Origin of the sequence: Rhodanobacter sp. B04 (assembly GCF_002001125.1) — a bacterium.
GTDB lineage: Bacteria > Pseudomonadota > Gammaproteobacteria > Xanthomonadales > Rhodanobacteraceae > Rhodanobacter.
This window is the reverse complement of sequence record NZ_MUNV01000019.1, coordinates 1-54,411: the sequence shown is the minus strand read 5'-3', so window position 1 is coordinate 54,411 and position 54,411 is coordinate 1. Positions and strand designations below refer to the sequence as shown.

The 54,411-nt window shown below is 63.7% G+C and carries 64 protein-coding genes, 1 tRNA gene and 1 other RNA gene (1 of these 66 only partly in view); 24 read left to right on the top strand and 42 right to left on the bottom strand.

Annotated elements, in window-relative coordinates:
- Together B0E46_RS13880 and B0E46_RS13875 are read left to right on the top strand one after the other, a co-directional pair.
- Positions 1–277 carry the final stretch of a penicillin-binding protein 1A gene (locus tag B0E46_RS13880; protein WP_077556373.1) on the top strand. It extends 2,267 nt beyond the left edge of the window, so only the last 277 of its 2,544 coding nucleotides appear in the window; its start codon lies off the left edge, out of view; the stop codon is at positions 275–277.
- A 62-nt stretch (positions 278–339) separates the two neighbouring features.
- The gene (locus B0E46_RS13875; protein ID WP_077556372.1) at positions 340–1,011 is read left to right on the top strand and encodes a hypothetical protein; all 672 of its coding nucleotides are present in this window, start codon (positions 340–342) and stop codon (positions 1,009–1,011) included.
- Between the two features lie 79 nt (positions 1,012–1,090).
- Here B0E46_RS13875 and B0E46_RS13870 read toward each other — a convergent pair whose 3' ends face one another.
- The 7 genes from B0E46_RS13870 to rpoZ all read right to left on the bottom strand — a co-directional run bounded on the left by B0E46_RS13870 (position 1,091) and on the right by rpoZ (position 9,347).
- Entirely contained in the window at positions 1,091–2,386 is a 1,296-nt protein-coding gene (locus B0E46_RS13870; RefSeq protein ID WP_077556371.1) for a citrate synthase, read from the bottom strand.
- Positions 2,387–2,645: 259 nt separating this feature from the next.
- Complete coding sequence (locus B0E46_RS13865; protein WP_077556370.1) at positions 2,646–2,900, bottom strand: type B 50S ribosomal protein L31; 255 nt, start codon at positions 2,898–2,900, stop codon at positions 2,646–2,648.
- Between the two features lie 105 nt (positions 2,901–3,005).
- Positions 3,006–3,941, bottom strand: a complete 936-nt coding sequence (locus tag B0E46_RS13860; protein WP_077556369.1) for a nucleoside hydrolase — start codon at positions 3,939–3,941, stop codon at positions 3,006–3,008.
- Positions 3,942–4,050: 109 nt separating this feature from the next.
- Positions 4,051–6,165: an ATP-dependent DNA helicase RecG gene (recG, locus tag B0E46_RS13855; RefSeq protein ID WP_077556368.1), complete on the bottom strand. Its 2,115-nt coding sequence runs from the start codon at positions 6,163–6,165 to the stop codon at positions 4,051–4,053.
- A 95-nt stretch (positions 6,166–6,260) separates the two neighbouring features.
- Positions 6,261–6,644, bottom strand: coding sequence for a RidA family protein (locus tag B0E46_RS13850; RefSeq protein ID WP_077556367.1), 384 nt, complete (start codon positions 6,642–6,644; stop codon positions 6,261–6,263).
- A 120-nt stretch (positions 6,645–6,764) separates the two neighbouring features.
- A complete protein-coding gene (locus tag B0E46_RS13845; RefSeq protein WP_077556366.1) occupies positions 6,765–8,933 on the bottom strand; it encodes a bifunctional (p)ppGpp synthetase/guanosine-3',5'-bis(diphosphate) 3'-pyrophosphohydrolase in 2,169 nt (722 codons plus the stop codon).
- A 123-nt stretch (positions 8,934–9,056) separates the two neighbouring features.
- Entirely contained in the window at positions 9,057–9,347 is a 291-nt protein-coding gene (rpoZ, locus tag B0E46_RS13840) for a DNA-directed RNA polymerase subunit omega (RefSeq protein ID WP_077556365.1), read from the bottom strand.
- A gap of 204 nt (positions 9,348–9,551) precedes the next feature.
- On the opposite strand from rpoZ, the gene B0E46_RS13835 reads away from it, so the two are divergent.
- Complete coding sequence (locus B0E46_RS13835) at positions 9,552–10,379, top strand: VacJ family lipoprotein (protein WP_254425166.1); 828 nt, start codon at positions 9,552–9,554, stop codon at positions 10,377–10,379.
- A 92-nt stretch (positions 10,380–10,471) separates the two neighbouring features.
- Here the strand turns inward: B0E46_RS13835 and B0E46_RS13830 are convergent, their stop codons facing one another.
- The 10 genes from B0E46_RS13830 to B0E46_RS13790 all read right to left on the bottom strand — a co-directional run bounded on the left by B0E46_RS13830 (position 10,472) and on the right by B0E46_RS13790 (position 17,047).
- A complete protein-coding gene (locus B0E46_RS13830; protein ID WP_254425165.1) occupies positions 10,472–10,750 on the bottom strand; it encodes an STAS domain-containing protein in 279 nt (92 codons plus the stop codon).
- A gap of 26 nt (positions 10,751–10,776) precedes the next feature.
- Positions 10,777–11,451 carry an ABC transporter substrate-binding protein gene (locus B0E46_RS13825; RefSeq protein WP_077556362.1) on the bottom strand — a complete coding sequence of 225 codons (675 nt, stop codon included), beginning with the start codon at positions 11,449–11,451 and terminating at the stop codon, positions 10,777–10,779.
- A 25-nt stretch (positions 11,452–11,476) separates the two neighbouring features.
- Positions 11,477–12,349 carry an outer membrane lipid asymmetry maintenance protein MlaD gene (mlaD, locus tag B0E46_RS13820; protein WP_077556361.1) on the bottom strand — a complete coding sequence of 291 codons (873 nt, stop codon included), beginning with the start codon at positions 12,347–12,349 and terminating at the stop codon, positions 11,477–11,479.
- Positions 12,350–12,400: 51 nt separating this feature from the next.
- Positions 12,401–13,177, bottom strand: coding sequence for a lipid asymmetry maintenance ABC transporter permease subunit MlaE (mlaE, locus tag B0E46_RS13815; RefSeq protein ID WP_077556360.1), 777 nt, complete (start codon positions 13,175–13,177; stop codon positions 12,401–12,403).
- Positions 13,174–14,010, bottom strand: a complete 837-nt coding sequence (locus tag B0E46_RS13810) for an ATP-binding cassette domain-containing protein (RefSeq protein WP_077556359.1) — start codon at positions 14,008–14,010, stop codon at positions 13,174–13,176. The genes mlaE and B0E46_RS13810 overlap by 4 nt, the downstream gene beginning before the upstream one ends.
- Positions 14,011–14,087: 77 nt before the next feature.
- Positions 14,088–14,720, bottom strand: coding sequence for a guanylate kinase (gene gmk, locus B0E46_RS13805; protein ID WP_077556358.1), 633 nt, complete (start codon positions 14,718–14,720; stop codon positions 14,088–14,090).
- A gap of 334 nt (positions 14,721–15,054) precedes the next feature.
- Positions 15,055–15,297 (bottom strand): hypothetical protein, encoded by a 243-nt coding sequence (locus tag B0E46_RS13800; RefSeq protein WP_077556357.1) that lies wholly within the window; start codon positions 15,295–15,297, stop codon positions 15,055–15,057.
- Between the two features lie 35 nt (positions 15,298–15,332).
- Entirely contained in the window at positions 15,333–15,518 is a 186-nt protein-coding gene (locus tag B0E46_RS17425; protein ID WP_139350556.1) for a hypothetical protein, read from the bottom strand.
- 332 nt (positions 15,519–15,850) lie between these two features.
- The gene (locus tag B0E46_RS13795) at positions 15,851–16,462 is read right to left on the bottom strand and encodes an acyl-homoserine-lactone synthase (RefSeq protein ID WP_077556356.1); all 612 of its coding nucleotides are present in this window, start codon (positions 16,460–16,462) and stop codon (positions 15,851–15,853) included.
- 186 nt (positions 16,463–16,648) lie between these two features.
- Positions 16,649–17,047, bottom strand: coding sequence for a DUF4902 domain-containing protein (locus B0E46_RS13790; protein ID WP_077556355.1), 399 nt, complete (start codon positions 17,045–17,047; stop codon positions 16,649–16,651).
- 104 nt (positions 17,048–17,151) lie between these two features.
- Between B0E46_RS13790 and B0E46_RS13785 the strand changes: the two genes are divergently transcribed.
- On the top strand, positions 17,152–17,865 hold the full coding sequence (locus B0E46_RS13785) for an autoinducer binding domain-containing protein (RefSeq protein ID WP_077556354.1): 714 nt from the start codon (positions 17,152–17,154) through the stop codon (positions 17,863–17,865).
- Between the two features lie 578 nt (positions 17,866–18,443).
- Here the strand turns inward: B0E46_RS13785 and B0E46_RS13780 are convergent.
- The 13 genes from B0E46_RS13780 to B0E46_RS13725 form a co-directional block, all read right to left on the bottom strand.
- The gene (locus tag B0E46_RS13780) at positions 18,444–18,911 is read right to left on the bottom strand and encodes a helix-turn-helix domain-containing protein (RefSeq protein WP_077556353.1); all 468 of its coding nucleotides are present in this window, start codon (positions 18,909–18,911) and stop codon (positions 18,444–18,446) included.
- 32 nt (positions 18,912–18,943) lie between these two features.
- Positions 18,944–19,279 (bottom strand): DUF4258 domain-containing protein, encoded by a 336-nt coding sequence (locus B0E46_RS13775; protein WP_077556352.1) that lies wholly within the window; start codon positions 19,277–19,279, stop codon positions 18,944–18,946.
- A gap of 425 nt (positions 19,280–19,704) precedes the next feature.
- Positions 19,705–19,944, bottom strand: a complete 240-nt coding sequence (locus tag B0E46_RS13770; protein ID WP_077556351.1) for a hypothetical protein — start codon at positions 19,942–19,944, stop codon at positions 19,705–19,707.
- Between the two features lie 202 nt (positions 19,945–20,146).
- Entirely contained in the window at positions 20,147–20,500 is a 354-nt protein-coding gene (locus tag B0E46_RS13765) for a hypothetical protein (RefSeq protein ID WP_077556350.1), read from the bottom strand.
- A 4-nt stretch (positions 20,501–20,504) separates the two neighbouring features.
- Positions 20,505–20,816: a DUF4258 domain-containing protein gene (locus tag B0E46_RS13760; RefSeq protein ID WP_077556349.1), complete on the bottom strand. Its 312-nt coding sequence runs from the start codon at positions 20,814–20,816 to the stop codon at positions 20,505–20,507.
- Between the two features lie 786 nt (positions 20,817–21,602).
- Positions 21,603–22,805, bottom strand: coding sequence for a DUF3631 domain-containing protein (locus tag B0E46_RS13755; RefSeq protein ID WP_254425163.1), 1,203 nt, complete (start codon positions 22,803–22,805; stop codon positions 21,603–21,605).
- Positions 22,795–23,208 (bottom strand): hypothetical protein, encoded by a 414-nt coding sequence (locus tag B0E46_RS13750; RefSeq protein WP_077556347.1) that lies wholly within the window; start codon positions 23,206–23,208, stop codon positions 22,795–22,797. The genes B0E46_RS13755 and B0E46_RS13750 overlap by 11 nt, the downstream gene beginning before the upstream one ends.
- A gap of 119 nt (positions 23,209–23,327) precedes the next feature.
- Positions 23,328–23,597 carry an AlpA family transcriptional regulator gene (locus tag B0E46_RS13745; protein ID WP_077556346.1) on the bottom strand — a complete coding sequence of 90 codons (270 nt, stop codon included), beginning with the start codon at positions 23,595–23,597 and terminating at the stop codon, positions 23,328–23,330.
- A gap of 91 nt (positions 23,598–23,688) precedes the next feature.
- Complete coding sequence (locus B0E46_RS13740) at positions 23,689–24,336, bottom strand: hypothetical protein (protein WP_077556345.1); 648 nt, start codon at positions 24,334–24,336, stop codon at positions 23,689–23,691.
- Positions 24,337–24,428: 92 nt separating this feature from the next.
- Entirely contained in the window at positions 24,429–24,644 is a 216-nt protein-coding gene (locus B0E46_RS17420) for a hypothetical protein (RefSeq protein ID WP_139350555.1), read from the bottom strand.
- Between the two features lie 328 nt (positions 24,645–24,972).
- The gene (locus B0E46_RS13735) at positions 24,973–25,269 is read right to left on the bottom strand and encodes a hypothetical protein (RefSeq protein ID WP_139350554.1); all 297 of its coding nucleotides are present in this window, start codon (positions 25,267–25,269) and stop codon (positions 24,973–24,975) included.
- 118 nt (positions 25,270–25,387) lie between these two features.
- Positions 25,388–26,659 (bottom strand): site-specific integrase, encoded by a 1,272-nt coding sequence (locus tag B0E46_RS13730; protein WP_077556401.1) that lies wholly within the window; start codon positions 26,657–26,659, stop codon positions 25,388–25,390.
- A 199-nt stretch (positions 26,660–26,858) separates the two neighbouring features.
- On the bottom strand, positions 26,859–27,719 hold the full coding sequence (locus B0E46_RS13725; protein ID WP_077556343.1) for a YicC/YloC family endoribonuclease: 861 nt from the start codon (positions 27,717–27,719) through the stop codon (positions 26,859–26,861).
- A 93-nt stretch (positions 27,720–27,812) separates the two neighbouring features.
- Between B0E46_RS13725 and rph the strand changes: the two genes are divergently transcribed.
- From rph to cydX, 11 genes are all read left to right on the top strand, one after another.
- Complete coding sequence (rph, locus tag B0E46_RS13720; protein ID WP_077556342.1) at positions 27,813–28,544, top strand: ribonuclease PH; 732 nt, start codon at positions 27,813–27,815, stop codon at positions 28,542–28,544.
- 11 nt (positions 28,545–28,555) lie between these two features.
- Positions 28,556–29,263, top strand: coding sequence for a hypothetical protein (locus B0E46_RS13715; protein WP_139350553.1), 708 nt, complete (start codon positions 28,556–28,558; stop codon positions 29,261–29,263).
- Positions 29,260–29,865 (top strand): RdgB/HAM1 family non-canonical purine NTP pyrophosphatase, encoded by a 606-nt coding sequence (rdgB, locus tag B0E46_RS13710; RefSeq protein WP_077556340.1) that lies wholly within the window; start codon positions 29,260–29,262, stop codon positions 29,863–29,865. The genes B0E46_RS13715 and rdgB overlap by 4 nt, the downstream gene beginning before the upstream one ends.
- Positions 29,862–31,028 carry a radical SAM family heme chaperone HemW gene (hemW, locus tag B0E46_RS13705; RefSeq protein WP_077556339.1) on the top strand — a complete coding sequence of 389 codons (1,167 nt, stop codon included), beginning with the start codon at positions 29,862–29,864 and terminating at the stop codon, positions 31,026–31,028. Before rdgB ends, hemW begins: the two co-directional genes overlap by 4 nt.
- 79 nt (positions 31,029–31,107) lie before the next feature.
- Positions 31,108–33,444 (top strand): DUF1631 family protein, encoded by a 2,337-nt coding sequence (locus tag B0E46_RS13700; RefSeq protein ID WP_077556338.1) that lies wholly within the window; start codon positions 31,108–31,110, stop codon positions 33,442–33,444.
- Positions 33,441–33,800, top strand: a complete 360-nt coding sequence (locus tag B0E46_RS13695) for a pilus assembly protein PilZ (RefSeq protein WP_077556337.1) — start codon at positions 33,441–33,443, stop codon at positions 33,798–33,800. Before B0E46_RS13700 ends, B0E46_RS13695 begins: the two co-directional genes overlap by 4 nt.
- 136 nt (positions 33,801–33,936) lie before the next feature.
- The gene (pepQ, locus tag B0E46_RS13690) at positions 33,937–35,256 is read left to right on the top strand and encodes a Xaa-Pro dipeptidase (RefSeq protein WP_077556336.1); all 1,320 of its coding nucleotides are present in this window, start codon (positions 33,937–33,939) and stop codon (positions 35,254–35,256) included.
- Positions 35,257–35,432: 176 nt separating this feature from the next.
- Complete coding sequence (gene cydP / locus B0E46_RS13685) at positions 35,433–35,663, top strand: cytochrome oxidase putative small subunit CydP (protein ID WP_077556335.1); 231 nt, start codon at positions 35,433–35,435, stop codon at positions 35,661–35,663.
- On the top strand, positions 35,660–37,225 hold the full coding sequence (locus B0E46_RS13680; RefSeq protein ID WP_077556334.1) for a cytochrome ubiquinol oxidase subunit I: 1,566 nt from the start codon (positions 35,660–35,662) through the stop codon (positions 37,223–37,225). The genes cydP and B0E46_RS13680 overlap by 4 nt, the downstream gene beginning before the upstream one ends.
- 10 nt (positions 37,226–37,235) lie before the next feature.
- Entirely contained in the window at positions 37,236–38,366 is a 1,131-nt protein-coding gene (gene cydB / locus B0E46_RS13675; RefSeq protein WP_077556333.1) for a cytochrome d ubiquinol oxidase subunit II, read from the top strand.
- Between the two features lie 15 nt (positions 38,367–38,381).
- On the top strand, positions 38,382–38,522 hold the full coding sequence (cydX, locus tag B0E46_RS13670) for a cytochrome bd-I oxidase subunit CydX (protein ID WP_077556332.1): 141 nt from the start codon (positions 38,382–38,384) through the stop codon (positions 38,520–38,522).
- Here the strand turns inward: cydX and B0E46_RS13665 are convergent.
- Together B0E46_RS13665 and B0E46_RS13660 are read right to left on the bottom strand one after the other, a co-directional pair.
- Positions 38,519–39,859: an aminopeptidase P N-terminal domain-containing protein gene (locus B0E46_RS13665; protein ID WP_077556400.1), complete on the bottom strand. Its 1,341-nt coding sequence runs from the start codon at positions 39,857–39,859 to the stop codon at positions 38,519–38,521. The two genes, cydX and B0E46_RS13665, sit on opposite strands and share 4 nt — an antisense overlap.
- Positions 39,856–40,419 (bottom strand): UPF0149 family protein, encoded by a 564-nt coding sequence (locus B0E46_RS13660; RefSeq protein WP_077556331.1) that lies wholly within the window; start codon positions 40,417–40,419, stop codon positions 39,856–39,858. Before B0E46_RS13660 ends, B0E46_RS13665 begins: the two co-directional genes overlap by 4 nt.
- Before the next feature lie 113 nt (positions 40,420–40,532).
- On the opposite strand from B0E46_RS13660, the gene B0E46_RS13655 reads away from it, so the two are divergent.
- The 6 genes from B0E46_RS13655 to rpiA all read left to right on the top strand — a co-directional run bounded on the left by B0E46_RS13655 (position 40,533) and on the right by rpiA (position 43,156).
- The gene (locus tag B0E46_RS13655) at positions 40,533–40,772 is read left to right on the top strand and encodes a TIGR02449 family protein (RefSeq protein ID WP_077556330.1); all 240 of its coding nucleotides are present in this window, start codon (positions 40,533–40,535) and stop codon (positions 40,770–40,772) included.
- On the top strand, positions 40,772–41,077 hold the full coding sequence (zapA, locus tag B0E46_RS13650; RefSeq protein WP_077556329.1) for a cell division protein ZapA: 306 nt from the start codon (positions 40,772–40,774) through the stop codon (positions 41,075–41,077). Before B0E46_RS13655 ends, zapA begins: the two co-directional genes overlap by 1 nt.
- Before the next feature lie 63 nt (positions 41,078–41,140).
- Positions 41,141–41,327: non-coding RNA, 6S RNA (gene ssrS / locus B0E46_RS13645), on the top strand.
- Between the two features lie 66 nt (positions 41,328–41,393).
- Positions 41,394–42,014, top strand: a complete 621-nt coding sequence (locus B0E46_RS13640; protein ID WP_077556328.1) for a 5-formyltetrahydrofolate cyclo-ligase — start codon at positions 41,394–41,396, stop codon at positions 42,012–42,014.
- On the top strand, positions 42,011–42,463 hold the full coding sequence (locus B0E46_RS13635) for an EVE domain-containing protein (RefSeq protein ID WP_077556327.1): 453 nt from the start codon (positions 42,011–42,013) through the stop codon (positions 42,461–42,463). Before B0E46_RS13640 ends, B0E46_RS13635 begins: the two co-directional genes overlap by 4 nt.
- Positions 42,464–42,514: 51 nt before the next feature.
- On the top strand, positions 42,515–43,156 hold the full coding sequence (gene rpiA, locus B0E46_RS13630) for a ribose-5-phosphate isomerase RpiA (protein WP_077556326.1): 642 nt from the start codon (positions 42,515–42,517) through the stop codon (positions 43,154–43,156).
- Between the two features lie 81 nt (positions 43,157–43,237).
- Here the strand turns inward: rpiA and B0E46_RS13625 are convergent, their stop codons facing one another.
- From B0E46_RS13625 to rplM, 4 genes are all read right to left on the bottom strand, one after another.
- On the bottom strand, positions 43,238–45,136 hold the full coding sequence (locus B0E46_RS13625) for a chloride channel protein (RefSeq protein WP_077556325.1): 1,899 nt from the start codon (positions 45,134–45,136) through the stop codon (positions 43,238–43,240).
- A gap of 275 nt (positions 45,137–45,411) precedes the next feature.
- A tRNA-Gln gene (locus B0E46_RS13615) sits at positions 45,412–45,486 on the bottom strand.
- A 12-nt stretch (positions 45,487–45,498) separates the two neighbouring features.
- Positions 45,499–45,891, bottom strand: coding sequence for a 30S ribosomal protein S9 (gene rpsI, locus B0E46_RS13610; RefSeq protein ID WP_077556323.1), 393 nt, complete (start codon positions 45,889–45,891; stop codon positions 45,499–45,501).
- A 9-nt stretch (positions 45,892–45,900) separates the two neighbouring features.
- A complete protein-coding gene (gene rplM, locus B0E46_RS13605) occupies positions 45,901–46,329 on the bottom strand; it encodes a 50S ribosomal protein L13 (RefSeq protein ID WP_077556322.1) in 429 nt (142 codons plus the stop codon).
- Between the two features lie 175 nt (positions 46,330–46,504).
- Between rplM and B0E46_RS13600 the strand changes: the two genes are divergently transcribed.
- Together B0E46_RS13600 and coq7 are read left to right on the top strand one after the other, a co-directional pair.
- Complete coding sequence (locus tag B0E46_RS13600) at positions 46,505–47,710, top strand: (Fe-S)-binding protein (RefSeq protein ID WP_254425162.1); 1,206 nt, start codon at positions 46,505–46,507, stop codon at positions 47,708–47,710.
- Entirely contained in the window at positions 47,707–48,348 is a 642-nt protein-coding gene (gene coq7 / locus B0E46_RS13595; RefSeq protein WP_077556320.1) for a 2-polyprenyl-3-methyl-6-methoxy-1,4-benzoquinone monooxygenase, read from the top strand. Before B0E46_RS13600 ends, coq7 begins: the two co-directional genes overlap by 4 nt.
- A 114-nt stretch (positions 48,349–48,462) precedes the next feature.
- On the opposite strand, the gene speD is transcribed toward coq7, so the two are convergent.
- Positions 48,463–49,248: an adenosylmethionine decarboxylase gene (speD, locus tag B0E46_RS13590; protein WP_077515732.1), complete on the bottom strand. Its 786-nt coding sequence runs from the start codon at positions 49,246–49,248 to the stop codon at positions 48,463–48,465.
- Between the two features lie 255 nt (positions 49,249–49,503).
- Between speD and crp the strand changes: the two genes are divergently transcribed.
- Positions 49,504–50,238, top strand: a complete 735-nt coding sequence (gene crp / locus B0E46_RS13585; RefSeq protein ID WP_174567087.1) for a cAMP-activated global transcriptional regulator CRP — start codon at positions 49,504–49,506, stop codon at positions 50,236–50,238.
- Here crp and B0E46_RS13580 read toward each other — a convergent pair.
- The 5 genes from B0E46_RS13580 to B0E46_RS13560 all read right to left on the bottom strand — a co-directional run bounded on the left by B0E46_RS13580 (position 50,235) and on the right by B0E46_RS13560 (position 54,043).
- Complete coding sequence (locus tag B0E46_RS13580) at positions 50,235–50,750, bottom strand: GNAT family N-acetyltransferase (RefSeq protein ID WP_077556319.1); 516 nt, start codon at positions 50,748–50,750, stop codon at positions 50,235–50,237. The genes crp and B0E46_RS13580 overlap by 4 nt on opposite strands.
- Positions 50,751–50,783: 33 nt before the next feature.
- Positions 50,784–51,473, bottom strand: a complete 690-nt coding sequence (locus tag B0E46_RS13575) for an HAD family hydrolase (protein ID WP_077556398.1) — start codon at positions 51,471–51,473, stop codon at positions 50,784–50,786.
- 5 nt (positions 51,474–51,478) lie between these two features.
- Positions 51,479–52,273 carry an indole-3-glycerol phosphate synthase TrpC gene (gene trpC / locus B0E46_RS13570; protein WP_077556318.1) on the bottom strand — a complete coding sequence of 265 codons (795 nt, stop codon included), beginning with the start codon at positions 52,271–52,273 and terminating at the stop codon, positions 51,479–51,481.
- 100 nt (positions 52,274–52,373) lie between these two features.
- Positions 52,374–53,450: an anthranilate phosphoribosyltransferase gene (trpD, locus tag B0E46_RS13565; RefSeq protein WP_077556317.1), complete on the bottom strand. Its 1,077-nt coding sequence runs from the start codon at positions 53,448–53,450 to the stop codon at positions 52,374–52,376.
- Complete coding sequence (locus B0E46_RS13560) at positions 53,447–54,043, bottom strand: aminodeoxychorismate/anthranilate synthase component II (RefSeq protein WP_077556316.1); 597 nt, start codon at positions 54,041–54,043, stop codon at positions 53,447–53,449. Before B0E46_RS13560 ends, trpD begins: the two co-directional genes overlap by 4 nt.
- Positions 54,044–54,411 lie beyond the last annotated feature (368 nt).

Below are 54,411 nucleotides of genomic sequence, written 5' to 3'. Positions count from 1 at the left end.
CAAATCCAACGGCGTGGGCGAGTTCGGCGCCCAGGCCGCGCTGCCGATCTGGATGGATTACATGGGCACCGTGCTGAAGGGTCTGCCCGAGAATACGTTGCCGATGCCACCCGGGATCAGCACGGTGCTGATCAACCGCCAGAGCGGCCTGCCCACCTCGGCCGATGACCCGGACAGCATGAACGAGATATTCAAAGTGGAAGATGTCGACCGCCTGCGCAATCAGGCCAACCAGCAGAAGGAACAGGACCAGCAGCACGCCTACGATATCTTCTGACCCTTCGCCGGCCGCTTCGGGTAAGGTGGCGTCGCCGGTTACCGAACGACGAGGAGCGCATCATGTCGCGAGGCGAACATCACCGAATCCATGCGCATGACCGAGTGCAACGAAATCGGTTGCGTATTGCCCAGGAAGCCGCACGCCTGATGAGCGAGCATGGCATCCGCGACTTTCACCATGCAAAACTGAAGGCCGCCGAGCGTCTCGGCATTCTTGAAGCCCAGGCGTTGCCGCGCAACCTGGAGATCGAGCAGGCGCTGCGCGAACACCAGCGCCTGTTTCATGCCGACAGCCAGCCACACTTGCTGCGCCAGCGGCGTGAGGCTGCCGTCGAGGCCATGCGCTTTCTTGCCGGGTTCGAGCCACGCCTGGTCGGAGCGGTGCTTGAAGGCACCGCAGACGCACATTCGGCCGTCTGCTTGCACGTGTTCAGCGACGATCCGGCGGCGGTCGAGCTGTACCTGCGCGAACACGGCGTACCGATCCAGACCCAGGTACGCCGGCTGCGCTACAGCCGCGAGGAGCAGCCCGAGTATCCGGTACTGCTGTTTACGGCCGACGAGCTGCCGTTCGACCTGACCGTGCTGCCGCGCGATGCCCTGCGCCAGGCGCCACTGGACCGCACCGACGACCGTCCGATGCGCCGCGTGGCGCTGGCACAGGTGGAAATTCTGCTGGCGGAAAATGACGACGACGAATTCGAACAGCGCCTTTCTGCCGTGTTGCGCTGAGCCGACACGAGTGCCCCGCAAACAAGAACGCCCCGGCTGAGGCCGGGGCGTTCCCTTTGACGTCAGTTGAAACCGTCGATCAGCGCTTGTCGCCCGGCATGTAGTTGCGCACGTCGGCGCCGGTATAGATCTGGCGCGGACGGCCGATGCGCGACCCCGGGGTTTCGTGCTGTTCGATCCAGTGAGCGATCCAGCCGGCTGTACGCGCGATAGCGAACATCACGGTGAACATCTCGGTCGGGATGCCCAGCGCCTTGTAGATGATGCCGGAGTAGAAGTCGACGTTCGGATACAGCTTGCGTTCGACGAAGTAATCGTCCTTCAGCGCCGCTTCCTCCAGCTTCATCGCCACCTCGAGCAGCGGGTCGTTGACACCCAGTTCGGCGAGAACCTTGTGGCACATCTCGCGGATGATCTTGGCACGCGGATCGAAGTTCTTGTACACGCGATGGCCGAAGCCCATCAGGCGGAAGCTGTCGTTCTTGTCCTTGGCGCGCAGCACCGCGGACTCGACGTTGTCCGGCGTGCCGATTTCCTTGAGCTGCTTCAGCACCGCCTCGTTGGCGCCGCCATGGGCCGGGCCCCACAACGCGGTGATGCCGGCGGCGATCGATGCATACGGATTGGCACCGGTGGAACCGACCAGGCGGACGGTGGACGTGGATGCATTCTGCTCATGATCGGCATGCAGGATGAACAGCAGATCCAGTGCCTTGGCCGCCACCGGATTCATCTGCAGCGGCTCGCTCGGCACTTCGAACATCATGTGCAGGAAACGGGTGACGTATTCGAGATTGTTGCGCGGATAGCGCATCGGCCAACCGATCGAATAGCGGTAACAGGCCGCGGCGATGGTCGGCATTTTCGCGATCAGACGGATCGCCGCCATCTTGCGATCTGCCGGATTCTCCACGTCCAGATCGTCGTGATAGAAAGCCGACAGCGAGGCGACCGCCGCAGCGAGCATCGCCATCGGATGCGCATCGTGGTGGAAGCCCTGGAAGAAGTTCTTCTGCGCCTCGTGCATCATGGTGTGATGCGTGATGTCGTGCTCGAACGTCGCGAATTCGGCCGGCTTCGGCAGCTCGCCGTTGAGCAGCAGATAGGCCACTTCAAGGAAACTGGATTTCTCCGCCAGCTGTTCGATCGGGTAGCCGCGATAGAGCAGCACGCCCTGGTCGCCATCGATATAGGTGATCGCGCTCTTGGTGCTGGCCGTGCTGCCGTAACCAGGGTCGTAGGTGAAGTGGCCGGTGTCCTTGTACAGCGTGCCGATGTCGATGCAGGCCGGCCCTAACGTGCCGCTGATCAGCGGCAGCTCACTGCTGCGGTTGCTCGACTCATCCACCAGCTTGACGATCTTGGGATCGGACACGGAAACCTCCTCACATGTGGGTCACTGCCGGGGCAACCGCGATGGCGGCGCCGGCCGGCGGGAATGCTTGGCACCGCATGCCGGGGAAACATGCAATGCAACGGACGCAACCGCGTCTGATCCTTGGGATTATCGCACAACGCCCCGCTCACATTCGATGGCGAATGGTCGAATGGCGCCCACGAAAAAACACGGGCAAGCCTGCGCTCGCCCGTGTTTCGAATCAGATCGATCTGGTGGCCGACGGCCGCCCGGTCGCTTATTCCTTCACAGCGCCTGCGTAGCGGCGGCGGAATTTGTCGACGCGACCGCCGACGTCCAGCGACTTCTGCTTGCCGGTGTAGAACGGGTGCGAATGGCTGGAGATATCCACCTTGATCAGCGGGTACTCATTGCCGTCTTCCCACTTGATGGTTTCCTTGCTGGACATGGTCGACTTGGTCAGGAACGAGAAGTCGGACGACAGGTCCTGGAACACCACCGGGTTGTAGTTCGGATGGATATCAGGCTTCATGACAGGCTCTAAAGCGGTGGTGAAAAGAGCGGCATTGTAACGAGAAAGCGACCGCTGCCGCAAGCCGGCGCCCATTCAGGCGTCGAAGCGCCCCTCGGCACGCCATCAACCTGGCGCCCCCAGGGCGCGCCGCACCATCGCGGCAAAGCGGGCGTGATCCACTTCCAGCACGATATTCGCCTGCGCTGGCCGGCCCAACCGCGCGGCCCAGTCGACCACGGTGGCACCACGGGTCAGCCGGCCATCCAGCTCCACCGCCACGGCTCGTGTTTCGGTGCGGGTGACGATCGACGGATCGATCGCCACCGCCATCGCCAGCGCATCGGCGGCGATCAGACCGCTGCGATCGTGCTTGGCGTTGTAGCGGCGTGCGGTGGCGACGATCTGCCCGAAGAAATCGGCGCGCCGGTCGCCGGCCGCCAGCCAGCCATCGAATTCGGCATCGTCGAAGGCATGCCGCAAGGTGGCCTCCCAGTCGACCAGGTCGAACGACGGGAACGCTTCGAACACCACATGCGCCGCCTCCGGATCGAAGCCGACGTTGAACTCCGCCGGGACCTTGCCGGTGTTGCCGTGGCCGGTCACCGCACCACCCATCACCACCAGCCGGGCGACCCGCCTGGGTAGCGTGGGATCCAGCCGCAGCGCCAGCGCCAGATTGGTCAGCGGCGCCAGCGCCACCAGGGTCAGCTCGCCCGGACGCTCGCGGGTCAGCCGCAACAGGGCGAGTGCAGCCGACTCGTCCGTCAGTGAAGCCTTCGGCTCGGGAAAGCCGATGTCGCCGAAACCGTCCTCGCCATGCACAAACGCGGCATCCTCATCCGGTGCGCGCACCAGTGGCGTGGCACAGCCGGCGAATACCGGCGTGTCGGCACCGAGCAGATCGACCAGGGTGCGCGCGTTGCGCACGGTATGGCCGAGTCCCACGTTGCCGGCGGCAATGCTGAGGCCGGCAATGTCCGCATGCGCATGCGCCATCAGGATGGCCAGCGCATCGTCCACGCCGGGGTCGGTATCAATCAGGAGTTGCGGTCGCGTCATGGCGTAACGTCGTTGTCCAATCGCCCAGTGTATGGGACGGGAATGGGAAATCGCAAAGCCTGGGATACCGCGTGATGGCCACTCCATCGGCAATGCCCACTCGTTGCACTCAGGCATTCACGTAGCGCGCGGCGCCACCGATCCAACGCTCGATCAGCTGCTCGGTCTGCTGCGGATGCCTGCTCAACATGCATTCGCCCACCTGCTGTACGGCAGGCAACAGGTGCGCATCGCGGGCAAGGTCGGCGATGCGGAACGCGAGCTGGCCGGTCTGGCGCGTGCCCAGCACCTCACCGGGGCCACGCAACTCCAGATCCTTCTCGGCAATGCGAAAACCGTCGCTGGTCTCGCGCATCACTTGCAGCCGCTCGCGCGCCAACTGGCCCAACGGCGGCTGGTACAGCAGCACGCAGTTGGAGGCCAGCGCACCGCGCCCGACCCGGCCGCGCAACTGGTGCAGCTGGGCCAAGCCCAGCCGCTCGCTGTTCTCGATCACCATCAGACTCGCCTTGGGCACGTCCACGCCGACCTCGATCACCGTGGTCGCGACCAGCACCGATAGTTCGCCGGCCTTGAACGCATCCATCACCGCCTGCTTTTCCTTCGGCTTCATGCGGCCGTGAATCAGGCCAATCCTGAAGCCCGCCAATGCAGAGGACAGTTCGGCATGCGCCACTTCGGCCGCCTGCGCGCGCAACTGCTCGGACTCCTCGATCAAGGTGCACACCCAGTACACCTGTCGCCCTTCGCCGCAAGCCGCGTGAATGCGTTCGATCACCTCGATCCGTCGCGCATTCGAGATCGCGATGGTCTGCACCGGCGTGCGGCCGGGCGGCAGCTCGTCGATGGAAGACACGTCCAGGTCGGCATACGCACTCATCGCCAGCGTGCGGGGAATCGGAGTGGCCGTCAGCACCAGCTGATGCGGCACCAACTCACCGTTCCTGCCCTTGTCATGCAACGCCAAACGCTGCTGCACGCCGAAACGGTGCTGCTCATCGACAATCACCAGGCCGAGCCGCGCAAATGCCACGCCCTCCTGCATCAATGCATGCGTGCCGATCACCACTGGCGCGCCGGCGGCAACCCTTTCCAGCGCCAGCTTGCGTGTCTTGCCGGTCACCTTGCCGGCCAGCCATTCCACCCCGATGTCGAGCGGCTGCAACCAATGCCGGAAATTGTGCAGATGCTGTTCGGCCAGCAGTTCGGTCGGCGCCATCAACGCGACCTGATAACCCGCCTCCACCGCAGCCAGCGCAGCCAGTGCGGCAACCACCGTCTTGCCGCTGCCGACATCGCCCTGCACCAGCCGCAGCATCGGCTTGGATTGCGCCAGATCTCGCGCGACTTCCATGCCGACACGTTGCTGTGCCGCGGTCAATTCGAACGACAAGCCGGCGAGCAGTCGCTGCTGCAAATGGTCTGTTCCACCCAGTGTCGGCGCATGCCGGCGGCGCACCGCCGCGCGCATGCGCTTCAGACTCAGGTGCTGGGTCAGCAGCTCCTCGAACGCCAGTCGCTGCTGCGCCGGATGATGTCCAAGCGTGAGCTGTCCGAGATGCGCATCCGGCGGTGGCCGGTGCACGTACAGCAGCGCGTCGCGCAGCGAGGTGAGCCCATGCTCCGCGCACAACTCTGGCGGAATCAACTCCAGCTGCGCTGCCGATGGCAACAGCGTCAGCGCCTTGCCGATCACACCGGCCAGCCGCTTCTGCCCCAGGCCTTCGGTGGTCGGGTAGACCGGGCTGAGCAACTCATCGACAACGACCGCATCCTCGCCACTCAAGCGCTGATACTGCGGATGCACCATCTCCAGTCCCTGCGTGCCATGACGTACTTCGCCAAAGCAGAGCAGGCGGGTGCCGGGCAGCAGCTGCTCGGCTTGTGCGCGGTTGAAATGGAAAAAGCGCAGCAGCAGGGTCTCACGGCTGGCGTCGCCGATCGCCACCTTCAATTGCGGGCGATAGCGGAATCCGCGCTCGACTGCCTCGACCACGCCCTCGACCTGGACCCGTTCGCCGACATGCAGATCCGCAATGGCGGTGACCCGGGTCTTGTCCTCGTAGCGCAGCGGCAGGTGAAACCATAGGTCCTGCACCCGCTCCAGCCCGAGCCGCGCCAGCGATGCAACCAGCGCAGGGCCGACACCGGGCAGCGCACTGACCGGGGCGATGCCCGGATCAGCGCCGGCAGCGTGAGAAGTGCGAAGGGTGTGAGCGGCCATGACGTGCAAGCCTAACCGAGCACCGTCTCGCATCGTAAGTCGGACACCGGCGCAGACTGTCGGCGCGGCCCGCGCGGAGAATCAGCCGATTGCCATCACGACAACACCATCACCGCATCGACTTCGACCTGTGCCGCTTTCGGCAGACCGGACACCTCGATGGTGGAGCGCGCCGGATACGGCGGCTGAAAGTACTCCGCCATCACCGCGTTGACCGCGGCGAAGTTCGCCAGGTCGGTGACATAGATACCCACGCGCACCACCTGCGCCAGCGAACCGCCGGCGGCCTGCGCCACCGCAGCGAGGTTGTCGAACACTTGCCGCGTCTGCGCCGTGATATCGCCATCGACGAGCGACGCGGTGGCCGGGTCGAGCGGAATCTGACCTGAGAAGTACACGGTATTGCCGGCACGCACGGCCTGCGAATACGGGCCGATCGCGGCCGGTGCCAGCTCAGTGGCGATGATGCTGCGGGACATGGGGCTTCCTTGGGAACGGGGAACGAATAGAGCCTGCATCGAGCGAGGCTTTGATGATAGCGCTGCTGTCCGCCCCAGACACCCATCGCGCCACAAAGCTCACTTTCCCGTTACCCGCCCCTACAGCGGATATCTATACGCCCCGCTGACCACGCCGGTACGGCGCACACGCCGGATCACGTCGGCCAGGTGCTTGCGGTTCTTCACTTCCATCGCGAACAGCAGGGTCGCGGCGGCGGCATCGCGCTCGACGTATTCCACGTTCTCGATGTTCGAATCGGCGGCGGCAATCGCGGCGGCCACGGTGGCCAGCACGCCTGGGCGGTTGATCACCTCGATGCGCAACTCGGCACGGTAGTCGCCTTCCACATCGCGATCCCATTCGATCGCCACACAGCGTTCCGGCGACCGGCGCAACTCGACCACATTCGGGCATTCCTCGCGATGTACCACGATGCCCTTGCCCGATGACAGATAACCGACAATCTGATCACCCGGCAGCGGATGGCAGCAGTTGGCGAAGCTCAGCACACCGCGTTCGGCGCCGGTGATGCGGATCTTCTCGTGCACGTGCGGCGAGACCTGTGCCGTGGCGCCACGACGCTTGCCGCGCGACGCCAACAGCTGGCTGGCGACCATGTCGGGCATGCGATTGCCCAGCGCGATATCCGACAGCAGCTCTTCCAGCCGCTTGAACTTGGAGGCCTCCAGGAAACGATCCAGTACCGCTGCCGGAATGCCATCCAGGCTGCTGCCCTGTGCATCCAGCGCGCGATCGAGCATGCGATGACCGAAATCGACCGCATCCTCATGCTGCAGGTGTTTCAGGTATTGGCGGATCGCGGTGCGTGCCTTGCCGGTGACCACAACCTCGAGCCATGCCGGATTCGGCACGGCCGACGGCGCGGTGATGATCTCCACCAGCTGACCCGACTCCAGCCTTGTGCGCAGCGGCAACAACTTCTTGTCGACGCGTGCCGCCACCGCATGATCGCCGACATCCGTATGCACGGCGTAAGCGAAGTCCAATGCGGTCGCGTTGCGCGGCAGCGAGAGAATGTCTCCGCGCGGAGTGAACAGATAGACCTCGTCGGGAAACAGGTCGATCTTGACGTTCTCGATGAACTCCGACGATGAGGCGGTGTTCGCCGAGCTGTCGGCCAGCGAGGACAGCCATTCGCGCGCGCGCGCCTGCGCACTGTTGGCCGGGCCGCTGTCCGTCTTGTACGCCCAGTGGGCAGCGACACCGCTTTCGGCCACCGAATCCATCTCGGCGGTACGGATCTGCACCTCGATCGGCGCGCCGAACGGCCCCAGCAGCACGGTATGCAGCGACTGGTAGCCATTCGCCTTGGGGATCGCGATGAAGTCCTTGAAGCGCTTGTCGACCGGCTTGTACAGCGCATGCACCGCGCCCAGCGCCATATAGCAGCTCATCGCGTTGTCGACGACCACGCGGAAACCGTAGACGTCCATCAGCTGGGTGAAGCTCTTGTGCTCGCCGCGCATCTTCGAATAGATGCTCCACGGCGATTTGATCCGGCCGACCACGCGCGAGGTCAGGTGATCGGTCGCCAATCGCGTGGTCAGCGCCGTCTCGATCTTGCCCATCGCCTCGCGACGGTTTCCGAGCGCGGCACGGATGCGCTCGCTGATCACCCGGTAACGATCCGGATACAGCGCACGGAAGCCCAGATCCTGCAGCTCCGCCTTGATCTTGTTCATGCCCAGGCGCTGCGCGATCGGCGCATAGATCTCCAGCGTCTCGCGCGCGATGCGGCGGCGCGAAGGCGCGTCCTTGGCGCCGAGCGTGCGCATGTTGTGCAGGCGGTCGGCCAGCTTGATCAGGATCACGCGCAGGTCGCGCGCCATCGCAAGCAGCATCTTGCGGAAGCTTTCCGCGTCGGCTTCCTGGCGGCTGCCGAAGCGCATCTTGTCGAGCTTGGTGACGCCATCGACCAATTCGGCCACGACTTCGCCGAACTCGGCAGCCAGGGCTCCCCGAGTGAGCTCGGTGTCTTCCAGGGTGTCGTGCAGGATCGCCGCGATGATCGTTTCGGCATCCAGCCGCAATTCGGCCAGGATGCCGGCCACCGCCACCGGATGGGTGATATACGGTTCGCCGCTCTTGCGCTCCTGCCCTGCATGCGCTTCGGCGCCGAGCAGGAAGGCACGCAGCACACGCTCCACCTGCGCCTCGGGCAGATAGGCAACGCGTTCTTTCAGTGCCAGCACATACGGCGGCAGCACGGACAGGTCGACGGAGGCGGGAGGCGCGGCCACGGTCATCGTTGCTGGTGCCGTTTCAGGCGCCCACCTCGCCACGGGAAGCGCGTTTGGCGGCCGGGCGCACGCGGATCCTCGCACCGGACAGGCCGGCGCGCGGGACGCGCATGCTACAGCCGCCAAGCATCAGTCGTCGCCACCCTTGGACAAATCGTCGTCGACCTCGGCAGCAGCCCACTCCAGCGCTTCGCGCTCGGCGCGCTCGCGCTCGGCCTTGTCGATCTGGTCGATCGTGGCCTGGTCGATGCGGCGTGCCGCAATCTCGCGCAGCGCCAGCACGGTCGGCTTGTCAAAGTCGGGATTGACGGCCGGCTCGGCACCCTTCTCCAGCTGACGTGCGCGCTTGGTCGCCATCAGTACCAGCTCGAAACGGTTGTCGACTACCTCGAGGCAGTCTTCCACGGTAATGCGTGCCATGCGAAATCCTTAGGGAATAAATAACTTATATGGTCTGACAGTGTAGCCAGCAGGTGCTTGGCTGGCAATGTGACTGGCGCGTATGATGGGCGGCTGCAATGATCCGGCAGCTTTTTCGCGAAAGCGCACCGAAAGCCGTGCAAGATATAAAACCAGGCAGTACAATTATGCTGCTCCCGCCCTCGCTGCGATCCCCTTGCACCCATGTCCCCATTGCGCTTTCCCGCCATGAGCCGCTGCCTGCCTCTGCTCGCCCTTGCGCTGCTGGCCGGCTGCACGATCGCGAAACCACGCACCGACGATCCGTTGCAGAAGTACAACCGCGAGGCGTACAAATTCACTGACAACGTGGACAAGGCGGTGATCCGTCCGGTCGCAGTGGGCTATCGCAACGTGACCACGGCGCCGATGCGCCGCTCATTCAGTGACTTTTTCACCAATATCCGCATGCCGATCACGGTGGCCAACGACCTGCTGCAAGCGCGTCCGAAACAGGCGCTGCAGAGCAGCGGTCGCTTTTTGGTTAACCTGACCCTGGGCATCGGCGGCTTCTTCGATCCGGCCAGCCAACTCGGCCTGCCGCTGGAGGACAACGACTTCGGCATCACCCTGGCACGCTGGGGCCTCCCCGAGGGCGATTACCTGTTCGTGCCGCTGGTCGGTCCAAGCACGGCACGCGATATCTGGCGCCTGCCGGTCGACAGCTACTTCTTCGACCCGCTGAGCATCTACGCCAGCAATCACAGCTACCACGGCCTGCAGTATCTGCCGCAGGCGATGTATCTGGTGACCCTGCGCTCGCGCGGCATCGACGCGGAAAGCTTCCTGCAATCCGCCTATGACCCCTACGTATTCATCCGCGATGCATACCGGCAGCAGCGCCTGTACGCCATCTACGACGGCAACCCGCCCGCCGAGGTGATCCAGCAGATGCAGGGCCTGGACGACAAGGGCTTCGATCCCGACGAGTTGCTGGATCAACAGCACCAGTGGGAAAACAAGCACCCGGATCAGAGCAACCCGAAACAATGACGGCAACGATGCGCTGACGGCGAGAAGTCATGCAAAAAGAGAAGGGGCCTTGCGGCCCCTTCTTCGTTACTGCAGCTGCGCACAGCAACGGATCAGCGTATCAGCTGATCCACTTCGCACACCGTGGCCAGCGCCTGCATGCCAGCCGGCATGTGCCTGACCTGCAGCGGTCGGCCATGCCGGTCGGCCGCTGCCACCACCGCCAGCACGCAGGCCAGACCGGCACTGTCGCTGCGACTGAGGCCAGCCAGATCGAGCTGCGCCACGCTACCCGAAGCCAGCTCGGACTGAATCGCCAGCAAGGCCGACGCCGCCGTGTCGAAGTTCAGCACACCGCTCACGGCGAGTGTGCCCGGCGCGTTGGTCGTCAACAGGAATCCGTTTTCGGCGCCGGTCGTCACTTGCCGCCCTTGCTGTCCTGGTCCATCGCCTTCAGTGCATTCTCGCCCTGGGTCTCGAGGTTCTTGATCAGCTGTTCGATACCGACCTTGCGGATCTCGGCATCCACTTGGTTGCGGTAATTGGTGATGTAGGAAATGCCCTCGATGATCACGTCGTAAGCCTTCCAGTCGCCGCTACGGCTCTTGCGGAACGCGTAGTCGATCGACACCAGCTTGCCGTCGTCCAGCACTACCTGGGTGCGCACCACGGTGCGCTTGTCGTTGAGGTCGCCATTGAACGGCAGCACCTTGACACGGCCGCGGGTGTAGTCGAGCAGACCCTGCGCGTAGCGATGGGTGATCGAGTTGTAGAACGCCTTGGCGAAGCGCTCGCGCTGTTCCGGCGTCGCCTCGCGGGCATGCTGGCCGAGCACCAGGATCGACGCGTAGTCGATGTCGAAATGCGGCAGGAACACCTCGTCGATGATGCTGATCAGCTTGTCCTGATTGCGCTTCAACTCATCGCGATGCCCATCGATCGCCGTGGCCAGTTGGTCGGCAATGCCCTGCACGATCTGCGCCGGCGCCTGCTCGGCCGATGCCGTCGCCGGCGCGGCGGTCTGGGCGAATACCGGGACGGCAGCGATCGTGCCGAATGCAAGGGCGGTGGCAAGAGCCAGTCTGCGCAACATGGGGAACTCCTTCAGCAGAACCGGCTCAGTGCTTGCCGGCAGGGGTATCGGATTTGCCGTCACCGGCATCTTTCTTGTCGCTGGACGAACCGTTGACCAGGAACTTGCCGATCAGATCCTCCAGCTGCATCGCGGACTGGGTCAGGATCATCTCGTCACCGTCCTTGAGCGCATCGGGCGAACCGCCGGGCTGGATCGCAACATACTGGCTACCGATCAAACCGCTGGTGAACACCGCGGCGGACGAGTCATCGGGAATCGTGTCGTAGCGCTTGTCGATCGCCAGCACGACCTGCGCGTTCAGCTTGACGGGATCGGCCCTTACCGACTGCACGCTGCCGATCACCACGCCGGCCATCTTCACCGGCGCGCCGGCCGAGAGGGTGCCGACATTGGTGAAGTCCGCCTTCACCACATAGGTGCCGCCGATGTTGTCGGTGACGCCACCGGCGCCGAAGAACTTGCCGAGCATCTCTTCCAGCGGCTGCGAGGACTTGGTGCGCGACAGCGTGCCGCCAGCGGCCACCATCTGCTTCGAACTGCCGTATTCGATGCCGACATACTGGTCGCCGAGCAGGCCGCTGGTGAAGATGGTCGCCACCGAATCCTGCGGGATCGCGTCGTAGCGCTTGTCGATCGCCAGCTTCACGTCGGCCACTTCCTGCCCCGGCGTCAGCGTGATCGACTGCACCTGGCCGACGCGTACGCCGGCGATCTTCACCGGCGCGCGCTCCTTCAGCTGGCCGATGTTGGTGAAGTGCGCATCGACGCTGTAGCTGGCGCCCTGATGCACGTTCGCCACCGAACTGGTCTGCGTCGCCAGATAGGCCAGCGCAGCAAAGCCCAGCACGATGAACAGGCCGGTGCCGACGGCATAGGAACTTCTCTGTTGGCTCACGGCAGAATCCTCGACATAAAACGATGGGTCATGGCAGTCATCTCGGCGCGCTCACATGAGGAACGCGGTAAGCACAAAATCCAGCGCCAGGATGGCGATCGACGAAGCGACCACGGTACGGGTGGTGGCATAGGCCACGCCCTCGCTGGTCGGCGGGGTGGTAAAGCCTTGGAATACCGCGATCAGCGACACCACCGCACCGAACACCAGGCTCTTGAACAGCACGCCGTTGACGATGTCGGTGTGCACGACCACCACGGCGGTCATGTTCGACCAGAACGTGCCGTTGTCGATGCCGAGCCAAGTCACGCCGACCAGATGGCCGCCGAAGATCGCCATCGCGCAGAACACGCAGCACAGCAGCGGCATCGCGATCAGTCCGGCCAGGAAACGCGGCGTGGCGACGTAGGCAATCGGGTCGACCGCCATCATCTCCATCGCGTCGATCTGGTCGGTGGCGCGCATCAGGCCGATTTCGGCGGTGATCGAGGTGCCCGCGCGTCCGGCGAACAACAGCGCGGTCACCACCGGCCCCAGTTCCCGATAGACCGCCAGCGCCACCACCATGCCGCTGGCCGAGGTGCTGCCGAAGATCGACAGCACGTTGTACAGCTGCAGCATCAGCACCATGCCGATGAACAGGCCGCAGACCATGATGATGGTCAGGCTCATCGCACCGACGAACCAAAGCTGGCGGACCGTCTCCCGCACGTAGCGGAAACTGCGTGGAATCGCCACCAGCAAAGTGAGCAGGAACAGGCCGCAGTTGCCGATCTGTGCCAGCGACTGGATCACCACGTTGTTGTGCTGAGGTGCGCGCGCGTTCATTTCACCGCTCCGGCAAAGCCCAGTGCCTGCGCGTAATCGCCGGCGGGATACTGGAACGGTACCGGGCCATCCGCCTCGCCGCCGAAGAACTGCCGCGTCCACGGCGAACCGTCGTTCGCGATGGTCTTCGGATCGCCCTGCGCGACCACCTTGCCGTTGGCGATCAGGAAGATGTGATCGGCAACCTGCTTGATCGCCTCCAGCTCATGCGCGACCAGCACACTGGTGATGCCGAGCGTCTGGTTGAGCGTGCGGATCAGTTTCAGTACCTGGTTCAGCGCCACCGGATCGAGCCCGACAAACGGCTCGTCGTACAGGATCAGCATCGGATCGAACACGATCGCCCGCGCCAGCGCGACGCGACGCGCCATGCCGCCGGACAATTCGTTGGGCATCAGCCGAGCCGCACCACGCAGGCCCACCGCCTGCAGCTTCAGCAGCACCAGGTTGCGGATCAACACTTCCGGCAGTCTGGTATGCTGGCGCAGCGGAAATGCCACGTTCTCGAACACGTCGAAATCGGTCAGCAGGGCCGAGTTCTGGAACAGGTAGCCGATCCCCTCGCGCAGCTTGTACAGCTGTTCGCGCGACAAATCGGCCACGTTCTCGCCATTGACGCGGATCTCGCCCGCATCGGCACGCATCTGCCCGGTGATGTGCTTGAGCAAGGTGGTCTTGCCGGTACCGCTGGGCCCCATGATCGCGGTGACCTTGCCACGCGGGATATCCATATCCAGCGCGTCGAAAATGGTCTTGCCGTTGAGCACCGTGGTCAGCCCACGGATCCGCACCAGGGTGCTGTCATCGGGCGTGGCACGAACGGAGTCGGTCATGGGCAGCAATAACTCGGGGGAAGCCGACAAGGTAGCCGAAGCGCGATACGAAGGCCATGCGTGGCCAGCGTCCCGCATCAGGCTCCGGCGGCCAGCAGCTCGGCGATCAGGGCTCCATGCCGTTGCCATTGCAACGTGCTGCGCAGGCGCACCGCCCGCACGATCGCTTGCAGGTCGGCCAGCGCATGCTCGAACACGTCGTTGACCAGGATGTAGTCGAACTCGTGAGCGTGGGCGATCTCGCCGCGCGAATTGCGCAACCGGCGCTCGATCACCTCGGCGCTGTCTGAACCTCGACCGCGCAGACGGCGCTCAAGTTCCGCCCGCGATGGCGGCAGGATGAAAACGCTGACGCAGTCGGGCTTGCTGCGACGGATCTGCTCGGCACCCTGCCAGTCGATTTCCAGCAGCACATCGCGCCCCTGCGCCAACAGGCTCTGCACCGACGTGCGCGAGGTGCCGTACAGGTTGCCGTGCACCTCGGCATGCTCAAGGAAGATGCCCTCGGCGATCTCGCGCTCGAACTCGCCACGCTCGACGAAATAGTAATGCCGGCCGTACAACTCGCCGGTGCGCGGCGGACGCGTAGTGTGCGACACCGACAGCGAAATCGCTGGCTCGCGCTCAAGCAAGGCATTGACCAAGGTGGATTTACCGGCACCCGAAGGTGCTGCAACCACGAACAGGGTACCTTCACGCTGGGCATTCATCGGGTGGCACCTAAGCCCGCAGCGCGGTCGACTTACCGCACCGCGTCAAGGTTTCGCCACTGCACTCTTGCGCATAGGCACAGGCATGGACACAACGAATGGCGAGGGTAGGCTTCATGGGAGAAGTATAGCGGGTGACCGCTGCCAAGCCGCCCGGCCGCCGAAACACCACCGAGATACAACGCAGAAGTGACCTTGGAAGCCGGCCTTCGCCCTGCCTGGTTGCTCTCAAACCCTCGAGAAGGATTGCATTTCGGCAGCCGGCCAATTGCCTGCCGTCCCTGGGGCTGGCTTGGTCAACTTGTTGCGGAAATGCGGGAAAAGCCGAACTCCATCAAGCCGCCGCGACGCTGAGTTGGGTGGCAGGCCTTGCATACCTCGCCAGGAGAGTCATGCCAATGGGGCAGATCATCACGACGAGTACCGCCACGCCGGTGTTGTCATGGGTCGCACGACCGAGGCCCCGGGCCGTCCGTATGGCAGAGCCCAGACTCAATTGCGTGACGACAGGATCGACATCGCGGCAAACGTTCCATAACCCGTCAGCACCTTCCTTGACCTTGATTACGATACTCACGTCGGCGACTCCATGGCTTGATCAGGTCCAGCACATCATTCGTAGGTCTGGGTCAGCAGTACCGGGTCTGCAACGTCGGGGCGACCTGCTTTGACGTATGCATCGAAGTACTTCAGCACTTGATCCTGCACCGAACCCGACAGACGCATGACCGTCAACGCGTAGATCGGGGATCCGCCCCCGCTCGCGTTGCCGGATCTGTTGCAAGCCAGTCGTTCCATGAGGATCTCCGCCTGTGTCGCATCAACCACCACCGGGCGGTCCGTAGCCGAAACACTGCAAGTTGGCTCGACAATGGCGCCTGAAAACGTGATCCGCCCACTCGCCGCCACAGCCGTTGATGGAATGAACGCCGTCGCACACAAGCACGTAGCAAGCAAGGTCACCAAGGGAGTAGCCATGTCAGTCCACGGTCGCACCTCTGCTGCGTAGAGCCGGGCAGGATTTTTCGCGCCCGTAGAGATCGGTAGCTGCACAACCTGCCTCGTGGCGGCTGAGCTCCCATTCGTTCAGAGCCAAGCTCCCTTTGACACTGCCATTTCCAGACGAAGCTCTAATGTGGGGTTCCCTTGGATTCGATCATTGGAAGCTGCAACGCTTGCCGCGTCTGATCATCCAGTTCGATCCACAAGGCCAGCACGGGCTCGCCATCGATCAGCTGGGGTGGCCCCACGCGGTGCGCATGCATACCAATGCTTCTGAGAATCCTTTCCACACCCATCGCCGTGAAGGTGATCAGCCGGGCTGCGCCCTGCTCAATCGCCGCCCGCACAACAGCGGCAAACAACGCACAGAAACGCCGCCTGGCCTCATCACGAGGAGGAGTGGAACTTTCCCCGATAGCCTTGGTGGAAAATCGCGACAACTCCCATACATCCAATGCATGCGGTGCAGGTGCACCACTCATGAGGCCCGGGAAGACTTCGTCGAGCAAATACGGCTGAGTCGTCGGCAACAACCTGGCACAGCCACACACCGAACCGCGCGCGTCGCTGGCAATGACATACAACGTATCGGGCCGGTCAAACTGATCACGCTCCAGCCCATTCTCAACCGGCAACTGCCAGCGCAAAGTCTCTATGAATACTTCGTATCTATAAGCGGCAAGCGCCACCTCGAGGTCAGGTGGCAGTTGACTCCCCGAGCCAGCCATCACTGTCAACATTTGCCGTGGCTCCGCTGAATAGCGATAACGGCATTGAAGAATGATTTTTATCGGGCCATAACTGTAAGGTTCTACAGTTGCAGGCAGGAGAAATTCCGAGTACGGAATTTATCCGGAACGATTCCGGTAGAGCTGCCGACGAGCAGTGCCGATAACCTGCAGCCCAGGGAAAATAATTGCGTGGCCTCAGAGACCGCTGATGGCACCGCTGATTTGCCAGCTTTCGCCTGAAAGCCACGCCCGCAACAGTTCATCGGTCCGATGCATGCCCAAGTCGTAACTTGTCTGAGTTACAAGCATGACATTGCTGCTTATTCCACCTGGCGCGATGAACCTTCGCCCATTTGCCAGGCCAAACCAGGCCCATCCGATGCTGACCTGAAGCACGTCATTGGTCGCCCATTCGCAATACCCTGCACAGAAGGCGGGGACATCCTCTACGATAAGGTCCTGCTGAAGATCAGGATCTTCCCACGCCAGCTTCCGCTGAAAATTCAAGCTTGAAAGTGCATCGAACGTAAGTCGTATATAGCCATCCAGCGATCTTTTTGGGGATGCCGCATGTTGAGATGACCTTAAGCTCACGGCGCGTCCCTATAGAGATTTGGGTGACCCTTGAGGCCTACCGTAACTCCGGGCCCGCAAGACGACCAACTGTCAGTTTCCGCAGATGACGCAGGATCATAAAAGTGAAGGCTTGGCGCGAAGATTGCCTGAATCGTCTCACTTCATCGGCAGGATCATCTGCCGAGGTACTGAGAGAGCTTGCCGTCATCGTGGGTGATCTGGGCTTCGAATATTGCTCCTATGTTCTGCGCGTGCCCTTCCCCTTGTCACGCCCGAGTGTCACCTGGGCCAGCACATACCCTGCGCACTGGCTTGACCACTATTTCGCGAACAACTACCTGGAGATTGATCCGCTCATCCAGCGGACATCGCAGGATGTGTCTCCGGTGGTCTGGAAGGATGATCTTTTCGAGAGCCAGCCAGCCTTTTGGGAAGAAGCACGCGCGCATGGAATACGGCACGGCTGGGCATTGGCCACTCACGGCAAGCACATGACAACCGGGATGCTTTCCCTGGCACGGTCACATCAGACAGTGACTGCGTCAGAACTGGCGGAGACGGAAATGCAGCTGGTCTGGCTGTCGCATGTCATCCATGGGCTGATTGGCGCGGCAGAAATACAGCGACTCGTACCTGAGCGCGACTGCGAGCTCACCGCCCGTGAATGCGAAGTACTGCGATGGAGTGCTGCCGGCAAAACGGCCGATGCGATCGGCAGAATCCTGGGTATTTCCGAACGTACCGTAACGTTCCATATCGCAAGCAGCCTGACCAAACTCAACGTCGCCAACAAGACGCAGGCCGTTGCCAAGGCGTTGCTGCTCGGAATCCTCTGACCTAGGCGATACCACCGGCCTGACAGGCCTCCCCATCGTTTCTGCCGCAAGGCACGCCTCTGGCCGTGACCTTCACGGCCGGCCAGCACTCAGGACTGACCAATGGCCTTGAACCAGGTCAACTGGTAAATCCTACAGGTTCACCCGAAGACCCATCCCGATAGTCTTCCGCCTGAGGTAGCTCAAGCCGACAGGATCCCCGGCAGCATTGCCAACCCGCAATGCCCAGTGGCACGGATGCATGGAGCGACCTCGTGCGTATCATCGAAAGGACTCGCCTTGGCGCCCATCCGGGCGCCATTTTCTTTTCATCTTCCTGTCGATGCTGCCTGCATCAACCAGGAAAAGGCGATCCGAGGTTCGCAACCCGCAACATCACTCGATGTTGCACCTAAACCCGAAGTGCATGGCACAAACCTTACCACATAAGGGTTTCTCCACTTCGCTTTTGCGTGTGGGTACAACCATGGGTACAAGGATTCGGCGGCCTATGCGGCGTCCGAAGCCTCGGCAACGCGTCAAACCGCGCAAAAAAAACCCCGGGACCCGGGGCTTCAAAGAATTCTTCAGAAATCGCCTCAGGCAGCCTGTTGCATCCAATTGCCGCCTTGCGCCTTGTGCATTTCGATTTTTGCTTCCATCGCACGGATCTCGCGATCTAGTGAGTTGAAGCGTTGGATCATCTTGCGCAACTCAGCATTTCCGCTCATCTTTTCTTTCAGTAGAGCTCGCAGCATTAGGTCTGCGTGCTGGGGAACAGGGTTGCGCGCGCGCTCCCACAATGAAACGGTCTGCTCGTCCACATCAAAAATTTGCGCCGCTTGGCGCTGAGACATGTCGAGCTCCTTCCGCAAATACTTAAACGTCTTTGCATCAAGCGCAGATGCAGAATCCACAATTGCGGACGCGATTGCACAATGCAGGCCTTCGATATCTTCGATCGAAACAACCTCTTCCCCCGATCGAAGCGTGTTTATTGTGTACCCGTTTTGAAGGTAGACATTGTCCAGACCGCACCCCTTATAGCGGTACAGATTCGTCTCCATAACTCTCCTCTTGTGCCCGTTAGGCTACTTGCTTAATACACAGTGATTACGATCACTGTTTGACCCATCAGATCGACATCTATCGCACCACCAACACTAATCAACTGACCAGCACTATCAGCCTGCATGGTGAAAGCCCAGTTCTGGTACTCGCTCCACTCAGGGCCGCGCGTAACCTCGCCACGCAGCAAAACATGGCGCACCTGGCGCATGCTGATGTCGCGCTCTTCCATGCGAACATACGCGTGCTCACGCGCAACCATCCGGCCACCTTGCTCCATCAGCTCGCGGACTAGGACAACCAGTTCATCCGCGGTCAGTGTTCGTGGCAATCCCATGCGCGTATTGAGCGACACAATGTTGGTCATGACCCATAATAAGTATTGCTCACCCCATAAACAACCATGCTGATCGTCATGGCTACCAATCCGTTCAGTCTAGGGACTAACGGTCGACGCCATGCGGGTCAAAACCATGTGACGCGCATGACGTCGAAAGCAAGCTGATCGCGTTGTTGATTGGCAACGTTCGGCTTAAGTCTCAACGGACAAACATCGCCCAGTAGTGTCGCGATGACACTGCAAACACAACCCCTTGTGATCGAAGCCCAGCAAGCCCCCGAAGGCACCTGACGCGTACCTAGTGGCGAGTTACAACCCACCGCGCCGACTTCTGTGCTTCGGGTTTCCCGCACTGCCTCGATAAGCTCATGCTCGCTGCAGCTGAAGCACCCGCACCAGTGTGCGCGACTCAGCCGGTTGCGCAGATTGATCCCGCTCACCCGCACTCGCCTTCACGCCGTGGCGCCCGTCCAGGTGTCTTGTGATGCTTGGTAATGGGCCAGTGGCACGATCACATCAGCGCCGTGCATTTCCACCCGCGTGACAAGGCCTGACTCCAGATGCTCTGCCCTGGCAGCGTCCCTAGCCTGCCTGATCGCGGCGCCGAGCTGCAGGCCATCCGCGAGCGTGGCGCTCATGGTGCGAATGCACCACAGCCCGCTTTCGTTCTGCTTCACGGTGTAGACCATCATGCGCGGCACCCATGCAAGGCAAGTCGCCCGGTCATCGGTCCGCGCTGACAGAGGGCAGACGGCTCGTGGGGCAACGTCAGGATGCAGTCCGGTGACTTACACGTCATCAGCGGAGCATGCGCGAACGTGTAAGCGCGCGCTGATAACGATAAAAAAACCCCGCCGAAGCGGGGGCTTGCTTAGTCATGAGACGACGCGTTGATCAAGCAGTCTGGCGCAAGTCGCCTGCAAGGGATTCGTTCTGCTCTACCTCAGCCTTTTTACGCTTCGCCTCAACGGCGCGTTCATCCAAGATGGTAGAGATCTCTCCTACCGCCCAGCGTTGCAGCAAATCACGGATCATCGGCTGGTAACCGATACCGCGATAGCGAGCGATTTCCTTCAGTACGCTCACTAGGTCTTTCTGCAGCCGGATTGAGATCGGCTGCATGTTCAGTCCAGCTGCCTGTTCGATAGCTGCTGTTTCTTCGGGCGATGCGACGCGCGCGGTTGCCTCATTCAGACCAAGCTCGCCACTCTCCCAGTTCTCTGCGGTTCCCGGGATCTTGTTGCCCATGATTTCACTCCTCTGATGGCCAGCACGAAGGCAATCCTGCCCGCTGGCGGTAAAGTTCAAGATGCTTGCCACTACTCGGCTCGAACGCGGTCTTGATCACCACGTCGCCGTCCCTTCGAATAAAGCAAACCTTCAGCATGCGATTGCGGTTGGTTGGCGCCATGAACCACCATGATGGCGGATCAGTTCTGTGTTCCTCGTCCGTGTCTTCCAGATAGATCGCCTCGCCGTTGGCGAAACACTCCAAGACTTCCTTCTGAGACACCTGGTGATCAACCAAGAGCTTGTTTATGCAATCGGGAAGGAATTTGATCACGCTCTGAGCGCCTCAAATGCTGGGTCATCCATTGTATATACATGGCTCGCCAATATCAATTTGGCTGGGCTTGAACCTGTATATACGGCATGATCTACTTCCCAACAAGACCCGACAACATGACTTTCGTCATGATTCAACGAAGCTGTTCAGCTTCCAAGCGTGCTTGTCCAAGATGTTCGCGTTCAGACCTGATCTGCGGCCTTCACACACTTTCTCAGGTTTGCCGTCACCTTCGCCTTACCCTCGCGCACGCGATGTGTGCGTTCATGGGACGCCTTTCGCTCCTTTGGGGCTGACAAAACTCCCTCGCCATTCCTTTTGGGCCTGACATAACTCCGCGGTGATCAGCACAGACATATCGTTTGCCCACTCGCACATACGCGCGCGCGTAGTGGGGATTCATGGCTCTTTGGGGGTGACATAACCCCCAGCGCTATATTGCAGTTTGCATGTATGGCATGCGCTAACCGGGGCTTCCGGTGAGTATCTAGGGGAAAGACCATGGCACTGATCAAATGCCCCGATTGCAAATCAAAGGTAAGCGACTCAGCCCCAGCGTGTCCGTCGTGTGGTTGCCCGATCGCAGGCACAAGGAGCCGGCGTCGTGGAAGCGAATGGGAACGGACACCAATGCCCGCAAAGGTGATCGCCGTCCTTCTCCTCGGCTTAGGCGTCTGGGCTTTCTTCGCGAGTGAAAACTCCAGCGACGAGAATGACAATTCACGGGCGACGCAGACGGCGCAGATCGCGGCAGACCCAACACCAGCGTCAGCAACGCTGACCTCAAACACGGGGCCGGTCGAGGTTCAAAAGGTCTGCAAATCCGACGATGCAAAGTGTGGCTATGCGGCTAGCGCCACGTTCATCGAATACAGCCTTGATGTCGCGCAGCAGTTCGACATTGATGCTGGGGGCCTCCTCCTCAACACCGTGAAGCGCCAGGGCGGCAGCTCGCGCCCGGCCTGGCCACTCCCCTCCGGATAGGTCTGCGATCGCCAGTAGTGGCTCCCAGCAGTCCTGGGCGCGATCATTCAACCCGTGTGCGAACGCGGGCCGAGCGCTAGTGATGGCATGCCGATTGTCATCCGCCCACCGAGCCATGCGCGCCTGCAGGTTCAGCCAGATGTTCCGATCGGACAGACGAATATTGGTGACGCTCTCGCCGGGTACCTTGCGCCGCATGCGCAACGGAATCGACCGATCCTCGATCGTGTCGGCCAGCTTGCCGATGCCGCAGAGCACCTTGGCTCCCCATGTGCGAAACGCGGTCGGCGTGTGATCGTCACCGACACTGCGTAGCACAAAGGCTGTCTCACGATAGAGCCCGGAATTGATCAGGCCCTGGGCTTCCTCATTGTCGCGCAGGAAGGTATCCGCCTCGTCAACCAGCAGCGTCGGCTGCCAGAGTTCCATGCTCCGGAACAGAGCAGCCGGTGAGATGTTGCTGACCGGCAATGGACGATAGGTGAGCCGGGACAGCGCCGTGAGCAGCACCGTCTTGCCGCAGCGCTTCTCTGGAGCCGTGATATGCGCCAGCGGCGATACCGTAAGCACGTCCATGCACCAGGTGTGCACCGACCACAACGCCGCGGCGGTGATCGTTGGGGCATCGGCTATGACGTGCTGGTGCAGCACGCGGCAAACATCGGCCAGCAGCTCCGCACCGTCGACCGGTTCTGACCATGGATCTACGTCGACGAACACCTGCCCGCGGCTGCCTTCGCGTTCGGGCATGGTCAGACGATCCAGTTCGCCGACGCTGACCTTCAAGCTCTTGGCCTCGGCACGGATACGCGCATAGCCGGCCGGGTCAGCCTGTCGCATTTCTCGGATGGCGGTCAGCACAGGGAGTTCGAAGATAGCTCCCGGATCACTGGGCACACGATCGAATGCATCCCGGATCGGGTCATGGATCGGCTGGGCTGCTTCCTCGCGTGCGGCCAGGTCGTCGATGCTGGCGCTGTAGGTCTCCGCTTCAGCGTGCACTGAGCACCTCCTGGGCATCGAAGATCCGAAGGGCTGCGACGCGGAGCCGGACCAGGTCGGTGTCATCCAGTGGTTCGCCGTCGCCCAGGTGGCTGGCGCCGATCAGCACCACACTGGCTTCCGTTACCAGCACGTCGATCGCAGCCTTCCAGCGGGGAAGCAATGCCGTCTGCCGCAACTGACTGCGCTCGCTAGGCGTCATGCTGCGCAAGTCGCGCCTGACGAACAGATCACCGACCTGCAACCCGACCGCAGCGAGTACATCGTGCACCTGGCAACCGGCGAAGCAATGCAGCAGCAGCGTGCCGTTGTCGCCCTCAGTGATCGCCACCGATGCCGACTTGCCACCGTGCGCAGGACAACGTGCGCGCCAGCCCTTGCCGGTGGTGATGACACCTTCCAATCGTGGAAGCAGCTGCTGCGCCGGGCTAGCGGCGGTGATAGGATTCGTGGCAGATGTGCTGTGTGTGCGATTTCGAACCCCTGCCTTGCACGCTGGGGTTCGTCGTATCTGAGGGCCGTTCATGCCGTCGCGCTCTGCGATGCCGCGATGCGATCGGCAATCCATTGCAGGACGCTGGTTTCTAACCAGGCCGTTGCCGAAGCAGGACCGTCGCCGAGCTTGATCCTCTTCACGAAGTCGCCGCGGGCTTCCAAACGATAGATTTGCGTGCGTGACAGGCCGGTCAGGTGCCTGACCTCCGGCAATCGGATCAGGCGGACGGGTTTGATTTCAGCCAAGCCGGATTTCGACTCAAGTTGAGAATGGAACGATGATTCTGAGGTGTGCATAGCGGCTCCAATCGGCGCACCGTGCGCCGTAGGAAACCGATTGTTCCCATCTAATCCCCTACCGCTGCCAGCGAGCTAGCACGATGGCCAGTCAGCTAGCAGGCTTGCTTTTGACTTCCTTGTTCCACATCGTGCACCAGCCGCAAATGACTTTTGAGCTTTTGAGTGCTGGCCATCTCCGCATGACCTCAATTGCAAACTGTTCATTGGTACGCAGCTTCGGGTGTTCCCCGGCATACCGCTCCAGCCACAGCTTTTTAGCTTCGGCCTTCGCAGCTTGCACAGGGTCATTTGCAAGTTTCGCAGCTACACCTATGCGGCCAACATTGCTCCTCGCACTGATGGCAGCCGCCCGGTCAAGAATGCTGCTCAACACAGCATCTGCAGCAAATCTCGCGTCAACAACATAGGTCCACGCGGCAGTAAGGTCGCCACTATCGGAAGCCCGCAGCGCCTGCACGCAATAGGCAATTGCTATCTGCGCCCATGCCTTCCGATTGTTGACCTCTTTTCCCTGGGGAATATTCGTTTCATCTGAGAGAAATTCGTAGAGTTCGTCGCCCCCGCAACCCTTGTGAACTACAGAGACCATGGGATTGAATAGCTCATCAATGAACTGCTTTTCATCCTGGACTATCTCCAACTTGATGAGTGAATTTGTTACCGAATCCAAAATTTGGCTGGCGTAATCCTTCGGCTCTCGTTCATTGCGTTGCTTCAAATGTTGGTCAAGCAACATCACGCACACCTCTGCGCCCTTCAAGAGGTGCCGCGCCAGCCGGGGAAGGTGCCCGGTTTTCGGGGATCAGCCTAGGCGCGGCGTTGAACGGGTCAGGCCAAGTATTCCAGCCAGCGATCAGCCTTGCGTCGCGCCGATCCTTTGAGGTCGCTGATAGGAACAATCCTCGATAGCACGGGAAGGTTACGCTCAGAGGTGTGTAACACCACCAACGCTAGCCACTCGCCATTGGCACGAATGAATGACAGCACTTTGCCAGACGCGATTGTGCCCTTTGGTCGGCGACGTTTTGTGATCTGCGCGTTCATGCTGTCGCGACTCGGCGTTCTTCGATGACAGCCCTGCAGTCGGGGCAGGAACAGGCGGCTTGTAAGACGAGATACTCCGCTGAGGCTCTCACCGTGGCGCTACGCTTTCGTGACCTCCTATTCCGTGCGATAGCGGCTCTAACCGCGCGCTCCCACTGAGGGGAAACGCGAGCTGCGCGTCGCTTGATGGCAGATTCAACGCTGCCACGGCCGCAACCACAGTCAACCCAGGCAAAGGAGGCCGCGCCCATTTCGCGTTCGATCCAAGCGAATGCGACCGATCCACCTACTGGCTTGCCGCAGCGGTCACAACATACTGGAGGGGGCCTCATGGCTGCGCCTCCATTGTCGTGGTGTCGAGCTCGCGCAGGTGATCGTGCATGCTCTCTCGCTCGCAATCGGCAAGGTTGGCGAAGTCGGTGGCGATGTACCGCGCGGCTTCTACCATGCGCGCGGCGTCAGTGTGCGGGCGTTGATTCTCTTGCTTCGATGCTATACGCAAGATCGCTTCGATCCAGTACAGCGCATTTGATGCGGGTTCCAGCTGCGAAATAACGTCTTCCGGCCACTGGCCCAACGCGTCGCGGACGGCTTGATGCGCGGTTGCTACACTTTCACTTGCCATGATTTCGACCTCCTAACGGTCGTGATTGTGGAAGGTGGCCCGGGTGTCACTACCACCCGGTGCCACCGCTTACCGGGCTAGGCCCGATTCTTCATGCTGCCATTGCATGCGTTGCGACTTAACCAGCCTTCTTGCGCTTGATCGGTACAACCTTGCCGCTGTCGCCCGCTTCCAGGTCGGTCAGCAGGTCGGCCCAGGCCTGCAGGGCAGCCTTGCGCTCCTCGAAATAGTCGTGGCGGTTGTAGATCCCCACAACGCCCTTGAGCTTGTGATTGAGGCAGCGCTCGGCGATGTGCGGCGGCGTGCCCAACGCCTCCAGGTGGGTGCGTGCGGTGCGCCGGAAGTCATGCATGGTGAATCGCTCGCACTCCTCGCCCATCAGCGGCCGGATGCTCTTGGCCATGGCCGCGTTGACGGTGTTCACGTCGATGTGCGGGATCATGCGTGACTGCATCTTGCGCGCCGGCAGCAGCCAGGCGCTTTCCCCGGCCATGCGTACCAGCTCGCGCAGCGCCTCGACCGCCTGATGGGGCAGCGGGATATCAATCGCCATGTTGGTCTTGGTGCGTTCGGCAGGCAGGTGCCAGACAGCCCCGTCCAGGTCGAACTCCTTGATGGGCGCCTCGATCAGTTCGGACTTGCGGTTGGCCAGCATCAGCAGCAGCTTCACCGTCAGGGTGTTTTCGTGGACCCAGCCCTTGGCGACCTTCATCGCCCCCAGCAGGCGTACCAGCTCCGCCCGGGTCAACCAGCGCTGACGAGCATCCTCCTTGCCGCCCGCATCGGAAGGGTCGAACGCCGCGGCGGGGTTGGTCAGCACCATTTCCCGCTTGATGGCGTAGTCGAACATCCGCTTGACCCAGCGCAGGACGTCCGTGGCCATCGTCGGAGCGCCGCGCTTCACGATGCCCTTGAGCATGGCGTCGATGTGTGAGGGGCGCACATCAGCCAGCGTCAGCGAGCCGATCGCGGGCTTGATGTCCCGTTCGATCCGGCTGCGCACGATGTTGGGGTGCTTCCAGCGCCCGATGATCCGTGCGGTCAGGTATTGGTCCGCCAGCATGCTCACCGTCACCGCGTTGCGCACCGCGTCAATCTTGGCGACGGCTTCTTGCCTGCGTTCCTTCTTCTCGGCCGCCACGTCGAAACCCAGCGCTACCCGCGCCCGCATCTCCTTGGCCGTTCGCCGTGCATCGGCCAGGGACAGGTCGCGGTAGCTGCCGAGCTGCAGCACCCGGGCCTTCCCGCCCATCTGGTACCGGAACAGCCAGCGGGGCGCGCTATCCCGTTCTCGGTAGCGCAGGGACAGCCCTTCGCCGTCGCTGCGCCCCTCGAACAGCTCCCCAGCCTTGATCCAGTTGCGGATCGCCACGTCGGTCAGCTTGCCCATGATCGCCTCACCTGCGCCGAAAACAGCTTGTACCCACAAAAAGCGCCATTTGTACCCCATGGGTACAACTGTGGGTACAAGATTACTGCGAGATGCGGTGGGACGCTACGGGCAGACCTGACCCAACAAAAAGCCCGCTAGATGCGGGCTTAGAGAGGTTTCAAGTGTTCGGCGGGATGCTATGGGATGGCGTGAACCATCATTCTATGTTTTGCACCTGTTCGCGCATCTGCTCGATCAGCACCTTCAGCTCGACCGCGGCATTGGTGCTGCGGGCATCGACCGACTTGGAACCGAGCGTGTTCGCCTCGCGGTTGAATTCCTGCATCAGGAAATCCAGCCGGCGACCGACCGGCTCCTTCAGGCCGAGTACGCGGCGTGTCTCGCCGATATGTGTTGTCAGGCGGTCCAGTTCCTCGTCGACGTCGGTGCGTGTGATTTGCAACACCAGCTCCTGCTCCAGCCGCCCCGGTTCCACCGGCTGCTTCAGATCGGCCAGGCGCCCTTCCAGCCGTGCGCGCAACGCGGTGCGGATCTCCGGCATCCAGCCACGTACGTCGGCAACCACGCGCTCAATGCCGTCCAGCTTGTCGCGCAGGATCTCGCCCAGTTTCTCGCCCTCGCGCTCGCGGGTGGCGGTGAGTGCATCGAGCGCACGATCGAGCACATCGAACAAGGCGGCCTGTTGCGCTTCCGGATCCATCTCGGCCTGTTGCATCACGCCGGGGAAGCGCAGCAACTCGGTGAACTGCACCTGCATGCCGGGAAACAGCGCAGCCATGTCCAGATTCAGTTCCGACATCCGGGCAAGCAGCGCGTTGTTGACCTGCAACGATTCACTGCGCGCATCGCCGGCGCGACGCACCGTGATGTCCAGCTTGCCGCGCGACAGCTTCGCGGCGATCCGTTCGCGCAACTGCGACTCGAAACTGCGCAGATCCTCCGGCAGTCGCGGGCTCAGCTCCAGATAACGGTGGTTGACCGTGCGCAGCTCGCAGCTGAGCGTACCGGCGGGGCCGGTGGTTTCGGCACTGGCGTAAGCCGTCATGCTGCGGATCATCTGGGTGCCGTCCGGACGTGGGGAAAGGGCGCAATGGTAAACTCTCCCGTCACGCCTTGCCCAATCCGGCCAAGCGACGCCAGGAACCACCCCATGAATTCCGTCACCCGTCCCAGTGGCCGCGCCAGCGACCAGCTGCGCACCGTCAGCATCGAACGCCACTACACACGCCACGCCGAAGGTTCGGTGCTGGTGAGCTTCGGCGACACCCGCGTGCTGTGCACCGCCAGCATCGAGGATCGCGCACCGGCATGGCTGCGCGGCAAGGGCGAGGGCTGGGTCACTGCCGAGTACGGCATGCTGCCGCGCGCCACCAACACCCGCATGCAGCGTGAAGCCGCGCGCGGCGGCCAGGGCGGCCGCACCATGGAAATCCAGCGTTTGATCGGCCGCTCGCTGCGCGCCTGCGTCAACCGCCAAGCGCTGGGCGAGCGCGTGATCACGCTCGACTGCGACGTGCTGCAGGCCGATGGCGGTACCCGCACCGCGGCGATCACCGGCGCCTACGTGGCCCTGGTCGATGCGGTGAACCTGCTGATGAAGCGCGAGAACCTCAAGCGCAACCCGATCATCGGCGCGGTCGCTGCGGTCTCGGTCGGCATCTATCAGGGCATGCCGGTGCTCGACCTGGATTACGTCGAAGACTCCGCCTGCGACACCGACATGAACGTGGTGATGAACGACGGCAGCGGTTTCATCGAGGTGCAGGGCACCGCCGAAGGCCACGCCTTCCGCCGCGACGAGATGGATGCCCTGCTGGCACTGGCCGAAAAAGGCATCGGCGAACTGGTCGTCGCACAGCGCGCGGCGCTGGCGCAGGGCTGAAGGAACCCGGCATGCAACCAACGCTCCGGCTTGCCGCATGCCTTGCTGCCATCGCGGCTGTAGCCCGGTTGCATGCCACATCTCCCGGAGCGTGGCCACGCATCAAGCCACTCAACGTCCGTATCCGGATCGATCTGGCTGCCGGCTTAGGCGATATCCGGATTCCGATCCGCTCCATCAATGGCGAAACGGTCTACTGGCTGCGTTGCCTGAGCGGCACCACCGCACAGCTCGACACCCTGGGCGAACATGACGGCGAGAACTACGTGGCTCCGTTGGCATGCGTGCTCGTCCAGCAACCTGATGGATGGCACAGCAGCTTGCTCGGCGAAGATGGATCCGCCACCTGGTACTCGCGTGGCCAATTCCATGGTCCCGAGCTCACCGGTGACTGCGGCCGTTACCCGGAATTCGGCCTGGTACGACACTTTCGTCTGCGCGGCATGCAGCTGACCCTGGCAGCCGAAAACGTGAAGCTGAACCCGCAGAAGTCGGATGGCTTTAGCCTCACGTTGCATGTAAGCGCGACGCAGGATGCAGGCGCCAAGACCGTGATCGCCGAGCGACCGGGCTATCTCGCTCCTGGACCATCCAGTTGCCGAATGATCAAGCGCGGCTTCGCGCCACTGATGTGTCGAGACGAAAAAACATCCTCGTGGGGCACCTGCACAGCAGCATGGATGCACGCCATGGGCTATCCGGAAAGTCACAATCCATGAATCAACAACGCATCGTCCTGGCCAGCAGCAACCCGGGCAAGCTCAAGGAATTCGGCGCCCTGCTGGCCGACAGTGGCCTCGAAGTCATTCCCCAGGCCAGCCTGGGCATAGACGACGCCGAGGAAACCGGCCTGACCTTTGTCGAAAATGCCCTGCTCAAGGCGCGCCATGCCGCGCAAGCCAGCGGCCTACCCGCGCTGGCGGATGATTCGGGCCTGTGCGTGGACCATCTGCACGGTGCGCCGGGGCTGTACTCGGCGCGCTACAGCGGCGGCCACGGCGATGCGGCGGCAAACAACGCCAAGTTGCTGCGCGAACTCGATGGCGTGCCAACGGCACAGCGCGGCGCGTTCTTCATCTGTGTGCTGGTGTTGCTGCAACACGCCAACGACCCCGCCCCGCTGATCGCCGAAGCACGCTGGCACGGCCGCATCCTCGCCGAAGGACGCGGCAGCGGCGGCTTCGGCTACAACCCGGTGTTCCTGCCCGAAGGCTACGCACAGAGCGTGGCCGAGATGGACGACGCGCTGAAGAACAAGCTCAGCCATCGCGGCCAGGCCCTCGCCTTGCTGCACGCTCGGCTGCGCGAACTGCGCGCATGAGCCTCGTCGCGCCGCCGCTGTCGCTGTACATCCACATGCCGTGGTGCGTGAAGAAGTGTCCGTACTGCGATTTCAATTCGCACGGCCTGCGCAGCGAGCCGCCACCGTACGCCGACTACATCGGCCACCTGCTAGCCGATCTGGATGCCGATCGCGTCGACTTCGCTGCCGCGCTCGAAGGGCGTCCCGTCATCAGCATCTTCTTCGGCGGCGGCACGCCGAGCCTGTTTGCGCCGGAGCTGATCGCGCGCCTGCTCGATGGCGTGCGCGAGCGGCTGCCGCTGGCCGGCGCCGCCGAGATCACCCTGGAAACCAACCCCGGCACGGTCGAACATGGCCGCTTCGACGGCTATCTGGCCGCCGGCGTCAACCGCATCTCGTTCGGCGTGCAGAGTTTCGACGACGACAAGCTGAAGCGACTCGGCCGCATCCACTCGTCCAGTGAAGCCGAGGCCGCGGTGAAGTCGGCGCAGGATGCCGGCTACGCCAACATCAACCTCGACCTGATGTATGCGCTGCCGCAGCAGACCCTGGATGGCGCGCTGGCCGACGTGGAGCGCGCGGTTGCGCTCAAGCCCACGCACGTCTCGCACTACCAGCTGACGCTGGAGCCGAACACCGCGTTCGCCGCCAACCCGCCGCCGCTGCCGGATGACGACCACGCCTGGGCGATGCAGGAAGCCTGCGAAAACCGCCTCGCCGCCGCCGGCTACGGCCAGTACGAAATCTCCGCCTACGCGCAACCCGGCCGGCGCTGCGCGCACAACCTCAACTATTGGCGCTTCGGCGACTATCTGGGCATCGGCGCCGGCGCGCACGGCAAGCTGAGCGATGCCGCCGGCGGCCAGGTGCGCCGACGCTGGAAAACCCGTCATCCGCGCGCCTACATGGAGGCCGCTGGCGGAGTTGCACGGATAGGCGGTGACAGCGTGGTCAGTCCGGCCGAGCTGCCGTTCGAATACATGCTCAACGCACTGCGTCTGATCGGCGGCGTGCCGATGGCTGACTTCGCCGAGCGCACCGGCCTGCCACCGGAACGCATCGCCATTGCCTTGGCCGCAGCCTGCCGCCGCGGCTGGCTGCACGATGATCCACAACGACTGCGCACCACCGCGTTGGGCCAACGCTTTCTCAACGACGTGATCGCCAGTTTTCTCGATTGAACCGGGCCATCCGCAGCGATGGCATACCCGCGGCAACCGGCATAGACTTGCGCCACCGGGGGAATAGACAGGTTTTTGCATGGATGTCGGACAGGATCGGCGCGACCTACCCGCGTCCCATCAGGCTGCCCGCCTGAACAGCGGTCGCTGGTCGGCGCGTGCCCAGCGACTGCTCGAAGCCAGCTACAAGCTCTGCGTGGACGGGCTGCACGAACCGCTGCGCCGCTGTCTGGGCGACTTCGAGCAACAGCTCTTCGCGCTGGCTGAGCGAGCACGCCAGCACGCCCAGCAGCAGGATCTCTACAGCAGCCGGCAGCGGGTACTGCAGGACCGCACCCGATTCGAGCAACGCTTCATCGAACAAGTTGGCGAAGCCTTCAACGCCCTGGAAGGCGATGCCACCAGGCATGCCCCCGCCGGAAGCACCGGAAGCACCGGAACCAAGACCTGGAAATCGCTCGAACTGCTCGATCCGGTCGAGCAAGAGCTGACGATGGCCGTCGAGCAACTGGGCGCACGCGGCGAGGTGCGTCACAGCAGCGTGCTCTATGAACTCGGTTACCGAATGGCCGTGTTGATCGGCTCGCCGCCGCTGGAGGGGGCAAAGCTCCCGCTGGGGCCGCATGCCCTGACGCAGGCGTTTCAGCGCGCCAGTGCCGAGCTGACATTGCCGCTGGCGCACCAATTGCTGCTGCTGCAAAGTTTCGACCAGTGGCTGATCCAGCCCATAGCGCCCTTGTTCGACAGCATCAACGCGCAACTGCAGGGTGACGGCATCCTGCCGCAACTGCGCAGCATCCCGATCCCGCGCCATCTCAGCAAGCGCGAACGCCCCGCCAAGACGCCGGCCGCTGCGGCAGCCGCGGCCGAGCCGGCACATGCCGCCAGCAGCGGTGGCGGTGCAGGTGGCTCGATCGAAGTGCTGGAATCGCTGCGCGATCTGCTTGCGCAACAACGCGCCAACCAGGCCGGCCCGGCAGGACAGTCGGCCGGGCACGTCGCCAGTTCCGATGAACTGCAGACCGCGCTCGGTGCCCTGCAGCAGCACCTGGCCCAAGTCACCGGTCAGGCCAGCCGCGAGCTGCGCAGCGCCCAGCGCTTGCGCGATGAGCTGCTTACCCAGCTCAATGTCGGCAAGCCCCAGGGCGCGCCGCACACCCAGCTGACTGGCGAACAGGGCGACACGGTGGAACTGGTCGCGATGCTGTTCGAGCAGCTTGGCCAGCAGCTGCAGCAGGGCGGCAATGCCCACAACCTGTTGGGCGACCTGCAGCTGCCGGTGCTGCGCATGGCCGTGGCCGACAAGGGGTTCTTCGAGAAGCGCGAGCATCCGGCGCGCAAGTTGCTGGACACGGTGACCGCCGCTGCCAACGACTGGCTCGACGGCAGCGACGACGAAAGCAACCGGCCGCTGGCGAACAAGCTCGAACAACTGGTGGCACGTGCCAGCCAGGAGCCACCAAGCGCCGGCCTGTACACCACGCTGCTGGCCGACATCGAACATCACCTGGCCCTGCTCACACGCAAGGCGCAGGCCGCCGAGCGTCGCCATGTCGAAGCGGCACAAGGGCGCGAACGGCTGGATCAGGCACGCCATCGCGCTGGCGAATTGATGGCCGAACGCTTTACGCAGTCGCCACCTCGTGGGCTGCTGCGTGCCTTGCTGGATCGCGCCTGGTCGGATGTGCTGGCGCTGACCCTGCTGCGCCATGGCGAAGACAGTGAGGCTTTCGGAAAGCAGCTGGCGATCACCGACCAACTGCTCGGCCGCCTGCCTGTAGGGGATCGGCAACAGCTGCAGCAAAACGTGGAATACGGCCTGCAGCAGATCGGCATGCACGCCGAGGAAGCAGAACAGGTGGCACAGCGACTGCTGGGCACCGAAAAACCCGACTCCGCGGTGGAACTGCCCAGCGCTACCGATCTGGCCATGCGCCTGAAACAGCATCAGCGCCTCGGTGAGCATCAATCCACGCATCCCATCCAGCCTTCCCAGCCGGTCCAACCCGGCCAACCCGCCGCCCAGCAGTCCGCCCGGCATGAGCCAGCGACCGTCCATCCGGCGCAGGCACCGGAACCCAGCCCGCGTGAGCGACGCATCGAGCAGCATCTGGGCAAGTTGCCGTTCGGCAGCTGGTTCGAGTTCGTCGACCCGGCTACCGGGCAGATCGCGCGGCGCAAGCTGGCGTGGCATTCACCGATGTCCGGCCGCTGCCTGCTGGTCAGCCGGCGTGGCCAGCGCGGCGAGGAAATGACCCTGGCCCAGCTGGCCCATGAAATCGCCACCGGCCGCGTATGCGAGGTGCCCGAGCAGCGCGAGAGCATGCTCGATCGTGCCTGGCGCAGCCTGACCGGCAGCCTGCGCCAGTCGGCCGGTGCAGGACGTTCCGATCCGCAGGAGCCCAACCGTCGATGAGTTCGCCAGGCAATCCAAGCAACCAGCGGCGCGCCGAGCGCAAGCGCGCGCCCATCACGTCCATCGTCACCGATGTGATCAGCGGCCTGCCCATCGGGCATCTAGGCAATCTCTCCAGCACCGGCATGCTGCTGATCTGCGCGCAGGCGCCGCGCAGCGAAGCGATCTACCAGGTCAGCATGAGCCTGCCGGAATCGGGTGCGATGCTGGCGCCGTCACCGCCGATCGAAGCCGGCATCCAGGAACAATGGCATGAGCCTGCCGCCAGTACCGGGCAGATCTGGGCCGGCTACCGGATCGTGGCGATCAGCGATGCCGATGCCGCCCGGCTGGACAGCTGGCTGGCGCAGGCCTGAGTGCCTGCTTGGCATCTCGAAAACCTATCCTGCATCGTCATTCCGGCGAGGCGCTTGATGCCAGTTATCGAGGTGACCTACTGGCAGCAGTCGCCATGGCGCGCGATCATGGCGCAGCCTTGCCGCAGGAACATCCATGCACGATCCACTCGCTTCGCTCTATCCCCAGCACCTGGCCACGCTGCGCGGACGCGCCGACCAGGCACTTGCACTTGGCGGTTTCGACCACTTGCTGATCGCCGCCGGCACACCACTGCGCAAATTTCTGGATGATCAGGACTATCCGTTCACGGTCAGCCCGCATTTCAAGCACTGGTTGCCGCTGACCGACACACCGGGCAGCTGGATCGTATACACACCGGGCAGCAAGCCCAAGCTGGTGTTCGTGCAGCCACGCGACTACTGGCACGTGGTGCCCGAGGCACCGCACGGCTACTGGGTGGAACACTTCGAGATCAGCATCGTGCGCAACGCCGCCGGTGCGGTGGCGCAGCTGCCTCCCGGCAAGCTCGCGGTGATCGCCGCCGCCTGTCCCAGCGTCGATGGCGTCGAAGCCAACAATCCGGCCACCGTGCTCGACTACCTGCACTGGCACCGCAGCTACAAGACACCGTACGAGCTCGCCCTGATGCGCGAGGCCAGCCGCATCGGCGCGCGCGCGCACCGCGCAGCCGAAGCGGCGTTCCGTGCCGGCGAAAGCGAGTTCGGCATCCAGCTGGCCTACCTCGCCGCCGCGCAGCAGACCGATGCCGAGCTGCCCTACTCCAATATCGTCGGCCTGAACGAGCACGGTGCGGTGCTGCACTACACGAACTTCGACCGCATGCCGCCGGCGCATAGCCGCTCGTTCCTGATCGACGCCGGCGCCAGCGCCGCCGGCTACGCCAGCGACATCACGCGTACCTACGCCGCGCCGCAAGCAACGGAATTCCGGGCGCTGATCGACAGCGTCGATGCCGCACAACAAGGCTTCGTGGCGAAAGTGCGCGCCGGGCAAAGCTATCCCGAACTGCACATCCACGCCCACCACGTGCTGGCCGGCGTGCTGCGCGAGCACCGCTTCATCCGCATGAGCGCGGAAAGCGCGGTCGAGTCCGGCGTAAGCAGCGCGTTCTTCCCGCATGGCCTCGGCCATCCGATCGGCCTGCAGGTGCACGATGTCGCCGGCTTCCAACAGAACGAACGCGGCGGCAGCATCCCGCGCCCGGCCGGCCACCCCTACCTGCGCATGACCCGCGTGTTGGAACCCGGCATGGTGGTGACGATCGAACCGGGCCTGTATTTCATCGACATGCTGTTGGCCGAACTGCGCGACAAGCCGGCCGTATCCGCCGACATCGACTGGGCCAGGGTCGATGCTTTCCGCCAGTATGGCGGCATCCGCATCGAGGACGATGTGGCGTGCACCGATGGCGCGCCGGAGAACCTTACCCGCGATGCGTTCGCGCTGCCCTGAGCTCACCTGTGCCGACGAGCCTTGCGGAAGCACCCATGGGCACGAATGCTCCTCGCGGCAGCGACGGCATGCGTGCCCATGCGCACTGCGACGATCCGCCACTGCGACATTCCTCCACATCAAGGCAACACCTCGACGGCGTATGCTGAGCGGCAGCTACCGCATGGATTCATCGCATGTCCGGCTCCGCGGCATCAAGCGCCACGACTGAAAACCTCAGCGCACCGCCTCGCCCGCTGCGACGGCTGACGCTTGAGCTGTTCGGTGTCATCGCACTCAAGATCGCGTTGCTGGCGCTGATCTGGTGGGTGGCGTTCGCGCCGCAACCCAAACCCGATGCCAGTCCGGATGCCATCGCGCACCGGTTGGCACCCACTTCGCAACCCCCATCTGCAGGTCACCCATGATCATCGATGCCGATGTCGTCACGCTGTCGCGCCTGCAGTTCGCGCTGACCGCGCTGTACCACTTCCTGTTCGTGCCGCTGACGCTGGGCCTGGTGTGGATGCTCGCCATCATGGAGAGCGTCTACGTGATGACCGGGCGCGAGGTGTGGAAGCGCATGGTGCAGTTCTGGGGCGTGCTGTTCGGCATCAACTTCGCGATGGGCGTGGCCACCGGCGTGACGATGGAGTTCCAGTTCGGCATGAACTGGGCGTACTACTCGCATTACGTCGGCGACGTGTTCGGCGCGCCGCTGGCGATCGAGGGGCTGATGGCGTTCTTCCTCGAGGCGACCCTGGTCGGCGTGTTCTTCATGGGCTGGGAACGCATCTCGCGGATCAAGCATCTGCTGGTGACCTGGTTCCTCGCGCTGGGCACCAGCCTGTCGGCGCTGTGGATCCTGGTCGCGAACGCGTGGATGCAGCACCCCGTCGGCGCCGAGTTCAATGCGCAGACGATGCGGATGGAGGTGACCTCGTTCTCCGAGGTGCTGTTCAATCCGGTGGCGCAGGACAAGTTCGTGCACACGGTCAGCGCGGGTTACGTGATGGGCGCCATGTTCGTGCTGTCGATCAGCGCCTGGTATCTGCTGCGCGGGCGCAATGTGGATTTTGCCAAACGCTCGATGACAGTGGCGGCGAGTTTCGGCTTGGCGGCGGCGCTGTCGGTGGTGGTGCTGGGCGATGCCTCGGGCTACACCGTATCGCTCAACCAGAAGATGAAGATGGCCTCGATCGAGGCGATGTGGCACACCGAACCGGCGCCGGCCTCGTTCACGCTCTTCGGCATTCCCGACGTGCAGCGGCGCACCACCCATTACGCGGTGAAGATTCCCTGGGTGATGGGCCTGATCGGCACCCATTCGACCGACCAGACGATGCCCGGCATCGCCGAGCTGGTGGATACCGCCAAGGGCCGCATCGGCAATGGCATCCAGGCCTACGACGCGATGCTGATGCTGCGCCAGGACAAGGACAACGCGCAGGCCAAGGCCACTCTCGCTGCGAACGACGAGGATCTGGGCTATGCCCTGCTGCTGAAGAAGTACGTCGACGACCCGCGCCAGGCCACGCCGGCGGATATCCAGCGGGCCGCCGAAAGCACCATCCCGAACGTGCCGGTGTTGTTCTGGGCATTCCGCGTCATGGTCGGCTGCGGTTTCTATTTCATCGCGCTGTTCGCGTTCTCGTTCTGGAAGGCGAGCAAGCGCCAGCTGGACAGCCAGCGCTGGTATCTGCGCTTGGCGCTGTGGAGCCTGCCGCTGCCATGGCTGGCGGTCGAGCTGGGCTGGATCGTCGCCGAATACGGCCGCCAGCCGTGGGCGATTGAAGGTGTCTTGCCGACCGCGCTCGGCGTGTCTTCGGTCAGTGCCGGTCAGGTACTTACTTCGCTGGGCGGCTTCGTGCTGTTTTACACCGCACTGGCGATCGTCGACGTGATGCTGATTCGGAAATTCATCCGCAAGGGGCCGGACGGCCTGGGCATCTGGCCGCCCATCGTCCCACCCACCATGACCGCCCATTGAGGACACCGCCATGCTCGACTACGCCACGCTGCGGGTGATCTGGTGGGCCCTGCTGGGCACCCTGCTGATCGGCTTCGCAATCATGGACGGCTTCGATTTCGGCGTCGCCGGCCTGCTCAAGGTCCTGGGTCGCGACAACGAGGAGCGGCTGGTGCTGCTGGAAGGCATCGAGCCGACCTGGGAAGGCAACCAGGTGTGGTTCATCCTGGCCGGCGGTGCGACGTTCGCGGCATGGCCGATGCTCTACGCGGTGTCGTTCTCCGGCATGTATCTGGCGATCGCGCTGGTGCTGCTGGCCTTCATCCTGCGCCCGGTCGGCTTCAATTTCCGCGGCAAGATCCACGACCCGCGCTGGGCATCGTTGTGGGACTGGGTGCTCACCGGCTCCGGGGTGGTGGTGATGCTGGTCGCCGGCGTCGCGTTCGGCAACCTGTTCCTCGGCGTGCCGTTCCGGTTCGACGGCGACCTGCGCATGAGCTGGCATGGCGGCTTCTTCGAACTGCTGCATCCGTTCGCGCTACTGTGCGGTCTGGTCTCGCTGAGCATGCTGCTGGCACACGGCGCCTGCTGGGCGGCGCTGAAGGCCGATCACACGATTGCCGCACGCGCGGTGAAGATCGCCCGCTGGATGACCCTGGTCTACGCCGTGCTGTACGTACTGGCCGGCGTGTGGGTGGCCTATGGTCTCCCTGGCTACGCGATCGCCGGCCCTGCGCTGACCGACGGTGCCTCCAATCCGCTGTACAAGCAGGTCGCCGTCGGTGGCAGCTGGTTTGCCAGCTACATGCAATATCCATGGTTCTGGATCGCGCCGGTGCTGGCGCTGGTTTCGGCTGTCGGCGTACAGGCGTTGATCGGCCGGCGCAGCGTTGCCGGCTTCATCGCCAGCAGCCTGATGGTGGGCAGCACGATCGCCTCGGCCGGTTTCGCGCTGTTCCCGTTCCTGCTGCCTTCCAACCTCGACCCGCGTTCCAGCCTCACCGTGTGGGATGCTTCCTCCAGCCACGGCACCTTGCAGCTGATGCTGATCGTCACAGTCGTGCTGCTGCCCATCGTGATGCTCTATACAAGCTGGGTGTACCGCGTGATGCGCGGGCGGGTCACTCTGGAACAGGTGCGCAAGGCGCACAGCGGCTATTGAAAGGAGCGCAGGCTGATGTGGTATTTCGCATGGATACTCGGACTGGGGCTGGCCTGCGCTTTCGCCATCCTCAATGCGATGTGGTACGAGGTGCACGCCACCGACGCGGCACACCGCGAGCGCAATGATGCGGAACTGCCGGACGAACTGAGCTAGCGTGCGGCCAGCAACGCCTCGATCTCATCCGCATGCTTCGGCATGCCGGCGGTGAGCACCTCGTTGCCGTCGCGGGTCACCGCCACGTCGTCCTCGATGCGGATGCCGATGCCGCGCCAGCGCTCGGCGACCGTACGATCGTCCGGCGCCACATACAGGCCGGGCTCCACCGTCAACACCATGTCCGGTTCGAGCAGGCGTGACTCGCCGTCGATGCGGTAGTCGCCGACGTCATGCACGTCCAGCCCCAGCCAGTGCCCGGTCTTGGCCGGGAAGAAACGCTGGTAGCTGCCTTCGGCGATCACGGCATCGGCATCGCCCTTGAGCAGGCCGAGCTGGCACAGCCCTTCAGCCAGTACGCGTACCGCTGCCGCATGCGCCGCATTGAACGGCCGGCCAGGGCGCACCTCGTCGATTGCCGCCAGTTGCGCGGTCAACACCACGTCGTACAGCGCGCGCTGTTCGCGGCTGTAGCGACCGTTAAGCGGAAACGTGCGGCTGATGTCGGACGCATAGCAGTCCAGCTCGGCACCGGCGTCGATCAACAGCAGGTCGCCATCGTTCAGCGGAGCGCGATTGGCCTGGTAGTGCATCACGCAGGCATTCGCGCCGCCGGCGACGATTGGCGGGAACGCAGGTACCGCACCGCGGCTGCGCATCACCCGCAACAGCTCGGCCTCGACCTCGTATTCGCGGCGCCCGGGCGTCGCCACCTGCAATGCAGCCAGGTGTGCCTCGACCGCAATCGCGGCGGAGGCGCGCATCAGCTTCAGTTCGGTGCGCGACTTGTACAGGCGCAGGTCGTGCAGCAGATGGCCGAGCGCGACGAATTCCTTCGGCACCACGCCGCCACCGCGCAACTGCCGCAGCTTGCGCATCCAGCCGAGTAGTTGCGCATCGAATTCCGGTTCGCGGCCGAAATGGCAGTACACGCGGCCACGGCCCTCGATCATGCCGGGCAGGATGTCGTCGATGTCCTCGATCGGGAACGCGTCGTCCATGCCGTACTCGGCCACCGCACGCTCGGTACCGATCGTCTGTCCATGCCAGCGCTCACGCACCGGATCGCGCTCGCGGCAGAACAGCACCGCCTCGCCGTGCTTGCGGCCGGGCAACAAGGCCAGCACCGCATCGGCCTCGGGAAAACCGCCGAGATAATGGAAATCGGAATCCTGCCGGTACGGCCACGCCGCGTCAGCATTGCGCATGCGCTCGGTCGCCGCGGCGATCAGCAGCACCGCATCCTCGCCGGCCATCTGCATCAGCTGGCGCCGACGCCGCGAGAATTCCTCCGGCGCGATCGCCAGCGCGGCCAGGCCCGGTGCGGTCGGAATCAATGCACGGTGCCGCTGGCCGGCCCGTCGTGCGCAGCGCACTCGGTGTGCAGCAGCATCGCGCCGACCCGCACGAACTCCTGCACTTCGATCAGCGCGTCCTCGTCTTCCTCTTCGCTGCCGAAATCGAATGACGATGCGGCAATCGTGCCCAGGTCGCGCAGAACTTCCTGCGCCTCGTCCGACAGCTGCGCATGCGCGGAAGTACCGGCCAGGCCGAAGCCGCCAAGAAAGCCGCGGCACCAGTCGACCATCGCCTCGGCACGTTCGGCCAGCGGGCGGTCGTCTTCCGGCAGCAGCGGCTCGAAACCGAGTTCGGGATCGGCCAGTTCGGCTTCACACTGCCTGGCCAATCGCTCCAGCAACGCCTCGTCGTTCGCGGTCGGCTCGGTGGCCTCGCCATCCAGCTGCAGCGCAGCCAGCACGGAGGTGCCCTGCAGCGAACCGCCACCGGCCAGATAGCCACACAGCGAACCGTGCAGTTCGCTGGCCTCGGTACCCAGTCGCAGGCGCATGATCAGCGCGTCGATATCGTCATGGCCCACGGGCCCGGCAGCCGTCATGGCGGTGCTCCTTCAAGGTAATGACCGCCAGTTTAATGCAGGTGCGATGACAGCCACCGTCCGCCACCGACGGCTGCGCTGCTTTCGGCCAGCGTCCTGTTATAGTTTCATGCATGAGTACGCCTGATCACGTCCAGCCCGATCCTGTCCAGCAAGAATTGGCCGCTCTCGGCCAGCGGCTTGATCGTCTGCTCGATACCGTGCGCCGACTCACCGAGGAAAACCGCAGCCTGCGCCAGAGCCAGGAGCAGCTTTCGGGTGAACGTGCAGGTTTGCTGGCGCGCAACGAACAGGCGCGCAGCCGCGTCGAAGCCATGATCCAGCGGTTGAAATCGCTAGAGAGCAACGGTTGATGAATACACCTGTGAGTGAACCGGTCGCGCTGCGACTGATCGACCGCGAATTCCTGATCGCCTGCGCGCCGGAAGAGCGCGAGGGCCTGCTCGAGGCCGCGGGCTTCCTCGATCGCAAGATGCGCGAACTGCGTGCGAATGCCAAGGCGCCCAGCTTCGAACGGCTGGCCGTGCTGACCGCGATCAGCGTTACCCATGAATTCCTGAGCCTGCGCAAGCAGCACGACGGGCAGGAACAGCGCCTCAGCGACGGCCTCGCGACGCTACGGCGCAAGCTCGATGCCGCCCTCGACGGCGAACGCTGAATCGGCGGACAAACCGCTTCGTCGGTAGCGCATCGCGGGGTAAACGCCTAGAATGATACCCGGCGTTTTCTGTGATGTTCGCCAGCACACTCTTACATTTGCCTTGTTCCTAAATACGGCCCCGGGTCGGCTTCACATCGGCTGTTGTGCATGTCCGCCACGTGCGGAAAGCCTCGAGGCCATGTAGCCCTCCCACCTGATCCATCTTGGATCAAGGTCGTTTGGTGTGCAGCGGCACCGCGGTTGACGCCACTTATTCCCCGCCCCGTTCGTCTCGCGATGAACGGGGCGAACTTTCGACGGAGACGCGCGAAACGTGGACGCCACCGCCCAACGACGCGAGCTTCGCCAGCGCCTGGCCGACCAGCGCCGCGCCCTCAAGCCGTCCGAGCGCATCGCCGCCGCCCAGGGCCTGCGCCGCAGCCTCGAACAGCTGCCCGAATACCTCAGCGATGCCCGTGTGGCGGGCTACTGGGCCAGTCACGGCGAGCTGCCGCTGAACCTGGTGATTCCGCCGCTGGCCACGCGCGGCCAGCAGTTCCTGCTGCCGGTGATCGGCAAAGGGAAACGCCTGCGCTTCGCGCCGTGGCAATCCGGCGAGGACGTGCAGCCGAACCGTTACGGCATCCCCGAGCCGGCTGCGCCACGCGAACTGCTGGAGCCGTTCCAGCTCGACCTGGTGCTGGTGCCCTTGCTTGGCTTCGACCGGCGCGGCAACCGGCTCGGCCACGGCGGCGGCTATTACGACCGCAGCTTCGCGTTTCTCAACGAGCAGGTGCGCCCGACCGAGCCGCTGCTGGTCGGCATCGCCTACGCGTTCCAGGAATTGCCGCAAGTCGAAGAGGAAGCCTGGGACGTCCCGCTCGACTTCGTCGCCACCGAACGCGAACTGATCGACTGCACCCTCGCCCGTCAAGACAGTGAGACCAAACCATGAACCACTGGCTGATGAAATCCGAGCCCGATGCGTTCTCGATCGACGACCTGAAGCGCAAAAAGCGCGAAGCCTGGGACGGCGTGCGCAACTACCAGGCGCGCAACTACATGCGCGACGGCATGCGTCCCGGCGACAAGGTGTTCTTCTACCACTCCAACTGCGCCACGCCTGGCATCGTCGGCATCGCCGAGGTCGCCACCGATGCGTATCCCGATCCCAGCCAGTTCGACCCGAAGAGCAAGTATTTCGATCCGGGCAGCTCGCGCGACAACCCGCGCTGGATGCTGGTCGACGTGAAGTTCGTCAAGAAGCTCAAGCGCACGATCAGCCTGGACGAACTCAAGGACCACGACGCGCTGGTCGAGATGCCGCTGCTGCGCAAGGGCAACCGGCTGTCGGTGATGCCGGTCGACGCCGCCGACTGGAAATACATTCTCGCGCTGGAATAAGCAGAACTAGCCCGCCGCGTCCTGCACAAACCACCTTACGGAACCGATCCCATGAGCAACCCGAACGAAAAACGCCAGGCCGGTGAGGCCGCGATCCGCTATATCGAGGACGGCGCCATCGTCGGCGTCGGCACCGGCTCCACTGTGGCTTTCTTCATCGATGCGTTGGCCGACCTGAAGGATCGCATCCAGGGCGCGGTATCCAGCTCGGAGCAGTCCACCGCGCAGCTGAAGCGGCTGGGCATTCCGGTGCTCGACCTCAACAGCGCCGGCCCGCTGACGATCTACATCGACGGTGCCGACGAGTGCGACCCGTACAAGCGCCTGATCAAGGGCGGCGGTGCCGCGCTGACCCGCGAGAAGATCGTCGCCGCGGCAAGCGATAAATTCGTCTGCATCATCGACTCCAGCAAGCGGGTCGACCTGCTCGGCAAGTTTCCGGTGCCGATCGAGGTGATCCCGATGGCGCGCAGCCTGATCGGCCGCGAGATCGTCAAGCGTGGCGGCCAGCCGGTGTGGCGCGACGGCGTGGTCACCGACAACGGCAACTGGATCATCGACGTGCACGGCTGGCAGATCGCCGACCCGGCCGCGCTGGAGAGCGAGCTCAACCAGCTGCCCGGCATCGTCACGGTCGGCCTGTTCGCGCGCCGGCCGGCCGATGTGGTGCTGATCGGCGACCAGGTGATGTAAGCCGGTAGCCGCGCGCCCCGCCATCACGAAAAACGGCCCATATGGGCCGTTTTTCATTTCTGCTGGATAGCTCTCGCGGAATTACGCCACGGGACGCGGCTTCAGGCCATCGCGGAAGCGCAAGTGGCGGGAAGACTTGCGTGCCTCGCGCAACCGGCGTCCATGCGCGGAAAGCAGGTCACCGCGGGTGATGATGCCGACCAGCGTATGCGGCTCATCCTTGCTCAGCACGACCAGCCGCCCCACGCTCTCGGCCACCATGTGGTCGGCGGCCTCGCGCAACGAATGGCTCTCGTTCACCGCGATCAGCGGCCGCGTCATCAGCTCGCCCAGGGTCAAGGTGTAATGCCATTGCGGATCGAGCAGGGTCCGCCGGGTCAGCACACCTTGCACGCGCTCGTTCTCGTCCAGCACCGGATAGCCCTGGTGCTGCGTCTCGGGCGCCCCTTCGGCCAGCCAGCGGCGCACTTCGGCCAACGCCTGGGTGGCACGCAAGGTCACCACGTCGCGCGTGCAGGCCTCGCCCACGCCGACCTGATCGAGGTAGTCGGCCACGTATTCGGACGGCACGCGTACGCCGCGACGAACGATCTTCTCGGTCATGATGGTATTGCGCATCATCAGCGCCGAGATCAGGTAGGCCGCCGTGCAGCCACCGAGCAGCGGCAGCAGGCCGGCCGGCTGGCCGGTGGTCTCGAAGGCGAACACCACCGCGGTAAGCAAAGCACGCGACGCCCCGGCGAAGATCGCCGCCATGCCGACCAGGGCGGCAATGCGCGGATCCACGCCGAACTGCGGCGCCACCGCCGCGATGCCCAGACCGATCAGCGCGCCCAGCGCGCCGCCGATGGTGAACAACGGCGCCAGCGTACCGCCCGAGGTGCCGCTGCCCAGCGCGATCGACCACGACACGAACTTCATCACGCACAGGAACGCCAGTGTCGCCAAGGTCAGCCGGCCATTGATGATGTTCTCGATATTGGTATAGCCCACGCCCAATGTCAGCGGCGCGTAATAGCCGATCAGACCCACCACCAGGCCGCCGAGCGCCGGCCACCACATCCAGTGGACCGGCAGTTTCTCGAACAGGTCCTCGATGCCGTACACGATCCGCGTGGTCCACACGCTGACCACGCCGATGATCGCGCCGAGGATCACGTAGAGCAGCAGCGCCATCCCGCCGGGCGCGGCCAGCACCGGCATCTGGAACACCGGCGCCGATCCTTGCAGTGCATAGCGCACGCCAGTGGCCGCGACGCAGGCCAGCGCCACCGGGATCAGCGAGCGCGGGCGAAGCTCGAACAACAGCAACTCGACCGCCAGCACCACCGCCGCAATCGGCGCCGAGAACACCGCCGCCATCCCGGCCGCCGCACCGGCCGCCAGCAGCACCTTGCGCTCGCTGCCGGTCACCTTCACCACCTGGCCGACGAACGAGCCCAGTGCGCCGCCGGTGGCGATGATCGGGCCCTCGGCGCCGAACGGGCCACCGGTACCGATCGCGATCGCCGAAGAGATCGGCTTCAGGAAGGTGATTCGCGGCGGGATCTTCGATTCATTGAGCAGCACCTGCTCCATCGCCTCGGGAATGCCGTGGCCACGAATGGCGCGTGAACCCCAGCGCGCCATCACGCCCACGATCACGCCACCAATCGCCGGGATGACCACCACCCACCAACCCAGGTGCGGCACGGCATCGGCCGGCGAGGAAAACGCGGTGGACCAGCGACCGTAGAACGCCAGATTCGTGACCAGCCCGATCAGCGCGGTCAGCAGCTTCGCGATCAGCGCCGCCAGCACGCCCAACACGACGCAGACTGCGGTGATCCGCAGCACACGCTTGTCCACCAGGGTCGAACGGCGCGGCATGCGCGCGACGTCCAGACTTGGGCCCATCGAGGGAGCCAGCGGCAACGCGTCGGTACTTCCCTCGGTGCGCACATCCGGATGAGCGGATCCGTTCTCGTTCGCAGAAGTCATCGTTCCACCGGTGGGGTCAAAGGCGGAAATTTTACGCCGGGGCGACACAGAACCGAAGAGCAGAGAGGACTGATTTGCAATGAAATATCTTGCAGCACCTGGCCATTCCCGGATCGGCGATCAGTTGCCGATCATGCTCGAAGCCGTGCTGATCCATCGAATGCAGCTTCATCGCGAAGCCACTGCCCGCCTCGTCGCGGAAACGAAAAAGCCCGCCGAAAGGCGGGCTTTGGATCGCATCACCACACATCACGGCTGGTGTCGGGATCTGGATGTGGCAGCCCCGGATGGATTCGAACCACCGAATGCCTGAGTCAGAGTCAGGTGCCTTACCGCTTGGCGACGGGGCTATGAAGCTGAGTTTAGCGCTTCGAGAACTGCGTGGCGCGACGGGCCTTGTGCAGACCGACCTTCTTGCGCTCGACTTCGCGGGCGTCGCGGGTCACGAAACCGGCCTTGCGCAGCGGCGACTTCAGGCTTTCGTCGTACTCGATCAGCGCGCGGGCGATACCCAGGCGGATCGCACCGGCCTGACCGGTGATGCCGCCACCGGCGACCGTCACCTTGATGTCGAACTTGTCGGTGCTCTGGGTCAATTCGAGCGGCTGGCGCACGATCATGCACGAGGTCTCGCGCCCAAAGAACTGCTCGAGCGACTTGCCGTTGACTTCGATCGCGCCCTTGCCCTTGCGCAGGAACACGCGGGCGGCGGAGGTCTTGCGGCGGCCGGTGCCGTAATTCTGCTGGATCGTCATGATGGTTCCTTAGATTTCCAGCGCCTGCGGCTGCTGTGCGGTATGCGGATGCTCGGCACCGCCGTAGACCTTGAGCTTGCGATACATCTCGCGGCCCAGCGGATTCTTCGGCAGCATGCCCTTGACGGCGGTCTCGATCACGCGCTCCGGGTAGGTCGCCAGCAGGTCCTTCAGACTGGTGGTCTTCAGGTTGCCGATGTAACCGGTGAAGCGGTGGTACATCTTGTCGTCCAGCTTGGCACCGGTGACAGCCACCTTCTGCGCGTTGATCACCACGATATAATCGCCGGTGTCGCAATGCGGGGTGTATTCCGGCTTGTGCTTGCCGCGCAGACGACGAGCGATTTCAGTCGACAGGCGACCGAGCGTCTTGTTCGTGGCGTCAACCACGAACCAGTCGCGCTTGACGTTGTCTGCATTGGCGCTAAACGTTTTCATTTCAGAATACCTGTCTGCCGCCGTGAGGCGGTACGCATGGTTCAAGTGAGCATGCTTCGGTGGAACAAAGGCGCGAGATGATAGCGGAGCTGTCACCCATGGCGCAAGCCCACCGACCGGCGGGCTGTGAGCTGGCAATGATAGCATGACCAGCATGCCGCTTGAAAAGTCCCCCATGCCCGGACCTGCCGGCCGCGTCGCCGAACTGGCCGACCAATGCGTGCAATGCGGGTTGTGCCTGCCCGTATGCCCCACCTACGCACTGGACCGCAACGAGGCGGAATCACCGCGTGGACGCATCGCCATCGCCGCGGCACTGTCCAGCGGACTGGCCGAACCGACGGCGGAACTGCGCGAACCGCTGGATCACTGCCTGGGCTGCCTCGACTGCGAGAAAGTGTGCCCGGCGCAGGTGCAGTATGACGAACTGCTGATCGAAACCCGTGCCCTGCTGGGGCCGTCATCACGACATCCCCGGCGACTGCTGAGCCTGATCAAGCGGCCGGCGCTGCTGCGCGCCCTGCGCCGGCTCGGCCACGGCATCGCCCTGCCACGCTGGAAAGGCTGGCTGATCCGGCGCCTGCCGGCGCATTCGCCATGGCGCACAGCCCTGCTGACCCTGCCTGCAACGCTTCCGGCCTCGCCTGTTCGAGCCGGTGACCAGGACATCGGAAAGGTACGGCTGGCGTTATTCCCCGGCTGCGTGGCCAGCGTCGAGGATGCCGAGGCCCAGCAAGCCGCCATCACCCTGCTGCAGGCCGCCGGCTTTCGGATCAGCGTGCTGCCTGCTTTCTGCTGTGGCGCGATGGACCTGCATGGCGGTGCAACGCAGGCCGCCGAACAGGCCGCACAACGCGTGCGCAGCGCCTGGGAAGCCAGTGGCGCGACCCAGCTGGTGTCGGTGACGCCTGGCTGCCTCGGCACGCTGCGGCGTGCCCTGCCCGGTGTGCGCGTGCTCGACCCGCTGACATTGCTGGCCACCCATGCCGAATCGCTGCAGTTCCGGCCGTTGTCGCTGCGGGTCGTCGTGCATCTGCCGTGCACCCAGGTCAACGTGGCGTGCAGCGACAGCGCCCTGCTGCAGCTGCTGCGCCACGTGCCGGATCTGGACGTGATGCCGTTGCCGCGGCCGCCGCACTGCTGCGGCGCAGCCGGCAGCCACCTGCTCGAATTCCCCGAGCGTGCCGCACCGCTGCGCGACGCGACACTGCGACAAGCCGCCACGCTGGATCCGCAGCAGCTGTTGTCGTCCAATATCGGCTGTCGCCTGTATCTGGCCGCGGGTATCGATGCACAGGGCCTGCACTGGCCAACCCGGCATCCGCTGAGCTTGCTGGCCCAGCAATTGATGAACGCTCCATCGGAACAGGAAAACCCATGAACGTGCGCACGCTGACCCCGCTCGATCGCCTGCTCGCCGGCTGCGAACGCGCGCTCGAAGCGATCGCCGGCACGCCGGCGGCCCGGCGCCCCTCGCCTGCCGCCGGCATCGGCGAAGCCGAGCTGGACGATGCCGAGCGCCGCCATGCCGCCGGCTTGATGCGGATCAACCATACCGGCGAGGTCTGTGCGCAGGCGCTGTATCTAGGCCAGGCCGCGCTGGCGCGCAACGCCGGCAACCGCGAACATCTGCTGCACGCGGCCGCCGAGGAAACCGATCACCTGGCCTGGTGCACGCAACGCCTGCGACAGCTGGACAGCCGACCGAGCCTGCTGAACCCCCTGTGGTACGCCGGCAGCTACGCGATCGGCGCGCTGGCGGCGGTGGCCGGCGATCCGGTCAGCCTCGGCTTCGTGGTCGAGACCGAACGCCAGGTGGAAGCCCACCTGGCCGAACATCTTGAACGCTTGCCCGTACAGGATGAGCGCTCGCGCGCCGTGTTGACGCAGATGCAGGCCGATGAGATCCGCCACGCGCAAGCGGCGCAGCAACGTGGCGGCATCGAACTGCCGTTTCCGCTGCCGCAGTTGATGCACGCCAGCTCGATGGTGATGAAGACGGTGGCGTATCGCGTATAGGCGCACCCTGCGCGCGCCGCTCTTGTTCCGTGCCGAAGGGACAAACCGCATCGCGCACAGGGTGCACTCCGGCAAACAGCACCAGAAAAAACCCGCCTTCCGGCGGGTTTTTCGTCACATCAGGTTGCGGCCGTGGAACAGCTCCTCGATCTCGCGGCGCAGCAGCTGCTCGATGCGCTGGCGCTCCTTGAACGACAGGTCGTCGGCGTGCGAGTCGAACAGATAGGTGTCCAGGTCGAAGTCCTTGATGTGCATCTTCGTGTGGAACATGTTTTCCTGGTACACGTTGACGTCGAACATCTCGTACTTCTGGCGGATGTGCTTGGCCAGATAGTCCTGCACCGAGTTGATCTTGTGGTCGATGAAGTGCTTCTTGCCCTTCACGTCGCGGGTGAAGCCGCGCACGCGGTAGTCGCACACCACGATGTCCGACTCGAAGCTGTCGATCAGGTAGTTCAGCGCCTTCAGCGGCGAGATCACGCCGCAGGTGGCCACGTCGATGTCCGCGCGGAAGGTCGCGATACCGTTGTGCGGATGCGTTTCCGGATAGGTATGGACGGTGATGTGGCTCTTGTCCATGTGCGCGACCACGGCACCGGAGATGGTGTCGCGGCCGAGCTTCTCCAGCACCGGCTCCTCGGAGATCAGCATGGTCACCGACGCGCCCTGCGGGTCGTAGTCCTGGCGCGCGATGTTCAGGATGTTCGCGCCGATGATCTCCGCCACGTCGGTGAGGATCTGGGTCAGGCGGTCGGCATCGTACTGGTCATCGATGTACTCGATGTAGTTGCGGCGCTGGTCTTCGGACACCGCGTAGCAGATGTCGTAGATGTTGAAGCTCAAGGCCTTGGTCAGGTTGTTGAAACCCTGCAGGCGCAGACGGGGAAGCGGTTTGACCACGGCGGCTCTCCATGACCGGACTTCCGGTCAGCAGTAGAGGCGGGTTAGCGACAAGGGTCCCCGCAAAATGGTGTGAAGCACGGACAAGCAGTCTGTGCGACCCTTGTGAACGGCATGCGACAGACTCGCCACAACCGAAAGACCGCGAAGTATGCGGCAAAACGGAAAGAAAATGAACCTCCGGCAAGCGGTCCGGGTTTGTCATAATGCCGCCGGGACAGGGGCGAATGCGAAAATGAACACTCTGGCGCGGCCATGGTCGCGTCCTGGAATTACAACCTCTCGGAAGACACCGTGGCGCAACTCAAGTACCAACTTCAGCAGGCTTTCGAACGCTCACAGGCCCCGCTCGGGTTTGCGCCCGACCCCGCCTCGATGGAGCGATTCCTGGCGCTTTGCCATCGCCGCCGCTACCCCGGCAAGACCGCGATCATCCGTCCCGGCGACCCCGCCAACACGTTGTATTACGTCATCGAGGGCTCGCTGGCGGTATGCACCGAGGACGAGCAGGGGCGCGAACTGATCCTCGCCTATATCAGCCGCGGCCAGTTCATCGGCGAGATGGGCCTGTTCGTGGAGCAGGCGCAGCGCGAGTCGATGGTGCGCACGCGCACAGCCTGCGAAATGGCCGAAGTGAGCTACGAACGCCTGTTCCAGTTGATGGAGGGTCCGCTGCGCGAGGAGTGCCCGAAGATCCTGTTCGCGATCGGCTCCCAGCTCACCAACCGCCTGCTGCGCACCTCCCGCCAGGTCAGCCGGATGGCGTTCATGGACGTCACCAACCGCATCTCGCGCACCCTGCTCGACCTGTGCCAGGAACCCGACTCGATGACCCATCCGGACGGCACGCAGATCCGCATCTCGCGCCAGGAAGTCAGTCGCATCGTCGGCTGCTCGCGCGAGATGGTCGGCCGGGTGCTGAAGCAGCTGGAAGAACAGCGGATGATCGACGTCTCCGGCAAGACCATCGTGGTGCGCGGCACCCGCTAGGATCGGCGCGCCGGAACAGCGCCCTGCTGCGGCGCGTAGACCATGTAGACGTCCGCACGCGCGTAATGCGAAACGGCGCGGATCGTCGGCTGCAGCACGAAGCCGGCCCGTTCGTACATTTGCAGCGCCGGCTTCAGGCTGCTGTTGGATTCGAGGAACAGGGCATGGCCGCGGCGGCGATGGAATTCGGCGATCGCCGCCTCCAGCAGCAGGCGGCCGGCGCCCAGGCCGCGAAACGACTCGTCCACGCCCATCTTGGAAAGCTCGTAGACGCCCGGCGCCTCATGCAGCAGCGCACAGGTGCCGATCACCGCATCGCCCAGCCGGGCGAAAAAGATCGCCCCGCCCGGCGCCAGCACCGCATGTTCCGGATCGCGCAGGACCTGCTCGTCGATCGGTTCGATCACGAAGTGCTTCTGCAGCCACGCCGCATTGAGCGAGTAGAAGTACTCGCGCAGGCATGGCTCGAACGGCACGATCTCGATCTGTGACGGCATCAACGTAGTGTGCATGGCCGGAATCTTCGGATGCGGCGGCAGTGAACCTCAGAACCACTCGACACGGGTGACCGCGTGGCCGAGCGCCTTCTCGATCTTCTTGCACAGCGTGGGCGTGGCGTTGACCAGCACGGCTTCGGTGGCCACTTTCAGCATCGGTGCGTCGTACATCGAATCGCCGTACGCCACCTGCCAGGCCGTGAGCCCGTGCTGCGCCAGCTTTTCGACCTTGCGCCGGCCCACGTTGTGCCACAGCGGCCGCATGCCGAACCAGCCGCGGCGCAGCTGCGAGGCGAGCACCTCCAGGTTGGTCAGCCCCAGCTGCTGCAGGATGCCGCTCACCAAGGTGTGCTCGCAGCCGGTCACCACGATCACCCGATCGCCGGCCGCCTGATGCCGGCGCAGCGTCTGCAGGCCGTCGCGGCAGAATTGCCGCGACCGCTGCACCAGGACCGCGGCGAACGCATTCGCGGCTGCCTGATAACGCTGCTCGCCCAAGCCGAACAGCGCGATGCGCACCAGGGTGCGCAGCGGCAGGCGACGCGAGAACGGCAGCTGCAACAGCAGGACCGGTGCGCACAGCAGGGCCAGCAACATTCGCCACGGCGCGCGTTTGTAACGCTCGCGCGTGAACAGGTAGAACGCATCACCGTGGAACAACACGCCGTCGAAATCGAACAACACCACTCGCTGCGTCGCCGCCTCGGCGGTCACCGCGTCCATTTCCCCCTTTGGCATGATGGTCACGGCGTGGCGAACAGCCGTCGCAATTCGCTACCGGGATCCTCGGCGCGCATGAATGCCTCGCCGATCAGGAACGCCTGGATGCCGCCCTCGCGCAGGCGCGCCACGTCTTCCGGCGTGTGGATGCCCGACTCGGCGACCAGCACGCGGTCGTACTCGATCATGGATTGCATGGCCAGCGAGGTTTCCAGCGAGGTCTCGAAGTTGCGCAGGTTGCGGTTGTTGACGCCGATCAGCGGCACCGGCAACGCCAGCGCACGCTCCATCTCTTCCTCGTTGTGCACTTCGCACAGCACATCCAGGTCGAGCTCGGCAGCCAGCAGCGACAACTGCAGCAACACGTCGTCATCCAGCGCGGCGACGATCAGCAGGATGCAGTCGGCGCCGATCGCGCGCGCCTCGTATACCTGGTAGGGGTCGATGATGAAATCCTTGCGCAGCAACGGCAGCGAACACGCCGCGCGCGCCTGCTGCAGGAACGCCTCGCTGCCCTGGAAGAAGTCGCTGTCGGTCAGCACCGACAGGCAGGCCGCGCCGGCGGCTTCATAGCTCTTCGCAATCGCGGAAGGATCGAAATTCGGGCGGATCACGCCCTTGCTCGGGCTGGCCTTCTTCACTTCGGCGATCACGGCCGGCAGGCCGTCGGCAATCTTGGCCTCGATCGCCGCGGCGAAACCGCGGGTGTCCGGCAGCTCGGCGATGCGCGCCATCAGTTCGGCCTGCGGCAGCCTGGCCTGGCGTTCGGCAATCTCTTCCGCCTTGCGGGCAAGAATGCGATTGAGGATGTCGGTCATGGCATCTCACTCGTTACGGTCGTTACTGCATGGAGCGCATCCTATGCGCGATTGCGATGCCGTGTCTTCTACGCAATGCAGGCACGCACTCGGCGGGCATTCATCGCGAACCGGCGAGCCGGCGGGTCACTGCCACGAAGGCCTGCATTTTCGCATGTGCGGCGCCGCTGGCAATCGTGGCGCGGGCAAGCTCGATGCCATCGTCGATGGACTGGACCACATCGGCCGCATAAAGTGCGGCGCCAGCGTTCAGGCAGACGATGTCGTGCGGTATGCCGCGGCGGCCTTCCAGCGCCTCCAGCAGCATCGCCTTCGACTCGTCCACATTCTCCACCCGCAGGTTGCGGCTGGAGGCCATCGCCAGCCCGAAATCCTCCGGCTCGAGTTCGTACTCATGCACCACGCCATGGCGCAGCTCGCCGACCAGGGTGGCCGCGCCCAGCGAAACCTCGTCCATGCCGTCGCGCCCCCACACCACCAGCGCATGCTGCGCGCCGAGCTGCTGCAGCACGCGCACCTGGATGCCGACGAGGTCGGGATGGAACACGCCCATCAGGATGTTCGGCGCGCCGGCCGGATTGGTCAACGGGCCGAGGATGTTGAACAGCGTGCGCACGCCCATTTCCTTGCGCACCGGCGCCACCACCTTCATCGCCGGATGATGGTTCGGCGCGAACATGAAGCCGATGCCGGTCTCGGCCATGCACTCGGCCACCTGCGCCGGCGGCAGATCGATCGACGCGCCCAAGGCTTCCAGCACATCCGCACTGCCGGATTTCGACGACACGCTGCGGCCGCCGTGCTTGGCGACGCGCGCGCCTGCCGCCGCCGCGACGAACATCGACGCGGTGGAGATGTTGAAACTGGAGGCGCCGTCGCCGCCGGTGCCGACAATATCCAGCAAGTGCTCGGTGCCGCCCGTGATGGGCACCTTCGCCGACAGCTCGCGCATCACCCGCGCGGCGCCGGTGATCTCGCCCACGGTTTCCTTCTTCACGCGCAGGCCGGTCATGATCGCTGCCGTCATCAGCGGGCTCACTTCGCCGCGCATGATCTGGCGCATCAGCGCGATCATCTCGTCGTGGAAGATCTCGCGGTGCTCGATCGTGCGCTGCAGCGCTTCCTGCGGGGTGATCGTGATGTCGCGCCCGCCTTTGCCGATCGCATCCGCGCTCATGCGGCCAGCTTCAGCGGCAGGCCGAGGAAGTTGCGCAGCAGGTCGTGACCGTGCTGGGTCAGGATCGATTCCGGATGGAACTGCACGCCCTCCACCGCCAGCGCCTTGTGGCGCAGGCCCATGATCTCGTCGATCGAGCCGTCCGGATTTTCCGTCCATGCGGTGACTTCCAGGCAATCCGGCAGCGACGACTGCTCCACCACCAGCGAGTGGTAGCGCGTCGCCTCGAACGGATCCGGCAAGCCGGCGAACACGCCCTGTCCGCGGTGCCGCACCGGCGAGGTCTTGCCATGCATGATCTGCTTGGCACGGATCACCTTGCCGCCGAACACCTGGCCGATCGCCTGGTGGCCGAGGCACACGCCGAACACCGGAATCTTGCCGGCCAGCTCGCGCAACACATCCAGCGAAACACCCGAATCGTCCGGTGTACCGGGTCCCGGCGAGATCATGATGTGCGAAGGTTTCAGCGCACGGATGCCGGCGATATCCAGTGCATCGTTGCGCACCACCTTCACCTGCTGCCCCAGTTCACCCAGGTACTGCACGAGATTGAAAGTGAAGCTGTCGTAGTTGTCGATCATCAGGAGCATAGTTGGCTTATCTCTTTGATTTTACTGATACTACTAACTAAGAATCGCCCGTAATACCCGCAATGATACCCGCAATTTTCTTGAGTGCCCTGCGCTTCCTAATACGAGTCAACTGCATGCTCTCACGCGCCCGTCATTTACCGAACCGGGCATGTGTCTCACCCCGGGCCAGCACGTCCGGGCGACGCACCGTGCGGAGGTATATTTTCAGCCAATACTACGCACGACGAAAGCCATGATCTGTTGATTTCCGCCGAAAACTGAGCCGGGTTTTTCATCGAAAAGTGAGCCACCCGTTCGTGCTGCAGGTTAGCTCAGATCGGGGTTGAGATCGGGGTCTTGGTCTCCTTCTTGATGTCAGTGCCATG

Excerpts from the sequence above, each read along its gene's own strand:
- B0E46_RS13875 (WP_077556372.1), top strand. The coding sequence starts at position 340 with ATGTCGCGAGGCGAACATCACCGAATCCATGCGCATGACCGAGTGCAA.
- B0E46_RS13865 (WP_077556370.1), bottom strand. The coding sequence starts at position 2,900 with ATGAAGCCTGATATCCATCCGAACTACAACCCGGTGGTGTTCCAGGAC.
- B0E46_RS13860 (WP_077556369.1), bottom strand. The coding sequence starts at position 3,941 with ATGACGCGACCGCAACTCCTGATTGATACCGACCCCGGCGTGGACGAT.
- recG (WP_077556368.1), bottom strand. The coding sequence starts at position 6,165 with ATGGCCGCTCACACCCTTCGCACTTCTCACGCTGCCGGCGCTGATCCG.
- B0E46_RS13850 (WP_077556367.1), bottom strand. The coding sequence starts at position 6,644 with ATGTCCCGCAGCATCATCGCCACTGAGCTGGCACCGGCCGCGATCGGC.
- B0E46_RS13845 (WP_077556366.1), bottom strand. The coding sequence starts at position 8,933 with ATGACCGTGGCCGCGCCTCCCGCCTCCGTCGACCTGTCCGTGCTGCCG.
- rpoZ (WP_077556365.1), bottom strand. The coding sequence starts at position 9,347 with ATGGCACGCATTACCGTGGAAGACTGCCTCGAGGTAGTCGACAACCGT.
- B0E46_RS13835 (WP_254425166.1), top strand. The coding sequence starts at position 9,552 with ATGTCCCCATTGCGCTTTCCCGCCATGAGCCGCTGCCTGCCTCTGCTC.
- B0E46_RS13825 (WP_077556362.1), bottom strand. The coding sequence starts at position 11,451 with ATGTTGCGCAGACTGGCTCTTGCCACCGCCCTTGCATTCGGCACGATC.
- mlaE (WP_077556360.1), bottom strand. The coding sequence starts at position 13,177 with ATGAACGCGCGCGCACCTCAGCACAACAACGTGGTGATCCAGTCGCTG.
- B0E46_RS13810 (WP_077556359.1), bottom strand. The coding sequence starts at position 14,010 with ATGACCGACTCCGTTCGTGCCACGCCCGATGACAGCACCCTGGTGCGG.
- gmk (WP_077556358.1), bottom strand. The coding sequence starts at position 14,720 with ATGAATGCCCAGCGTGAAGGTACCCTGTTCGTGGTTGCAGCACCTTCG.
- B0E46_RS17425 (WP_139350556.1), bottom strand. The coding sequence starts at position 15,518 with ATGGAACGACTGGCTTGCAACAGATCCGGCAACGCGAGCGGGGGCGGA.
- B0E46_RS13795 (WP_077556356.1), bottom strand. The coding sequence starts at position 16,462 with ATGTTGACAGTGATGGCTGGCTCGGGGAGTCAACTGCCACCTGACCTC.
- B0E46_RS13780 (WP_077556353.1), bottom strand. The coding sequence starts at position 18,911 with ATGGAGACGAATCTGTACCGCTATAAGGGGTGCGGTCTGGACAATGTC.
- B0E46_RS13775 (WP_077556352.1), bottom strand. The coding sequence starts at position 19,279 with ATGACCAACATTGTGTCGCTCAATACGCGCATGGGATTGCCACGAACA.
- B0E46_RS13770 (WP_077556351.1), bottom strand. The coding sequence starts at position 19,944 with ATGATGGTCTACACCGTGAAGCAGAACGAAAGCGGGCTGTGGTGCATT.
- B0E46_RS13765 (WP_077556350.1), bottom strand. The coding sequence starts at position 20,500 with ATGGGCAACAAGATCCCGGGAACCGCAGAGAACTGGGAGAGTGGCGAG.
- B0E46_RS13745 (WP_077556346.1), bottom strand. The coding sequence starts at position 23,597 with ATGCACACCTCAGAATCATCGTTCCATTCTCAACTTGAGTCGAAATCC.
- B0E46_RS13740 (WP_077556345.1), bottom strand. The coding sequence starts at position 24,336 with ATGTTGCTTGACCAACATTTGAAGCAACGCAATGAACGAGAGCCGAAG.
- B0E46_RS17420 (WP_139350555.1), bottom strand. The coding sequence starts at position 24,644 with ATGAACGCGCAGATCACAAAACGTCGCCGACCAAAGGGCACAATCGCG.
- B0E46_RS13735 (WP_139350554.1), bottom strand. The coding sequence starts at position 25,269 with ATGGCAAGTGAAAGTGTAGCAACCGCGCATCAAGCCGTCCGCGACGCG.
- B0E46_RS13730 (WP_077556401.1), bottom strand. The coding sequence starts at position 26,659 with ATGGGCAAGCTGACCGACGTGGCGATCCGCAACTGGATCAAGGCTGGG.
- B0E46_RS13725 (WP_077556343.1), bottom strand. The coding sequence starts at position 27,719 with ATGATCCGCAGCATGACGGCTTACGCCAGTGCCGAAACCACCGGCCCC.
- rph (WP_077556342.1), top strand. The coding sequence starts at position 27,813 with ATGAATTCCGTCACCCGTCCCAGTGGCCGCGCCAGCGACCAGCTGCGC.
- B0E46_RS13715 (WP_139350553.1), top strand. The coding sequence starts at position 28,556 with ATGCAACCAACGCTCCGGCTTGCCGCATGCCTTGCTGCCATCGCGGCT.
- rdgB (WP_077556340.1), top strand. The coding sequence starts at position 29,260 with ATGAATCAACAACGCATCGTCCTGGCCAGCAGCAACCCGGGCAAGCTC.
- hemW (WP_077556339.1), top strand. The coding sequence starts at position 29,862 with ATGAGCCTCGTCGCGCCGCCGCTGTCGCTGTACATCCACATGCCGTGG.
- B0E46_RS13700 (WP_077556338.1), top strand. The coding sequence starts at position 31,108 with ATGGATGTCGGACAGGATCGGCGCGACCTACCCGCGTCCCATCAGGCT.
- B0E46_RS13695 (WP_077556337.1), top strand. The coding sequence starts at position 33,441 with ATGAGTTCGCCAGGCAATCCAAGCAACCAGCGGCGCGCCGAGCGCAAG.
- pepQ (WP_077556336.1), top strand. The coding sequence starts at position 33,937 with ATGCACGATCCACTCGCTTCGCTCTATCCCCAGCACCTGGCCACGCTG.
- cydP (WP_077556335.1), top strand. The coding sequence starts at position 35,433 with ATGTCCGGCTCCGCGGCATCAAGCGCCACGACTGAAAACCTCAGCGCA.
- B0E46_RS13680 (WP_077556334.1), top strand. The coding sequence starts at position 35,660 with ATGATCATCGATGCCGATGTCGTCACGCTGTCGCGCCTGCAGTTCGCG.
- cydB (WP_077556333.1), top strand. The coding sequence starts at position 37,236 with ATGCTCGACTACGCCACGCTGCGGGTGATCTGGTGGGCCCTGCTGGGC.
- cydX (WP_077556332.1), top strand. The coding sequence starts at position 38,382 with ATGTGGTATTTCGCATGGATACTCGGACTGGGGCTGGCCTGCGCTTTC.
- B0E46_RS13660 (WP_077556331.1), bottom strand. The coding sequence starts at position 40,419 with ATGACGGCTGCCGGGCCCGTGGGCCATGACGATATCGACGCGCTGATC.
- B0E46_RS13655 (WP_077556330.1), top strand. The coding sequence starts at position 40,533 with ATGAGTACGCCTGATCACGTCCAGCCCGATCCTGTCCAGCAAGAATTG.
- zapA (WP_077556329.1), top strand. The coding sequence starts at position 40,772 with ATGAATACACCTGTGAGTGAACCGGTCGCGCTGCGACTGATCGACCGC.
- B0E46_RS13635 (WP_077556327.1), top strand. The coding sequence starts at position 42,011 with ATGAACCACTGGCTGATGAAATCCGAGCCCGATGCGTTCTCGATCGAC.
- rpiA (WP_077556326.1), top strand. The coding sequence starts at position 42,515 with ATGAGCAACCCGAACGAAAAACGCCAGGCCGGTGAGGCCGCGATCCGC.
- B0E46_RS13625 (WP_077556325.1), bottom strand. The coding sequence starts at position 45,136 with ATGACTTCTGCGAACGAGAACGGATCCGCTCATCCGGATGTGCGCACC.
- rpsI (WP_077556323.1), bottom strand. The coding sequence starts at position 45,891 with ATGACGATCCAGCAGAATTACGGCACCGGCCGCCGCAAGACCTCCGCC.
- rplM (WP_077556322.1), bottom strand. The coding sequence starts at position 46,329 with ATGAAAACGTTTAGCGCCAATGCAGACAACGTCAAGCGCGACTGGTTC.
- B0E46_RS13600 (WP_254425162.1), top strand. The coding sequence starts at position 46,505 with ATGCCCGGACCTGCCGGCCGCGTCGCCGAACTGGCCGACCAATGCGTG.
- coq7 (WP_077556320.1), top strand. The coding sequence starts at position 47,707 with ATGAACGTGCGCACGCTGACCCCGCTCGATCGCCTGCTCGCCGGCTGC.
- crp (WP_174567087.1), top strand. The coding sequence starts at position 49,504 with ATGGTCGCGTCCTGGAATTACAACCTCTCGGAAGACACCGTGGCGCAA.
- B0E46_RS13580 (WP_077556319.1), bottom strand. The coding sequence starts at position 50,750 with ATGCACACTACGTTGATGCCGTCACAGATCGAGATCGTGCCGTTCGAG.
- B0E46_RS13575 (WP_077556398.1), bottom strand. The coding sequence starts at position 51,473 with ATGCCAAAGGGGGAAATGGACGCGGTGACCGCCGAGGCGGCGACGCAG.
- trpC (WP_077556318.1), bottom strand. The coding sequence starts at position 52,273 with ATGACCGACATCCTCAATCGCATTCTTGCCCGCAAGGCGGAAGAGATT.
- trpD (WP_077556317.1), bottom strand. The coding sequence starts at position 53,450 with ATGAGCGCGGATGCGATCGGCAAAGGCGGGCGCGACATCACGATCACC.
- B0E46_RS13560 (WP_077556316.1), bottom strand. The coding sequence starts at position 54,043 with ATGCTCCTGATGATCGACAACTACGACAGCTTCACTTTCAATCTCGTG.